The 57,097-nt window shown below is 53.2% G+C and carries 63 protein-coding genes and 1 riboswitch (2 of these 64 cut by a window edge); of the genes, 20 read left to right on the forward strand and 43 right to left on the reverse strand.

Annotated elements, in window-relative coordinates; all coding sequences use genetic code 11:
* Together PHN51_01245 and PHN51_01250 are read right to left on the reverse strand one after the other, a co-directional pair.
* Positions 1-324: the 5' end (the start) of a crotonase/enoyl-CoA hydratase family protein gene (locus PHN51_01245; protein ID MDD2817403.1), read on the reverse strand. It extends 438 nt beyond the left edge of the window; only the first 324 of its 762 coding nucleotides appear in the window; the start codon lies at positions 322-324; its stop codon lies beyond the left edge, outside the window.
* Between the two features lie 108 nt (positions 325-432).
* Positions 433-1,479, reverse strand: a complete 1,047-nt coding sequence (locus PHN51_01250; GenBank protein ID MDD2817404.1) for an FUSC family protein — start codon at positions 1,477-1,479, stop codon at positions 433-435.
* 77 nt (positions 1,480-1,556) lie between these two features.
* On the opposite strand from PHN51_01250, the gene PHN51_01255 reads away from it, so the two are divergent.
* Positions 1,557-2,402 (forward strand): hypothetical protein, encoded by an 846-nt coding sequence (locus PHN51_01255; protein MDD2817405.1) that lies wholly within the window; start codon positions 1,557-1,559, stop codon positions 2,400-2,402.
* Positions 2,403-2,437: 35 nt separating this feature from the next.
* Here the strand turns inward: PHN51_01255 and PHN51_01260 are convergent, their stop codons facing one another.
* Positions 2,438-3,475, reverse strand: coding sequence for a diguanylate cyclase (locus tag PHN51_01260; protein ID MDD2817406.1), 1,038 nt, complete (start codon positions 3,473-3,475; stop codon positions 2,438-2,440).
* A 192-nt stretch (positions 3,476-3,667) separates the two neighbouring features.
* Complete coding sequence (locus tag PHN51_01265; GenBank protein ID MDD2817407.1) at positions 3,668-4,588, reverse strand: alpha/beta hydrolase; 921 nt, start codon at positions 4,586-4,588, stop codon at positions 3,668-3,670.
* A gap of 208 nt (positions 4,589-4,796) precedes the next feature.
* Here PHN51_01265 and PHN51_01270 point away from each other — a divergent pair, with 208 nt between their 5' ends.
* The gene (locus PHN51_01270; protein ID MDD2817408.1) at positions 4,797-5,642 is read left to right on the forward strand and encodes a DUF3097 family protein; all 846 of its coding nucleotides are present in this window, start codon (positions 4,797-4,799) and stop codon (positions 5,640-5,642) included.
* A gap of 123 nt (positions 5,643-5,765) precedes the next feature.
* On the opposite strand, the gene PHN51_01275 is transcribed toward PHN51_01270, so the two are convergent.
* Positions 5,766-6,380 (reverse strand): hypothetical protein, encoded by a 615-nt coding sequence (locus tag PHN51_01275; protein MDD2817409.1) that lies wholly within the window; start codon positions 6,378-6,380, stop codon positions 5,766-5,768.
* Positions 6,381-6,495: 115 nt separating this feature from the next.
* On the opposite strand from PHN51_01275, the gene PHN51_01280 reads away from it, so the two are divergent.
* Positions 6,496-6,816: a hypothetical protein gene (locus PHN51_01280; GenBank protein ID MDD2817410.1), complete on the forward strand. Its 321-nt coding sequence runs from the start codon at positions 6,496-6,498 to the stop codon at positions 6,814-6,816.
* Between the two features lie 50 nt (positions 6,817-6,866).
* Here PHN51_01280 and PHN51_01285 read toward each other — a convergent pair whose 3' ends face one another.
* On the reverse strand, positions 6,867-8,810 hold the full coding sequence (locus PHN51_01285) for a sulfatase-like hydrolase/transferase (GenBank protein ID MDD2817411.1): 1,944 nt from the start codon (positions 8,808-8,810) through the stop codon (positions 6,867-6,869).
* Positions 8,811-8,966: 156 nt separating this feature from the next.
* Positions 8,967-9,662, reverse strand: a complete 696-nt coding sequence (locus PHN51_01290; protein ID MDD2817412.1) for a DUF2202 domain-containing protein — start codon at positions 9,660-9,662, stop codon at positions 8,967-8,969.
* A 211-nt stretch (positions 9,663-9,873) separates the two neighbouring features.
* Here PHN51_01290 and PHN51_01295 point away from each other — a divergent pair, with 211 nt between their 5' ends.
* Positions 9,874-10,653, forward strand: coding sequence for an SGNH/GDSL hydrolase family protein (locus PHN51_01295; protein ID MDD2817413.1), 780 nt, complete (start codon positions 9,874-9,876; stop codon positions 10,651-10,653).
* Here PHN51_01295 and PHN51_01300 read toward each other — a convergent pair.
* A complete protein-coding gene (locus PHN51_01300) occupies positions 10,650-11,222 on the reverse strand; it encodes a hypothetical protein (protein MDD2817414.1) in 573 nt (190 codons plus the stop codon). The genes PHN51_01295 and PHN51_01300 overlap by 4 nt on opposite strands.
* The gene (locus PHN51_01305) at positions 11,182-11,784 is read right to left on the reverse strand and encodes a helix-turn-helix transcriptional regulator (protein ID MDD2817415.1); all 603 of its coding nucleotides are present in this window, start codon (positions 11,782-11,784) and stop codon (positions 11,182-11,184) included. The genes PHN51_01300 and PHN51_01305 overlap by 41 nt, the downstream gene beginning before the upstream one ends.
* 158 nt (positions 11,785-11,942) lie before the next feature.
* Here PHN51_01305 and PHN51_01310 point away from each other — a divergent pair, with 158 nt between their 5' ends.
* A complete protein-coding gene (locus PHN51_01310; GenBank protein ID MDD2817416.1) occupies positions 11,943-12,803 on the forward strand; it encodes a hypothetical protein in 861 nt (286 codons plus the stop codon).
* Between the two features lie 11 nt (positions 12,804-12,814).
* Here the strand turns inward: PHN51_01310 and PHN51_01315 are convergent, their stop codons facing one another.
* The 9 genes from PHN51_01315 to PHN51_01355 all read right to left on the reverse strand — a co-directional run bounded on the left by PHN51_01315 (position 12,815) and on the right by PHN51_01355 (position 18,007).
* On the reverse strand, positions 12,815-13,021 hold the full coding sequence (locus tag PHN51_01315; GenBank protein ID MDD2817417.1) for a 2TM domain-containing protein: 207 nt from the start codon (positions 13,019-13,021) through the stop codon (positions 12,815-12,817).
* Positions 13,022-13,062: 41 nt separating this feature from the next.
* On the reverse strand, positions 13,063-13,707 hold the full coding sequence (locus tag PHN51_01320; GenBank protein ID MDD2817418.1) for a cation transporter: 645 nt from the start codon (positions 13,705-13,707) through the stop codon (positions 13,063-13,065).
* 89 nt (positions 13,708-13,796) lie between these two features.
* Entirely contained in the window at positions 13,797-14,132 is a 336-nt protein-coding gene (locus PHN51_01325; GenBank protein ID MDD2817419.1) for a metalloregulator ArsR/SmtB family transcription factor, read from the reverse strand.
* Positions 14,133-14,264: 132 nt separating this feature from the next.
* Entirely contained in the window at positions 14,265-14,528 is a 264-nt protein-coding gene (locus PHN51_01330) for a hypothetical protein (GenBank protein MDD2817420.1), read from the reverse strand.
* Positions 14,529-14,559: 31 nt separating this feature from the next.
* Positions 14,560-14,871 carry a hypothetical protein gene (locus tag PHN51_01335; protein ID MDD2817421.1) on the reverse strand — a complete coding sequence of 104 codons (312 nt, stop codon included), beginning with the start codon at positions 14,869-14,871 and terminating at the stop codon, positions 14,560-14,562.
* Positions 14,868-15,185: a hypothetical protein gene (locus PHN51_01340; GenBank protein ID MDD2817422.1), complete on the reverse strand. Its 318-nt coding sequence runs from the start codon at positions 15,183-15,185 to the stop codon at positions 14,868-14,870. The genes PHN51_01335 and PHN51_01340 overlap by 4 nt, the downstream gene beginning before the upstream one ends.
* Before the next feature lie 82 nt (positions 15,186-15,267).
* A complete protein-coding gene (locus tag PHN51_01345) occupies positions 15,268-15,711 on the reverse strand; it encodes a hypothetical protein (GenBank protein MDD2817423.1) in 444 nt (147 codons plus the stop codon).
* A gap of 79 nt (positions 15,712-15,790) precedes the next feature.
* Entirely contained in the window at positions 15,791-16,489 is a 699-nt protein-coding gene (locus PHN51_01350) for a hypothetical protein (protein ID MDD2817424.1), read from the reverse strand.
* Between the two features lie 102 nt (positions 16,490-16,591).
* Positions 16,592-18,007, reverse strand: a complete 1,416-nt coding sequence (locus PHN51_01355) for an esterase-like activity of phytase family protein (GenBank protein MDD2817425.1) — start codon at positions 18,005-18,007, stop codon at positions 16,592-16,594.
* Between the two features lie 36 nt (positions 18,008-18,043).
* Between PHN51_01355 and PHN51_01360 the strand changes: the two genes are divergently transcribed.
* On the forward strand, positions 18,044-18,253 hold the full coding sequence (locus PHN51_01360; GenBank protein MDD2817426.1) for a hypothetical protein: 210 nt from the start codon (positions 18,044-18,046) through the stop codon (positions 18,251-18,253).
* Between the two features lie 43 nt (positions 18,254-18,296).
* Here PHN51_01360 and PHN51_01365 read toward each other — a convergent pair whose 3' ends face one another.
* Positions 18,297-18,863 (reverse strand): heme-binding protein, encoded by a 567-nt coding sequence (locus PHN51_01365; protein ID MDD2817427.1) that lies wholly within the window; start codon positions 18,861-18,863, stop codon positions 18,297-18,299.
* Between the two features lie 113 nt (positions 18,864-18,976).
* On the opposite strand from PHN51_01365, the gene PHN51_01370 reads away from it, so the two are divergent.
* Positions 18,977-19,570 (forward strand): hypothetical protein, encoded by a 594-nt coding sequence (locus PHN51_01370; GenBank protein ID MDD2817428.1) that lies wholly within the window; start codon positions 18,977-18,979, stop codon positions 19,568-19,570.
* A complete protein-coding gene (locus PHN51_01375) occupies positions 19,567-20,046 on the forward strand; it encodes a hypothetical protein (protein ID MDD2817429.1) in 480 nt (159 codons plus the stop codon). The genes PHN51_01370 and PHN51_01375 overlap by 4 nt, the downstream gene beginning before the upstream one ends.
* Positions 20,047-20,048: 2 nt before the next feature.
* Here the strand turns inward: PHN51_01375 and PHN51_01380 are convergent, their stop codons facing one another.
* Positions 20,049-20,423 carry a DUF4236 domain-containing protein gene (locus PHN51_01380; GenBank protein ID MDD2817430.1) on the reverse strand — a complete coding sequence of 125 codons (375 nt, stop codon included), beginning with the start codon at positions 20,421-20,423 and terminating at the stop codon, positions 20,049-20,051.
* A gap of 231 nt (positions 20,424-20,654) precedes the next feature.
* On the opposite strand from PHN51_01380, the gene PHN51_01385 reads away from it, so the two are divergent.
* Positions 20,655-21,371: a hypothetical protein gene (locus PHN51_01385; GenBank protein ID MDD2817431.1), complete on the forward strand. Its 717-nt coding sequence runs from the start codon at positions 20,655-20,657 to the stop codon at positions 21,369-21,371.
* Here PHN51_01385 and PHN51_01390 read toward each other — a convergent pair.
* Entirely contained in the window at positions 21,368-22,198 is an 831-nt protein-coding gene (locus PHN51_01390) for a hypothetical protein (GenBank protein ID MDD2817432.1), read from the reverse strand. The two genes, PHN51_01385 and PHN51_01390, sit on opposite strands and share 4 nt — an antisense overlap.
* A 166-nt stretch (positions 22,199-22,364) precedes the next feature.
* Between PHN51_01390 and PHN51_01395 the strand changes: the two genes are divergently transcribed.
* Positions 22,365-23,360, forward strand: coding sequence for a hypothetical protein (locus PHN51_01395; protein ID MDD2817433.1), 996 nt, complete (start codon positions 22,365-22,367; stop codon positions 23,358-23,360).
* On the opposite strand, the gene PHN51_01400 is transcribed toward PHN51_01395, so the two are convergent.
* From PHN51_01400 to nrdR, 3 genes are all read right to left on the reverse strand, one after another.
* Positions 23,357-24,694 carry a DNA cytosine methyltransferase gene (locus PHN51_01400; protein MDD2817434.1) on the reverse strand — a complete coding sequence of 446 codons (1,338 nt, stop codon included), beginning with the start codon at positions 24,692-24,694 and terminating at the stop codon, positions 23,357-23,359. The genes PHN51_01395 and PHN51_01400 overlap by 4 nt on opposite strands.
* Before the next feature lie 112 nt (positions 24,695-24,806).
* Positions 24,807-27,683, reverse strand: coding sequence for a vitamin B12-dependent ribonucleotide reductase (locus PHN51_01405; protein ID MDD2817435.1), 2,877 nt, complete (start codon positions 27,681-27,683; stop codon positions 24,807-24,809).
* Positions 27,684-27,737: 54 nt separating this feature from the next.
* Entirely contained in the window at positions 27,738-28,226 is a 489-nt protein-coding gene (gene nrdR / locus PHN51_01410; protein MDD2817436.1) for a transcriptional regulator NrdR, read from the reverse strand.
* 480 nt (positions 28,227-28,706) lie between these two features.
* Here nrdR and PHN51_01415 point away from each other — a divergent pair, with 480 nt between their 5' ends.
* From PHN51_01415 to PHN51_01425, 3 genes are read left to right on the forward strand one after another with little or no spacing between them, the layout of a single operon-like run.
* On the forward strand, positions 28,707-28,916 hold the full coding sequence (locus tag PHN51_01415) for a hypothetical protein (GenBank protein MDD2817437.1): 210 nt from the start codon (positions 28,707-28,709) through the stop codon (positions 28,914-28,916).
* Positions 28,913-29,308 carry a hypothetical protein gene (locus PHN51_01420; protein ID MDD2817438.1) on the forward strand — a complete coding sequence of 132 codons (396 nt, stop codon included), beginning with the start codon at positions 28,913-28,915 and terminating at the stop codon, positions 29,306-29,308. Before PHN51_01415 ends, PHN51_01420 begins: the two co-directional genes overlap by 4 nt.
* 50 nt (positions 29,309-29,358) lie before the next feature.
* On the forward strand, positions 29,359-29,676 hold the full coding sequence (locus PHN51_01425; GenBank protein ID MDD2817439.1) for a hypothetical protein: 318 nt from the start codon (positions 29,359-29,361) through the stop codon (positions 29,674-29,676).
* 51 nt (positions 29,677-29,727) lie between these two features.
* Here PHN51_01425 and PHN51_01430 read toward each other — a convergent pair whose 3' ends face one another.
* Positions 29,728-30,027: a DUF4193 domain-containing protein gene (locus tag PHN51_01430; GenBank protein ID MDD2817440.1), complete on the reverse strand. Its 300-nt coding sequence runs from the start codon at positions 30,025-30,027 to the stop codon at positions 29,728-29,730.
* A gap of 328 nt (positions 30,028-30,355) precedes the next feature.
* Between PHN51_01430 and PHN51_01435 the strand changes: the two genes are divergently transcribed.
* Both PHN51_01435 and PHN51_01440 read left to right on the forward strand, forming a co-directional pair.
* Positions 30,356-30,610, forward strand: a complete 255-nt coding sequence (locus PHN51_01435) for a hypothetical protein (protein ID MDD2817441.1) — start codon at positions 30,356-30,358, stop codon at positions 30,608-30,610.
* Positions 30,607-30,885 carry a ribbon-helix-helix domain-containing protein gene (locus PHN51_01440; GenBank protein MDD2817442.1) on the forward strand — a complete coding sequence of 93 codons (279 nt, stop codon included), beginning with the start codon at positions 30,607-30,609 and terminating at the stop codon, positions 30,883-30,885. Before PHN51_01435 ends, PHN51_01440 begins: the two co-directional genes overlap by 4 nt.
* A gap of 65 nt (positions 30,886-30,950) precedes the next feature.
* Here PHN51_01440 and PHN51_01445 read toward each other — a convergent pair whose 3' ends face one another.
* The 4 genes from PHN51_01445 to PHN51_01460 form a co-directional block, all read right to left on the reverse strand.
* Positions 30,951-32,588 carry a hypothetical protein gene (locus tag PHN51_01445; GenBank protein ID MDD2817443.1) on the reverse strand — a complete coding sequence of 546 codons (1,638 nt, stop codon included), beginning with the start codon at positions 32,586-32,588 and terminating at the stop codon, positions 30,951-30,953.
* A complete protein-coding gene (locus PHN51_01450) occupies positions 32,588-33,256 on the reverse strand; it encodes a response regulator transcription factor (protein ID MDD2817444.1) in 669 nt (222 codons plus the stop codon). The genes PHN51_01445 and PHN51_01450 overlap by 1 nt, the downstream gene beginning before the upstream one ends.
* 13 nt (positions 33,257-33,269) lie before the next feature.
* Complete coding sequence (locus tag PHN51_01455) at positions 33,270-34,436, reverse strand: YncE family protein (protein ID MDD2817445.1); 1,167 nt, start codon at positions 34,434-34,436, stop codon at positions 33,270-33,272.
* 73 nt (positions 34,437-34,509) lie between these two features.
* Entirely contained in the window at positions 34,510-34,917 is a 408-nt protein-coding gene (locus tag PHN51_01460; GenBank protein ID MDD2817446.1) for a LysM peptidoglycan-binding domain-containing protein, read from the reverse strand.
* 279 nt (positions 34,918-35,196) lie between these two features.
* Between PHN51_01460 and lexA the strand changes: the two genes are divergently transcribed.
* Positions 35,197-35,946, forward strand: coding sequence for a transcriptional repressor LexA (gene lexA, locus PHN51_01465; GenBank protein MDD2817447.1), 750 nt, complete (start codon positions 35,197-35,199; stop codon positions 35,944-35,946).
* Positions 35,947-36,388: 442 nt separating this feature from the next.
* Here lexA and PHN51_01470 read toward each other — a convergent pair whose 3' ends face one another.
* The 4 genes from PHN51_01470 to PHN51_01485 all read right to left on the reverse strand — a co-directional run bounded on the left by PHN51_01470 (position 36,389) and on the right by PHN51_01485 (position 41,564).
* Positions 36,389-36,511, reverse strand: coding sequence for a hypothetical protein (locus PHN51_01470; GenBank protein MDD2817448.1), 123 nt, complete (start codon positions 36,509-36,511; stop codon positions 36,389-36,391).
* Positions 36,512-37,426: 915 nt separating this feature from the next.
* Positions 37,427-38,674, reverse strand: coding sequence for an acyl-CoA dehydrogenase family protein (locus PHN51_01475; GenBank protein ID MDD2817449.1), 1,248 nt, complete (start codon positions 38,672-38,674; stop codon positions 37,427-37,429).
* An 11-nt stretch (positions 38,675-38,685) separates the two neighbouring features.
* Positions 38,686-39,783: an acyl-CoA/acyl-ACP dehydrogenase gene (locus PHN51_01480; GenBank protein MDD2817450.1), complete on the reverse strand. Its 1,098-nt coding sequence runs from the start codon at positions 39,781-39,783 to the stop codon at positions 38,686-38,688.
* A gap of 71 nt (positions 39,784-39,854) precedes the next feature.
* Complete coding sequence (locus PHN51_01485) at positions 39,855-41,564, reverse strand: MFS transporter (protein ID MDD2817451.1); 1,710 nt, start codon at positions 41,562-41,564, stop codon at positions 39,855-39,857.
* Between the two features lie 164 nt (positions 41,565-41,728).
* On the opposite strand from PHN51_01485, the gene PHN51_01490 reads away from it, so the two are divergent.
* Both PHN51_01490 and PHN51_01495 read left to right on the forward strand, forming a co-directional pair.
* Positions 41,729-42,031, forward strand: coding sequence for a hypothetical protein (locus PHN51_01490; protein ID MDD2817452.1), 303 nt, complete (start codon positions 41,729-41,731; stop codon positions 42,029-42,031).
* Entirely contained in the window at positions 42,015-42,362 is a 348-nt protein-coding gene (locus PHN51_01495) for a hypothetical protein (protein MDD2817453.1), read from the forward strand. The genes PHN51_01490 and PHN51_01495 overlap by 17 nt, the downstream gene beginning before the upstream one ends.
* Here the strand turns inward: PHN51_01495 and PHN51_01500 are convergent.
* Genes PHN51_01500 through PHN51_01515 form a run of 4 tightly spaced genes read right to left on the reverse strand, consistent with a single transcriptional unit; the run spans position 42,359 to position 47,705 of the window.
* On the reverse strand, positions 42,359-44,317 hold the full coding sequence (locus tag PHN51_01500; GenBank protein MDD2817454.1) for an ATP-dependent DNA helicase: 1,959 nt from the start codon (positions 44,315-44,317) through the stop codon (positions 42,359-42,361). The genes PHN51_01495 and PHN51_01500 overlap by 4 nt on opposite strands.
* Positions 44,310-45,716: a GTPase HflX gene (gene hflX, locus PHN51_01505; GenBank protein ID MDD2817455.1), complete on the reverse strand. Its 1,407-nt coding sequence runs from the start codon at positions 45,714-45,716 to the stop codon at positions 44,310-44,312. The genes PHN51_01500 and hflX overlap by 8 nt, the downstream gene beginning before the upstream one ends.
* Positions 45,717-45,723: 7 nt before the next feature.
* Complete coding sequence (dapF, locus tag PHN51_01510) at positions 45,724-46,581, reverse strand: diaminopimelate epimerase (GenBank protein ID MDD2817456.1); 858 nt, start codon at positions 46,579-46,581, stop codon at positions 45,724-45,726.
* Between the two features lie 5 nt (positions 46,582-46,586).
* On the reverse strand, positions 46,587-47,705 hold the full coding sequence (locus PHN51_01515) for a glycosyltransferase family 4 protein (protein MDD2817457.1): 1,119 nt from the start codon (positions 47,703-47,705) through the stop codon (positions 46,587-46,589).
* Between the two features lie 30 nt (positions 47,706-47,735).
* Here PHN51_01515 and PHN51_01520 point away from each other — a divergent pair, with 30 nt between their 5' ends.
* On the forward strand, positions 47,736-48,545 hold the full coding sequence (locus PHN51_01520) for a PIG-L family deacetylase (protein ID MDD2817458.1): 810 nt from the start codon (positions 47,736-47,738) through the stop codon (positions 48,543-48,545).
* On the opposite strand, the gene miaA is transcribed toward PHN51_01520, so the two are convergent.
* Genes miaA through PHN51_01540 form a run of 4 tightly spaced genes read right to left on the reverse strand, consistent with a single transcriptional unit; the run spans position 48,482 to position 51,831 of the window.
* The gene (gene miaA, locus PHN51_01525) at positions 48,482-49,414 is read right to left on the reverse strand and encodes a tRNA (adenosine(37)-N6)-dimethylallyltransferase MiaA (GenBank protein MDD2817459.1); all 933 of its coding nucleotides are present in this window, start codon (positions 49,412-49,414) and stop codon (positions 48,482-48,484) included. The two genes, PHN51_01520 and miaA, sit on opposite strands and share 64 nt — an antisense overlap.
* Positions 49,411-50,094, reverse strand: coding sequence for a hypothetical protein (locus PHN51_01530; GenBank protein MDD2817460.1), 684 nt, complete (start codon positions 50,092-50,094; stop codon positions 49,411-49,413). Before PHN51_01530 ends, miaA begins: the two co-directional genes overlap by 4 nt.
* Positions 50,091-51,536: a tRNA (N6-isopentenyl adenosine(37)-C2)-methylthiotransferase MiaB gene (miaB, locus tag PHN51_01535; GenBank protein MDD2817461.1), complete on the reverse strand. Its 1,446-nt coding sequence runs from the start codon at positions 51,534-51,536 to the stop codon at positions 50,091-50,093. The genes PHN51_01530 and miaB overlap by 4 nt, the downstream gene beginning before the upstream one ends.
* 22 nt (positions 51,537-51,558) lie before the next feature.
* Positions 51,559-51,831 carry a hypothetical protein gene (locus PHN51_01540; protein MDD2817462.1) on the reverse strand — a complete coding sequence of 91 codons (273 nt, stop codon included), beginning with the start codon at positions 51,829-51,831 and terminating at the stop codon, positions 51,559-51,561.
* Between the two features lie 120 nt (positions 51,832-51,951).
* Here PHN51_01540 and PHN51_01545 point away from each other — a divergent pair, with 120 nt between their 5' ends.
* A complete protein-coding gene (locus PHN51_01545) occupies positions 51,952-53,010 on the forward strand; it encodes a DUF3048 domain-containing protein (protein MDD2817463.1) in 1,059 nt (352 codons plus the stop codon).
* A 7-nt stretch (positions 53,011-53,017) separates the two neighbouring features.
* On the opposite strand, the gene PHN51_01550 is transcribed toward PHN51_01545, so the two are convergent.
* Positions 53,018-54,589: an MFS transporter gene (locus tag PHN51_01550; protein MDD2817464.1), complete on the reverse strand. Its 1,572-nt coding sequence runs from the start codon at positions 54,587-54,589 to the stop codon at positions 53,018-53,020.
* Entirely contained in the window at positions 54,586-56,904 is a 2,319-nt protein-coding gene (locus PHN51_01555) for an MMPL family transporter (protein MDD2817465.1), read from the reverse strand. The genes PHN51_01550 and PHN51_01555 overlap by 4 nt, the downstream gene beginning before the upstream one ends.
* Positions 56,905-57,069: 165 nt before the next feature.
* Positions 57,070-57,097: riboswitch (SAM riboswitch) on the forward strand; it runs 58 nt beyond the window's last position.

Consider the following 57,097-nt stretch of genomic DNA (forward strand, 5'->3'; position numbering starts at 1 on the left):
TGTCTCACAGCCACCAGCGAGCGCGTAACCCTCGACTGCCGCAATGACAGGCTTGGCAGGTGGCTGCTGTGAAAGGTATGGGTGCTCACTCTTGGGAGCGGTTGATCCACCGGAAACAAATTCCTTGAGGTCCATGCCTGAGCAGAATGTGCCACCAGCGCCAGTGACGACTGCAACTACGAGGGAATCATCGGTCTCAAGGCGATGCATCGCCTCAGAAATGCCGTACATGACCGCACCATTGAGGGCGTTCTTCTGGGCCGGACGATTCAGGGTCACGATCAAGACCCCGCCACGGACTTCGGTTAACAATTCGTCGCTCACGCGAACCTCCACATTGAAAGATTAAGTACACGCAGGTTACCGCCCCGAGCCAAACCATAGGCACCTTTTGGGTCGCCTGTGACCGATCTCCCTCTATCTTGTCTATCGCTAGGCCTCAGCATCGCTCCGGCGACGAAGCCACATAAACATAAACGCCGCGGCAATGAGGCATCCCAGGGCTGTTGCCGTGGTTCGGTAATGAATGGTTTCGCGCAGTGGATCCCCATTGAGACTGAACACCCCAACCACCAGCATGGTGACACCAACCACTGAAATTGAATAGTTGGATCGCACGAACACCAAACAGGTGAACACCCCTAGGGCCATGAACAGCGCAAGGCCATACGAGTGCAGCTGCAAACCTTCGATAATCGCTAGGCACACGAGTAGCCCCGCAAGGGTTCCAATGAATCGGTGCACAACTCGGTAATCGGTTCCGTCGCGATCTGGTTTGCTCACCCATGCCACAGTCATCGGAATCCAATACAGGTGTGGCCAGGCCAAGTAATCTGACACAGCCGTAGCAACAATCATGGCCAGTGCAAGGCGCAGGGCATGTTGAAAGAACGCGTTTTTTATATCAAAGCCCTGACGCAACCGATCCAGAAACGGTGCTGAGGCATGGGCGGCAGATCGAAGCGAGGATCGAGAAAACAGCATCACTGGGATCACAAAAACCAGCACTTGCACCGTTCCGCCTAGCGCTACCAACCCGGTGTTCTCCCAATTGGTGAGAATCGTGATGGGTGAGCCCGCAAAAATGGCATACATCACCAGCGCGAGCATGCCGTTCAATGCTCCGCGCTGGCCTACCACTCCCGCTAAACCGCACAGGAACCCAACGACCATCACCACAATGAGTTCTTCATAGCCCAGCCGGGAACTAAACCCGCCAAGTAAAGTACCGATCGTTAGCCAAAGTGCGGTCCACGACATTGAACGCCAATGAATGCCGATGGGTTCTGCAACATCAGCCAGACCCGTGAAGAATGCCCCAACAACAAGGGGGATCGCCATTTGGGGTTGCCCGATAGCGATCGTGATGGAACACAACACCCCAGCAACAATTGCCGCGCGCAACGGACGTTTCCAATGCACCACTGATCGATCGATCGTCGTTGTACTCGCTACTAAACTTCCCACTCTCGATGACACAGGGCAATGCTGTCAGATAGCCCGCGAAAACTTGTAAAAACACCGCACACCTCGCACCGCAACTGCCAAGATGTCGTATGCGCTCTATCCAGGTGCTTCGCCATGGTCACGTCAATCAATTCGCCAGAAACTATGACCATGTCCTCAACTTCTATCGCACCGTCTTTGATGCAGATGTCTTTTTGGAATTCGAGGAACCAGATTTTGGTGGCAAGAATGCCGTGTATGTCGCCGGTGCGGCCTGTTTTGAACTGTTCGCTCCAACGAATCCCGATATGGCCATCGGTGCAAGCATTGCGCGCTTTGGTGAGCGCTGGCATTCATTGGAGTGGACCGTACCCAATCTTGACGAAGCAATTGACATCGTTACTGAACGAGGCATTCGCATCACTGATCGCTCGCCTGGCAATTACATTTTCGTGCACCCGCGCGATTGCCATGGCTTGTGCTTGGAACTCACCACGCATTTCTTTAACAACGATCCACGCGATGCAGTTGACTTCGATTCAGTAAAAGGCGTTAACAGCAATCCACTGGCATTGACCGGTGGCCCCATTATCACCATGGTGAGTTCCGATGCTCAAGAGTCAATAGCTTGGGTTGCCGATTTCACTGGACGCACTCCCGATAGCACGCATCAAGGAACCCGAGCCAATGCTCATGCAATTAATTTTGGTGACCACGTCATTGAATACGTCACGCCGAACCAGTCAGAGAGCGACAAGGAACTACACACACAAATCACGACTCATGGCGCTTCAATGTTTTCCGTGACCTTGCCCGTACGGGACTTAGAACATGCACAGCGCGAACTAGAACGCCACAATCTGGTAGTTGCGTTAGTGCCCAGCGCACCAGTGCCCTTACTCGCGCTCGATCTCAAGCAAACCGATGGTGCACGTCTGCAATTCATGCAGGCTTAGCAGGAAAATATTGCCGAAACCAGGATGCACATCATCTAGCCCGCGCGCACTAAATTTCGCCCTGCTAATTTCGCGCAGTACATTGCTTCATCCACCCGCACCAACCAATTATCCAGACTTCGTTCCGGATCAAATTCTGCAACTCCAACACTGATCGTGACAGTGCCTGCATCCTTGAACGATTCACTACCGATGACATGACGCAACTGTTCGGCTAATGCTTGTGCCCCATGGAGTCGACTGTGCGGTGTAAGAATCATGAATTCTTCTCCGCCCCACCGGCACAACACATCCTCCGCTCGAATTCGCTGTTTAAGGCGACTCACTAATTCAATAAGAACGAGATCCCCAACATGATGGCCAAAGTGATCATTGACGTTCTTAAACCCATCGACGTCAATCATGAGTAGTGACAGTGACTGCCCGTAACGCATTGATCGTGCTACTTCACCCTCGAGTACCTTTTCGAAATATCGTCGGTTCCATGCTTCAGTAAGCGGATCCATTGTGGATAAACGCTCAAGTTCCTGTGTGGCAGACACCAGTTCTGCGTTTACACGCAGCAGTTCATCTTTGGCCTCCTGCAGCGCAATGAGAGCTGCTTTGCTTTCGGAAATGTCTCGTGAGACGCCAAGAATTTCCACAACGTTGCCGTGTTCATCAAGGTGCGGGAGTACATGTACTTGCGTCCAGACCGTAGTTCCATCTTTACGGTAATACTCAAGCTCCCCTTTGAACTCAGGCAGTTCCCCACCATCGTGTATCGCTGCTCCCAGCGCAGTGAAATAGTCAATTGAATGGACGGCCGAGGAGAGTGGGTGAATTTGGTCAATAGTTTGCGTCAACGCCTCGTCAACAGAAATTCCCCGCAAGCGCTCGACCGAGGGTGACACATACGTGATGTTGCCATCTAACGACATCGTCCAAATCACATCATTCGCATGTTCTGAAATGAGTCGATGCCGCTCTTCGCTCACCTGCATTTGCTCTAAGACATTCGCCAAATCAACATGATCAAGATTGTGGGCCGGCAGCGAATGCTTTGGTTCCACTGGCGGTATCTGGACATCCATACGTCACCCCACCTCTTGAGATGCAACGTGACGGCACACCATTGGCATCCGGAAACAATTACGAGGCCAATGTAGGGCGATGGCATTGCTCAAAACTCATTGAAATCTGCACAACGGATAGTTTTGTCCGCTGGTGTCCGGACAAAACTTGCGCTCATCCAGTACCACGATTAAACGGGCTGCATCAAGGATCTATGCAACGTTCAAGAACGAATTCAGCACTTTCACGAGCCCAGCAGGGTTATCGCTTTGGATTGAATGACCGGCATCGGGAACGATCTCGAACCGCAGTGATGCAGCACGCGAGGTGAATTCTGCAACATGTTCATCAGTGACAAAAGCAGAAGCACCGCCACGGATCAACATCATCGGCAACTGGATCGCAGAAACGTCTTCCCACAGTGCATCGAAGGAAGCGGCTGGGTTTGCATCGTCTTTTTCATCCGACGACAACTTGTCGTAACGCCAACCCCACTGACCATCCTCATATTTGCGGGCATTGTGCACCACACCACGCTCAATGAGAATCGCTGGGCGATTTGGTGCAAGGGCTGCGGTCGCGTCGATCATTTCTGCCAACGACGCATAACGCGTGGGACCTTGGGTGAGCGCTGTAGTGCCGCGTTCTTCCTTCGTCATCTTCTTCATCTGTTCAAGCTGGCTAGGCGTGACGTCAATGACCGTGACAGATGTGAATAAATCTGGGCGCAACGCAGCTAATCGAATTGCAGTTAGCCCGCCCAAAGACATGCCAATTAATGCAACTGGAGCAGGGAGCTGCATTTGGTCCAATACATCAGCAATCGCAGTTGCGTTCGTGAACGGCCAATAGGCCTTGTCTTCACGCCAATCTGAATGTCCATGCCCAGGAAGGTCGATGGCAATGATGGATTGGTCGAGCAAGAGTGCAACGGCATCCCATGTGTGAGCATTTTGACCGCCACCATGAAGGAATACTGCTGTTGGTGACTCGACTCCCCAATGCAGGGAGGAGATAGCAGTGCCATCGGCCAGTTTCCAAAAACGCCGTTCTAAGGCAGGTTCAGCCCAAGTGACACCTAGATGATCCGCTGTCTGTTCCAGCAGATGCTTCTCTGAGATGGTCTCACTCACAGCTTCGCTCCTTTATTACATGCGGGCACTTCTGAACTTGATGGTACGGAACTTCATCATCAACGAGGTGCTGTTTCCTCACTTTGCTCAAAGAATGAGGACATGCATCGTGGAATTCTTGCCAAATTGCCGGAACTTCCAATTGGCGCAACGCTCAAATCACGCAACACAACCACAATTTTGATCAACTCCTGCCTAGGCTCACACAGTGAGCGATCGATATGGGTCAGATGTGCTGGGTGGCCCCTTAGCTGGGCGTTCCCCTGCTCGGCCAACACCACCACAAGTCGCAGCCGAGCTTGGCATGGTTCTTGAATGCCCGCATACGGGTTGGGTCGGTGCCATCACCGGGATTAATAAAGGTCCGCAAGGTTGGGCGGTTGCCTTGGAAGATCGCAAAGGTCGAACCAAGATGTTTCTCTTCACCGATCCCCTGTTCCTTGAAGGTGAACTCATTGCCTTAACCAGATCAACCTCACCTTCGTCTACAACTCGAAAGCGCACAGCTTCGGGCTCACTTGCAGTCACTGATGAACGCGCCAGAGTTGCTCGCGGCTCGCGCATTTGGGTTGAAGGCAAACAAGACGCCGAACTCGTGGAAAAAATCTGGGGCGCTGACCTTCGCGTTGAGGGTGTTATCGTTGAAGAACTTGGTGGCGCTGATGCATTACTCGCGGCAGTGCAAAATTTTCAACCTGATGCACAACACAAAATCGGGATCCTGCTCGATCACTTAGTTCCTCACAGTAAAGAGCAGCGAATTGCAGACGAGGTCAATCGCGCCTTCCCGCAGCACGTGCTCATTCTCGGGCATCCGTATGTCGACGTGTGGCAAGCAGTACGCCCACAGACACTCAATATTGATCAATGGCCAACGATTCCCAAATCCATCGGATGGAAGGAAGGGGTGTGTGCACACTTCCAATGGGATGCAGACACGTCAGCAACGTGGAGAACGATCCTGAGCAAGGTCAACACCTTCACTGACCTTGAAACAAGCCTACTTGGCCGGGTTGAAGAGCTGATTGACTTCGTTACTGACTCACACACATAACTCCTGACAAACCATGCACAAAGAAATTATTCGTGAAGGTTCCAAATCTAAAAAGGCAGCACTCGCGGCACTGTTGAAGGAAATGCGCGCGCAGTCTCAACAACATCTGAAGCTTTTCAGTAGCTAGCAAAAATACATGTCTTGATTGCTAAGCATGCCTTGCACTGTTGGGGACAAGCGCCCAATGACAGCAACAGATGGCGACGCCCAAGCAATGGCCAAGACTGCCTGCTTCTTACCTCGACCCGGCATGGTGCCACGGGCCACAGAAACGTTAATCGTGGTTGATGAAGCTGTTGTACCTGCCCAACAGGCACTGGCCTGCTTGCGCGATTGCGCCTGATGGGAAGTCAAAGTTCGACCAGGTGTTCCAACTCCCCCAAGAACAATGTTGGTCACTGCTTGGGTATTTGACTCCCAAGGTGCCGATACCGCGAATGATGAACCTGGAGTAAACGCGGTAGGAATAGAAAGGATTGCGACACCATTGCGCACCTTTGCCAATGGTCCATTCCAGTATTCGGGTTGAGCTGGCTCAACCATGGTCGCGGGTTCATTAAGCAGGCCGCGCTGAATCCCAATCGTGCAGCCTTCGCAGTTACGCACGACTAACCGAATGATTGTTGATTGACCCAAAGATGGCACAGGAGTTGCAGCGCTTGCTGAGTCAACGAGAACTACGCCGGCACTGGCAATCATGGCCACAATCGCCATACAAGCTGTGACAAGTCGCTTCATGTATCCCCCGTCAGGACGAGCCCAGCGGGCTGCACAATGGCGGCAACTTTAGACCTTAATCTCTCGTTCACATTGCAGGAACCTCGCCGACATCCGCACATGTCACAGTTCAATCATGAAGACACATCTGGCCAATCACACGGGGGATGAATCCATGAACAATCAAGAAGCAAACTTCGCCTGGATACAGCAGAATTACACCCTGCAGTTGCTCGCAGATTCGCGCACTGTGCGCTCACCGCAAGAAGCTGTGGTTGCCCATCTTCGCTGTTGGGAAAAAGTAATGAGCGAAAACAGCGATTGCCGCTCATCTATCCTCAAACTCAACATTGAAGACATCATCAACTTCCGCGACACCACATTGGCGACAATCACTGCCGAGCATTACGGCTACACCATTAATGATCTAGCCATCCACCTGCGTATTGCTGCGTAACTCAACAACGTCACCAGTACACAAGACAGCAGGAACCTGTCGCCAATAACTTATGCCCCGATATTGAGTAAATCAGGCGAAGTTGGCCGCGCAAGGGCGGGATCTGGTGCCGGAACTAAGCGCTTAGCTGCTCTTTGTTGATCCAGAAGTACTTTGAGCGCTGCAACCGTGCCCGCCGAAGCGCGGTCATCGGCGAGGTTGCGCAACTCGGTTGGATCAGCAGTGATGTTGTAACACTCAAACTGATCGGCAGGCGGTGCGATCTGTCCGGCAGTTGGATTCAATGATGTGACCGTCGTGGTGGCACTCTTAGTTCCGGGTGCTGAAAGGTTTCCAGCAATGATGGTTTCTACGTTCTGCTGATTTGGTGTAGTCCAAAACTGCGGGTTATCCCAGTAGCGGGTGTACTTCCATTGCTCCATTGTTCCGCCGACACCTGTAGGCATCATGGCAACGACAGTTTCCAAGCTGCTTGGCGCGGCGACGGATGGATACATCGCACCCTTCCATGACACCTGCTTTGCTCCCGTGAACGGTGCATCATCGGTCATGAAGAACACAGGGGCTGGCGTGATCATCTTGTCTTCGCCGAGCAGGAATCCCGAGAGATCGCGACCAGGTAACGCCGTGGCTTGGGTATGCGTTTGCTCCAACGTACGTAGCGCCTTCTTTTGATCAATGCCCGCAAGCCCCAACATTGTTGGCAATAGATCTGCATGCGAGGTCAGATCGGAGGACGCAACCGCCTTGGGGAACAACTTCGGATTGTGGAACATCAATGGCACCTTTAACACTTCGTCATAGGCGTTGTGCCACTTTTGGAACATGCCGCCGTGTGCACCCAGAAGTTCACCGTGGTCAGATAGATAGACCACCACAGTGTCGCGATACGCATTGCGATCCTGGGTCAAAGCGCGAATGACGCGACCGATCTGGTCATCGACTTCCTTTTGCAGCTGGTAGTAAAAACGCTGATGCCCCGAACCAGCCTGTGTGGGCTGCAACGCCAACTGGTACGTATCTCGGTAGCTGGCTTGAGTCGATGGCTTATTGGACAAGGTTTCAGCAGCTGATGCAGTGAATCCATCCGTGAACAAATTCATCGGAACATTCGAACCGACCAGTTGCTGTGCCAGATAAAAGTTTTGCTGCGCCAAAGTCAGGTCGCCCCACAGTGTGATGTCATGTGGGTTGACGAATGAAGTGACCAACAACCATGGGTTCTTTGCGTGACGCAGACGCCGCAGCTCATTCACACCCTGCGTTGCAAATTGCTCGTCGCGGCCACGGCCACCTGGTGCCGATGATCCTGAATTCAGCGGATTCTTGCCGTGTGGTTCAGGCCCGACCCAACCATCGAAACCAAATTCGTCTAGTTGATTAGCTTCCAAATAAATTTTCTCGGCCGCCGGCACCGGAACGCTGTTGTTATCGAATGTATTGAGTGTGTTGTAACTGCCTGGTTCATAGAGATCCGCATCGGAAATATGCCACTTGCCCTTGTAATACGTGTCATACCCGCCAGCGCGGAACCAGTCGCCCATTGTTGGAACAGTTGTGGGGTCCAACCAATACAGATCAGTCTCAATTGCACTCTTGGCTGCTCCCGATGTCTGTGAAACACCGTGGAGTGAGGGGTACTGACCCGTGAAGATTGATGCACGACTTGGTGCGCACGCTGCAGCCATCACGTGGTGGTTATTGAATTCCATCGCATGCTCGCGCAAAAAATTCTGGGCTGACAAATTGCGCCGACGCCATAGCGCGAGTTCTTGAGTTTCGTAGGTCGGAGCCATCCGCTGCTCATCAACCATGACCACTAAAAAGTTCGGGCGGCGAGTGAGCCGACCCCGAGGAGTAAACGGCCCAAGATTTGCAGCCGATGCCGTTTGCCCTCCCGCACCTACCAACGCAGCGGCTGCGCCGGTAACACCCATGGCCTGCAGGAGACGACGACGATTGAGGCCAGTGGTTGACTCTTCAGATTGCGACATAGTCGCATCCTGTCACTAAATCAACACATAATCAGACGTGTTCACATGTGTGAGGCCAAACCCCTGCATCTCATTGAGACATTGACATGGTTATCTGCGCCCAGATGTACACAAACATTAGGTGAAGTTTAGTGACCCAGTGTGGAACGAGGGCCGCTAACGGCGGCCCTGTCCACTTCCATTACCAACGCCGGCACCTTTACTGGCGCCTTTACCCGCACCCATGCCATTGCCTTTGCCTTTGCCTTGACTTTGACCCTTGCTATGACCAGCTTCCTGACCGCTGGTGGTCGCAGTTGGGTCAGCCTGGAGTGCAGTGAATGCCTTGAGATGGTTTTGCGAACCGCGTAGCAAGTTATTGAGCACCCGCGTGATGTCCGCTGCCGGATTTGTTGCGATGGCCTTCTGTAAATCACTGATATCCAGTTTCTCAATGGAAATACCAGCTTGCGCTGCAGCTTGGATTGATGTGGAACCCGATGCAATCAATTGGTTGTAAAGCGCCTGCAATTCAGGATCATCAAATTTGCCCACTGCATCACCAACCGTGGGATCAGTAACACCGTACGCAGCAAGTAACTTCTGAATACTTGCTTGGTGACGGGCTTCACTTGCAGCAATATTCTCGAAGGTATTCACGTCGAATGTCTCGCCAAGAACGGTGTACACATCGTGGGCTAATTTTTCTTCAGCCACCATGTGCGTCAGGATGGTTGCGGTGCTATCCGACACTGTTGCAGCGCTGGCACCTCCAGCGATTGCTAGCGACATTGGTGCCGCCAGAGCGGTTACTAGTGCTGTTGTAATAATGCGATGAGAGCCTTTGCGATTGATGATGAATCCAGTATTCATGATCGTGCTCCTTTCTTGATATCTCCAGATTTACGGGCCAGCATCAAGAAGTCATCACGCATAGGTCAACGTGATGTAAGAGCTTGGTTGCAATGGCAAGAATCCATCACTTGGCAGGTCTAAAGACTCTGCAACATCTGTCTGCGATAGGGCTTTGGTCCCGACGCAATTAGCACGACGGGTCCGAGTGAATAATGGTCCCGTGAAAAACATGCGTTTGGTGTGCGTGGGTGATTCCTTTACCGAAGGTATGTGCGATGAGTTGCGTGAAGATGACAACTACCTCGGTTGGGCAGATCGCCTGGCTCAGCAATTAGCAATGCAGGAAGAAACGCAAGTCCAATATGCCAACTTGGCGATCAGAGGAAAACTCTTAGATCAAGTGGTGGATGAACAGATCGACGCAGCGTTAGTGCTTAACCCGACGATCATCACCTTCCATGCTGGCCCTAACGATGTGTTGCGCAGAGGCACTGACCTTGAGGATTTGTTCACGAGGTACAGCAACGCCGTTCGACGGCTCTGTGAAAACCCGGCTACAACCGTTGTTCTCTTCACCGCGATTGGTCGCGCAGGTGGCACCGGCAAAGTCGCCCAACTCCTTGCTGATCGATTTGCCAGGTTCAATGCCAATGTCAGAGCTACGGCAAAAGAACATGACTGCATCGTGGTTGATCTCGAACCTATCGACGTGCTCACCGATCGACGGTTGTGGTTTGAAGATCGCCTCCATCTCAATGCCGATGGTCATGCCAGAGTTGCTGCTGCAGCATTCAGTGTCCTTACGAATAAACAGAAAGACCCAGAAATCGCACAGTGGTGGATTCAACCACTTCCCACACAACCGAAGATAAGCAAAACTCAGGCCCTCAAGGCTGATGCCTTATGGGTGAAGAACCACATGTTGCCTTGGGTGGGTAGACGACTCAAAGGTGTATCAAGCGGCGATGGGCGCCAGCCTAAAGATCAAGGATTGCGGGAAATTCGTTAGATCAGACCGCGATTCTTGAGGTATTCCTCTACATCAGAAACGACTTCATCGCGGATCATGTCTGGACCCCACACTTGATCACAGATGTCCCAAACCTGCACAAGTTGCGTAAAGTTCAGGATTTCGCAAAGAACTCCTACATCTTGAAGATCACGGATTCCACGACCCGCTCTCACTTTCATCGCAAGTAAGTGTTCGGGAGATGCGACTTGAACCAAAATTCCAGGTGCTGCAAACATTTCCCAACTGCGTGAGTCCGCAATTCTTGGAAGTAACGGCGCTACTTGATCGTTGAGCCAATTTGGAGCAAGGTCACCGCGCTCGTGTGCCATCTCGGCAGCAATTTGATCAATGACTCCCACCGGCGTAATCCGTGCATCGATATCGCGCGTCACAGTTGAACGGTCATATCCCAACAACATCGCCGCTCCGCCAACCAGGTAAATCTCTACTTCCAAACCACGCGCATCGAGTCGCTCACCAAGTTCGGTGAGTATTTCCATGATTTGATCTTTTGTCGTGAACACATCACACCGACGCAAGATTGGATCGATCCACAAGGATGCCACGGCTACGCAAGCTAGGAATCCCCTCGCAGAGCGCCCGGCAGCGAAGTCCGGGTAACGATTCTGAAATTCCCACCCACCACAGTTCCCGAAGGAAGTACTGGGGTTCACGCGTCCACGATGGTGCACGATCTAATCCAGCGGCTCGACTCCAATGCACCGCCATCCCAGCAAGTAACGCATCGATGCGTCTATCTCCTGTGGAGGCTGGTTGCGTCAGGAACAACATTTGGTCAGAAATTAATGAAGTTTTTGCGAACGCATCGTTCATACCAACCACGTAGCGAAGAATGTCGAGGTCCAAATCACCCAATTGCGCGTTCGAAGTTTTCTTCAAGGCTCGAAGATTCACCGCGTGCGAAGCCATGGTTCCCAACCACGTTCCGGTATGCATTGTTCCTGGCTTCAGTTCCAAAAAGAGATCAATACGGTCAGTAACCGTCTGGCCAGCGGACAAACTTCCGGCCTCATAAGCACTGATGTTGGCTTGACGGGTGCCTAATAAGAATGCGACATGGGATTGCGTCATCCCTAACTGCATTCGTTGTTGTTCAAGGCCTTTCATTTCGCCACTATATAACAATTTTTTATTTATATATATTGCCTTGGCGCACACTTACAAGCCTTCAACAAATACGGGTGGGTACAGCTTCAATGAGAATGTGTATTTCCAAACAATGGTGACTAATAAATAGACCTAATGCGGCTCACTAGGGTTACGCAATGAAGTTTTCGCACCTTGTAGCGTCGGCCAGTTTTTCGCTGTTGATTCCAGTCACACTCATTGCAACCCCAGCCATGGCGCACCCATCGAGTGCTGCTGTCGCAAAGGTCAAGAGCGCCATGCCTCAAGGCCCTGCTCTTGTCCACCTTGAGGCATCAACGGCAAGTGTGAGTGCCAAGCCTGCTGGCTTCCAAAAGTTGACGTTGACGCTGAATTCTCCAAAGACGGTTCACTGGCTGGGTGAAGTGAAAAACGCGCAAGGCCAAGACATAGTCACGCACGGAGTACAACCAGCTTCGCAACTTCCCGTTGACTGGAAGCCTCTTGGCCATGCACAAAATCTTGGTGCAATGGCAACGCTTACCTGGAACACACACACGACTAACCCTCGTTACGCGCTTGTGCAGATGGAAAAACCTAGTTACAACTCACGCAAGCAGTCGATTCAGGCACGCTTCACAACCCAAGACGCCATTCCCGCACAGATCGCCGATGTGTCATTGAATGTGCATCGAGCACCTGCCAAATCAAACCGTGGATTTCCAGCAACAACACTGTTCAATTTCACGGCAACCACTCTTGGTCAAACCGTGCAAACGAACACAACCATGGTGCAAGAAAGCATCATCAATGGCGACATGATGTGTTATCAATTTGGTCTCATCCAGCAGGCGCCTGTTGCCACACTGCCTAATAATTTGAATTGTGGAGGAGACGTGATATTCATCAATGGGCAATTTTCTATGAACATCCCCACACCGACCCAAACCGGCCAAGTTATTTTTAATGGCGAGTTAGTCAGCAACGGCGGACAACCAATGCCGTTTTACGGAGTTATCGCCCAATTGCAATATTCGTAACCCAAGAAGACTTACTCCTTGGGCATACTGAAAATGCGAATGCCTGCGTAAATCGTGCCGATAACGAAGCCAAGCGCTGGCCACATTGGCCAGAAGTAGCCCTGACCGGTGAGACCCCACACCACAACACAAATCACCCAGACGGCGACGAAGCCGGCAACTGTTCGCCAGAAACCGTCAATTGACGCTGCTCGCTTTGCTGCTACATCACTCATCATCAAGCCCATCTCTCATCTACCGGTGTTGCGGTGCCCCAGCGTCAGTGTTGAGGTTTCGTGAAGGTGGCGGCTTCTTCGGGTCCGGCCTCGCAGGCGTCGCTGCAGCCGCAGCCGTCGGCCGGTTCCTCGCCCACCGGTCCGGGGACGCAGGCGCATGCCTTGCCCTGCCATGCCTCGCGGCCCTCCCGCAGCGCCAGGCCCGCGACCACCAGGCCCACGACCGGGTCGGCCCACCACCAGCCCAGCAGCGAGTTCAGTAGCAGCCCGACGAGCAGGACGGCGGAGAGGTATGTGCACAGCAGCGTCTGCTTGGAGTCCGCCACCACGGTCACCGACCCCAGTGCCCGTCCGGTGCGGCGCTGCGCCCACGACAGCGTCGGCATGATCGCCAGCGACAGCGCCGCGATCACGATGCCGACCGTGGAATGCTCCGGCGCCTCCCGCGTGAGCAGCGTCTTGACCGACTCGAAGGCCACGTAGCCGGCCAGCGCGAAGAACGAGATCGCGATGGCCCGCAGCGCCGCCCGTTCCCGGGTCTCGGGCAGCCGATGCCGGAACTGCCACAGAATGATCAGCCCGGACGACATCTCCACTACCGAGTCCAGCCCGAACCCGACCAGCGCGACCGACGATGCCGCGGCCCCGGCCGCGATCGCCACCACCGCCTCGACCGCGTTGTAGGCCACCGACGCCCCCGCCAGCCACTGCGCCCGACGTCCCAGCCTGCGCCGGTCCGACGCGGTCAACGCCAGCCGAGCCGGGGCCGCTGTCCCGGTCATGACCGCGCCCGCGTGCCGTAGGTGGGACACAGCGTGACCGCCTCGCCGGTGTCCGCCAGCAGGACCTCCGCCGCCTCCAGCAGCCCGACCAGCGCGGGCTCGGCGGCCAGGGAGTACACCGACGCCCGGCCCTGCGCCCGGACCTGAACCATCCCGCAGTCCAGCAGGCACCGCAGATGCGCCGACACCGTCGACTGCGCAAGCCCAAGGTGCTCGGTCAACTCCACGACCCTGTGCTCACCCAGCATCAGATGCGTCAGGATCGACAACCGCGACGGGTCACCCAGACTCCGGAACAGACTCGCCGCCGCCGCGATCGCGGCCGCGTCCACCCCAGTCCCCGAACCGTCGCGACCCCCCGCTGGACTACTCGCCACCATCGCTGTCATCGCCATGCGACGATGATAGGCCGTTGGGCTGGAGCGGCGCGAGGCACGGGTGTAGCGAACCGCTCGCGGTCGTCCTCAACCGGAGCCCAGGCGGCGGCGCAACTCTAGGTTCTCCGCCTGCGCGGTGGCCAAGGCATGGCGCAGTTGCTGGACCTCGGACTGATGCTGGGACCGCATCTGCTTCAGTTGCGTGGACAGCGCCCGCACGGCCGACGATGAGGACTGGGCCGCCGGTTCGGCGTCGTCTTGGTCGTGGCGGTGCTGCGGCCGGGCGCGTAGGTCGGTGATCAGTGACCGCAGTTCGGGGTGCCGGCCAACAATGCGGGTGCATCGTGCCATCTGTATGTTGCGAGGATCATATGAGGCAAACTCACGGATTCTGGTAAATCGCATGGTTGCCTATCCTGCGCCACCGCACGAGTAATTCACCGTCACGTTCATTGAACTCAAAGGTTGCTCGACTGTCAGGTGACGCAAACGACCACGTCATTTCCCACACCCTCGGCGCACTGACCATGCGACGTACGTGCAATGCGGAAGGCCAAACACTTGATTGCCTTGATGCTTCAAACGCTACACATCCATCATGGAACTGCTGAACGACAGACATGAATGCACGGCGGTGCTCACTGGGTAATCCCAAGAAGTCACGATCAAATCGCGGTGTGGCCTCGAACTTCATTCAGCGATTGAATCTAAGTTCTCAAGTGCTTGCACAAAGTTATCCACATCGGAGTACGCGCGTACTTCACCACGAGCAACGAGCTCATCAACTTCGCGCTCGCCTGCCTGCCAGCCTTCTTGCCAGAACCATGCTTCATCTGCAGGAACCGCAACAGTTGGTCGAAATTCCAAGATGCCATCGGCACGCTCAGTGATCTCTACCTGTGCACCTGGTTCATCGAGACGATATTTCTTACGCAGTGCCGCAGGCAGGGCAACTAAGCCTCGTGCCTGAACGGCTACAAATCCGTGGAAGGGAACAGCTGAACTCATGTGCCACGATTAGCCGTATTGCAGTAATTCAGCAATACAGCAATACAGCAATCTTTCGACCCTAAACACAGAAGGTGGGTACTTACCCCGCCCGCAACACCAACATGTACTGACCGCCACCAGGTTCAATCGACGTCGACAAGGCCATGCCTGGCACAAAGCGGGAGAGCCGATCGAGTAACCAGTCAGAGGCCTCTTGAGCGTCCGATTCACTTGGGCAACGAGCAATAACCTCTCGCCCACCCTTACGGGAAAGACGATCAACAGTGGCAACGATCGGCGAAGGATCGACCACCAGAAGATCTGGTGACCACGCAACGACTGGGGCGACCTTGCCCTTCTTGGTGTTGCAGTCGCGGTGAGCCAGGCGCTCAACCATGACCGCGCCTTTCTTTCCCTTGGCAGCCGCAAACCCATCAACGGACGGGCCGCGATCGGAATTCACGGAGGCTTCTGGATCTACCGGGGCATCACAGAGCCAGCAACGCCAACCATCGCGTTCGCCGATCTCATTTAGGTCACTCATGTGGGCAGGCTATGCCATTGAGACACAGACCCATCGCCCCGTGCTGTTCTTAACTGAGTAGATCCAGCACACGTCTGCGTTATGGATAAGTGTTGTGGATACCTGCGGTGCGCTCAACCCAACCGCCTGCACTCGTACAAGCATTATCAAATGACGTGCTCTCCGAACTTGCGAGAACAGAACCTGGCGGTGTGATCTCAGATCCGCTCTTGGACATACAGATAGCCATCGGCGGAAAGTTCGTGGTGGTGGTTGTCACATCGTCGATAAACAAGCTCACAGCATCAAAAGTTGCAGGCGGTGTGGCGTAGGCCTTATTCACGAGATTTTTTGCACCAACAGAGATCACATTGGGCGCAAGCACTACTGCATGGAACTTCAATGTCGACGCATCGATCAACTGTGGCTTGGTGAGTTCAACAACAAATGAATCACTGGCGCCATCGGAATTATGTTCAACCAACACGGCATTTGGTGCAGCATCTGCAAACACCTGTGGCCATACCTGCACGGCGCGTGAAAGTGAACTCACACTTGAGTCGCGATATGGGCGATCAGTGAAGGCGATGATGCTTTCGTCAGTGCCATTGAGGGTGAGCTCGTATGAGCCATCCGCATTGGGTTGCAGCGTTCCTGAATCCGAAGTCAGACTAAAAAGCCAATTGCGTTCTGATGAATCTGCCCCGGTTTGCGGTGAGTACACAGAAGTTGCCCAGGCCATGACCACAACAGTTGCAATTCCAGCGAGAGCGAAAATGGCCCAGAGCTTTTTGTTCATGCGACAACGGTATCTGCTTTTCAAATAACACACACCATCGCAATAACAAGTGCAGGCGCCACTACCTCACATCTGTAGTGACGCCTGCACTTTAAATTTGAGCTACTTCTTGATTGCGGCCTTTGCAGGTGCTTTTGCTGACACCTTTGACTTCGCCTTTGCAGCGGCTGTCACCTTCGCCGAGTTAGCGCTCTTTGCAAGTGCCTTGACTTCAGCATCCGGTGTGGTTGGCAGATTTTGTGCCAAGGTCACGTAGAGGAACTGCGTTGGTGCACCTGTCGGCACGATGGCCTTGAGCTTGGTGTCATAGATGAAGGCGAAGTCGTTGTCGTTGACGAACGCCAAGGTGTTTGCATTCTCAACGGCCATGCCTTCGACCTTCTTTGGCATTTCAGGTACCGACGTGCTGCGGAAGATCACGTTCTTGAATGGCAACATCGAAGTCACCGCTGAATCTGTTGGCTTGAGGGATTCCAAGGTTGGGGCATTTGACGTGTCAAAAGTACTGCCGAGGATTGATTGAGCTGGGTTCAAGGCAACCTGAGAAACAATGAAGGAGTTGTCCGTGCGCTCTTGCACCAACATGATGTTGTTGGTCAATGCCACCATTGCTGAAAGTTTCAAATCAGCAGGCTTGGTTGTGGTTGGGTCAACAGCCTCTGGAGCCTCAAACTTATAGACCCATTCAGCATCAATGACCTTGGTCGCGAGGTCCATCCGCAAGATTCGGGTCTGCAAGGAAGCATCGCCTGTCTTCTTATCTGGGTTCAGCAGTGGGCTTTGAAGCCCGATGAACAAGTACTTCTCATCTGGTGACATTGCCAGTGCTTCGAATCCACGATTGCCCTTGCGGGTCAACAACACTGCAGGCAAGGAATCGGTAACTGGGTAGCCAGCGCCTGTCCCCTTCCAGCCCTTTGGAACGAAACGGTTTTTAACGACGCCGTCAGCATCAGTCTGAATCAGCGATGGGCCGTACTCATCCACCAACCAGAAGTCACCATTCTTGGTACGCACTACGCCTTCAGTGTCCAAACCATTGACGTTGTAGTTGATTGGAGCGCCTGCTGGCGTCGTTGGTACCTGGTCGTAGCCAGGAACGTTTGGCAGGCCAGTGACGCCAACACCCTTGATCGTCTGAATTGCAATCTTTTCAGCGATGGTCGCTGAACCACCCGCAACCTTGATCTTCATGATCAGTGGTGAGAAGTCAGGAACAGGAAAACCAAGGCCTGCATTGCCGTCAGCCATCACCGTGTCGTTGTTTGGCCCGCGGTCGGTGACCACCCAGTACTCGCCTTTGCTGCCTGGACTGCGAAACAGATCTGAGCCGAATCCACCTAACTGAATTCCTGAGTCATTTTTCACCGAACCTGGCAGAGCCGCATTTGATGCTGCAGCAAGTCCTTCTGATGGGAAGGTATAAATACTCACGCCAGTGGTAGCGGCGAAAGCCGGGACCGCCGCGACGGTGAGGGCTGCAGCGCTCAAGCCCAAGATTGCAATGCGTGCACGCACGTTGTTCATCCTTACGTTGAAGTATTGAAATAACGCGTGAGCAAACCAGCCTTTGATGAACACCAATCAGTGGAAAACACTCGCCCACATGACGTGAAGATGAACTTCTCTGTGCAACCTGCAGCCACGTGTGCGCAGAAAGGCAGTAACTACATTCTCTGGGTACTACAAAAAGACGTTATCGATGCGCCAAGCCCCCCAGGTATTCACCAACGTGCGCAGCAGCGAACGACCGGAACATGGTGAAACCCTTTGAATCATGCCCCCAGCACGGCGGAAACCTTTTGAGTTACGAGCGCAGCTGAACTTCGAGCAAGACTTCATTGCGACGAAGAAACCACGGCTTCCAAGGCGGGTCATACCGCGCCCACACTGCAGGGCCGACGGCTTCGTATCCAGAAAAGTTGCCGACCTGCGAATCAGCGCCAGCACCAGCACCAGCACCAGCACCAGCACCAGCACCAGCAAGAAGCCTACGCAACTCAGCTTCATGTTCCATCACACTCGAATATGTCCATCGACCAGACCAGCGAGCTGCAAGCGCAAGATGCGAAGGAATTTCGCGCAAGGTTATTTGTGCATCATCAGGCAGCGGATAGTCACCGATCCCTTTTCTGCCAGGCAACACGAAACTCACTACCCACGCATCAGTTTCAGAAGACGCGGCTTGCAGCACAGGTGCAGTCATCGAGATTTGCTTGGCCGAGATATATCGAACAAGTGACCCAAAGGCTTTGTTTCCTACCCGATCGGCGGAACCTGTCATCACAACATCGGCGACTGTGCAACGCTCATATCTGCGCAATTCAACATTGCCGGAAACCTCAACTACTTCGTACTTTTGCTGCTCAGTCATTCGGACCTCCTCGCGATGCCTCAACCACACGTGCTCCGTTACCCCAGTATGAGCGTGAGGATCCCAAAAGGACGATCATTGACTTACGTAACTAGTAATGTATATTACCTGTTATGAAAACGAAGGAATCTCCACTGCTTCCTATGTTGCGCTCTCGCGTACAAGGAGACATGTTGGCCATGCTTTTCCTTGACCCTGATCGCTCCTACAGCCTCACTGACCTTGCTCACCGTTCAGGAGCAAGCGTTCGAGCCATTCACGCTGAAGCTAATCGACTTGTTGAAGCTGATTGGGTGCACGAAAGGCGGGTCGGTAACAACCGGATGCTTCAAGCAAACTCATCATCGATCATTGCCAGTGCACTCTCCCAACTTCTTCTTGTCACATATGGACCATTACCTCTCCTGACTGACGCCCTCATCGGACTTCCAGATATCTCGCGTGCCTACATATATGGATCTTGGGCGGCCCGTCATGAAGGTCTACCAGGGCCTGCCCCACAAGACATTGACGTGCTCGTAGTTGGCACGATCGATCTTGATCTTGTTCATGATGCAGTTGAGCCTGTTGCACAACGATTGAAACGCGAAGTGAATATTCGTCGGGTGAGTGAAAAGCAATGGCGCAATTATGAAGACGACCCGTTCCTCAAGACGCTGCACTCAAGCCCGTTAGTCGAGTTATCACGTGAGGCGATGACACGATGACGAATCAATGGAATCAAGGGCGCGAACTCATCCTTGCAATGCTTGCAGATAACCGACTGAGTCAGATCACGCCTAATCGCGATCAGGCGGAGGTCCTCCTAACGCAAGCACGTCAGCATCTGTCTAGCGCAACAACCTTGGCTTTGTCCGATCCTGAAGGTAGCTACGTGCTCGCATACGACGCAGCGCGCAAAGCACTCACTGCAGTTCTTGAAGTTCAGGGCTTGCGCACATCAAGTGCACGAGGGCACCACCTCAACCTCTTTGACGCTGTGGTGGCCCAACTTGATCCGCCAATGGGTAAAGACCTTCGTCCATTTTCTCGAATGAGGAGAAGACGGAACGAAGTTGAATATCCCTCGATCGAAATGCCAGCGATGACGGCAACGGACGTGCTCGAAGATGTCGGAAAAGCAAGTGTGATTGTTGAAGTATGCAGCAAAGTCATTGATCATCTGCCTGCATTTGCGTTCTAAAACTATTTTGATCCCAGTGCAACCAACAGCACCACGATCACGATTGCCATCACGACGATCGCCACGGTTTTCCCCGTTGACTTGTGCTGATCGCTAGTGGTGTTGCGAGCTCCGGGGGCAATAACTAAGCCGGGTGAGCTAGTTGGCTCAGCTAGATTTGTATGCTCGCGCGTGTCCTCTGGGGCAGCACCCACATGACCAACCACTTCAGTGTCATACACACCCGTGCCGGGAAGGCCCACCGTGCGCCGCACCTGACCCTTGGAGTTCACGCCAACGCGTGCGCCCTTGACGCCCAGTGACGCAGACATCCCGCGCTTGGTTGCCGTGACTCGTAATGGACCAAACCCCACTGAGCGCCGAAACTGTAATCCCATACTTCGATCATCCCCCATCCGACTGACAAAGCGTCACAATTCCTGCAGACCGAGATGGAAAGTCGGGGAACTACTGAAGGCACGCCATGACATGGCATGTCTCACCATCACAACAGGCTTTGCCCGCATTGGCGTTGAGGCGAGTCGATTGGGCGCAGTGTCAGTGTCCAAATTCTCAGCGCTGCCTGGGGTCTCAACGACGGCAACCGGTGCCCAACTGGCCAGACGGGTTTGGACAACATTCCCGTCACCTTTAACTGGTTCATCAAGAACGACAGCATTGCTGTCACAGACTTCCTCATCACCAGAAGTGATGGCACCACAGTCAACCCCACCTGTGCGCTGCAGTATCCGCCTGATGAATTAAATGATGCCCAAACCGTGAACCTCATTGGCAACTTCGGTGATCCCAAAGCTGCACGCCCCATCACGGTGACTCTGACCGGTGAACTCCAAGGTCATATTCCAGGAGCACAAACAACCACAACTCCCAACGCACTGCAATGGAAAACCATCGCTCCAGGTTTGAGTGCTCCAATCGTTCAGATTGAAGCGGGCCCAGATATTTCTGATGCATGGCGAATCACCCCAGCACTCATGGCTGGCGATAAGAACGCCTGCACCGTAGGTGAAACCTTTGTGCGTGTGGTGTGGTCAAACGGAATGACGGCCTACCCCACCGGTGCTGAGATCGGCCAAGCAGCAACGAACTCCTACCGTGCGCTGTTCACACTGCCCAACAAAACAGTGATCAATATGCGACCACTCGCAGTTGCCGACCTTGCTGACCACAGCACCCCAGCCATGGACGACAACATGCATGATCTCTGCCTACCCAAGGTGCCTAAAGGTGCAGTGTTGAGCCAGATCAGGATCGGTGCGAAGTTCCTGCAGGATCCCAATGGTGATCCCAATGCCGTTCAGCGCTTCAAGGTTCGCAACGCTTAACCTGAAACAGCCATCTGCTGCTTGAGGTTCGCGACGTACTGACCACCGCTCATCAATTGCATCGTGACTGTGCACGTCATATACCCGTTTAGCACCATCTGTGCATTGAATGGAGTCATGCAGCTCACCGTGTAAGCCTGCGAGGCGGTGGCGCCCATGAGATTGCCGGTGCCGTTCATCCAGGCCTGATTCATGATCGCGGAAAGTGACGAGGTTGCTGCTGCCCAGGTGGTTGCGTTGTTCGGGGCAAACACATATTGCTGCAGCGACTGCTGCAACGAGGCAACGAGTGCGTCGGTTGAACCACTCCCCGCATCGTCAATGAACAGGCTTGCGGATACAAAGGTGCGTGGGGTCACCGGGCGCACCCAGTTCGAGCCCTTTTGCAATGGATCAACAGCACGATAGGTACGAGTTGCAGTGAATGACAGCGAACGACCAGATGCCGAGTAGCGCGGGTGCGAAAGTGTGACCACGATCGAAGACGGAGCAATGCCAGCACCGCGTGAATAGGTCAGCACGGCATTGGGTGCTGACGAAGCAAACCAAGAATTCCAATTCGAGACCAGCGCCGATGGAGACATCACCGAGGCTGATCGAAAGGGACGATCGGCGAACTTCGTGACCGGATCGACACCGCGCAAGGAAAGCGTGAAGCGCTCGTCGACACCAGGACCGGCGGGCAAGACGGATGTGGAGCCCGACACTGACTGCACTGTGAATAGGTATGACGGCGTTGCAGCATTAACTTCGGAAATAGATACAAAGGAAAGCGCAAACGAAATCAATATTGAAGTTAACTTTGTGACAAAACTAATTGCTCTCACAACTTTCCTCTCTCATACGTCGATTGTCTAAGAGAAATCCAAGCAACCACGCGCGCAAGTGAATCATATTCATAGATGGCTAAAGAGAGTGAGTTGCGTTCATATCTCCTGTTTAGAAGAGTGAATACATACGCATGCACCCAAGCCCTGCAATAAGATTCAGAACATGAGCAATAAGGGGGATAAATTGCAACCTGAATCTGTCCGGCTGTTTGTTGATACAACTCGCCAAATGCTCAATAGAGAAGAATTCCTATTTCCATATATTTGGGCACAGAGGCAATACCGCGATGACAATTATCAGATGGCTTCAGCGAGTTTGCTAGAAGATTTGTTCTTTGACACTTTGGGAACATATACAAAGCAGCAATTTCCCGGGGCCTCATTTTCCCGCAGACAAGGCCGCGAACCCTGGGATTATGAATTTAGTGGTGTTGAATTTAGTCATAAAGAAGGTCAAACACCTATGTTCACGGCCGTATGGCAGGCCGGCAGTGGAGAAAGAAATAAGACTCCCATCTATGAATTCTGGGACTACTCACACCCAATCACATTCGTTTACACTCCTCCATCGATGACAATTGACTGGGAACTGCTATCACCTAATCAGCTTGGAAATGCGGAAGTTTTTGGCAAAGCAAAATTTCTTACACCCCGCTCGCTTGCACAAAGACTGCCAGAGAATTCTGTTATCGCTTATGGAAAATTGTCCGGCGATTTTTTTACTGTCGAACTTATATTCGAACTAAGGGAATTCGTTGACTTCTCAATACAAGATGTTCGGGAACGCATCGGGTCATCTGATTTGCTGAGTTCTGATTTCTTACTGATCACTCATATCTCTCCGAATGGACGGATTTCTGACTCACTTGATAGTCAGAATGACCCAACTACGATTCACTTAAAGAATAATCCCTTCCTGCCAGGCATTTACGTCCTTGCGGGGGATGAAATAATGAACGTCCCCATGGAATCCAATAACAAAGCCCACTTTGTTCCAAGAGCCGAAGTGCTCAGTCGAATGGACAGCGCAAGAAAGGATGGCAGATTTATACATTTGCCATTGTGGCCGTCACTTTATGCCGATATGACACCACCAAATCTTTACATGATTCAGCGTAAGCAGTTTGATGAAATTTTTCAGGCGCGTAAGCGGATTTAATGCTGCAGTTTCGCTAAGGCCACATCCGGGGACTTTCCTGATTCCTGTATCGCTTGGAGCAGTTTCGGAGCGTGCTTTTTAAGATGATCCTCGTCTCGCCCTGCCAGAGAATTCATGACGTACCAAATGGCTCCAACTGAAACTCCATTACCCAACTGCTTATATGTTGTCGAAGACTTTTGCCCCGAGAAGTCGAACCATTCAGGGAGACCTTGTAACCGGGCTGCTTCACGAGGTGAAAGTCGCCGCTCCCTAGGACCAACAATGCTGGTCTGAGTTATTGCAACAAGTGCAGGCACATAAGTTGGGGCCTTTGCGCGAATACCTGACGGACGCAAGTGCATAACTGCGTCCCAAAGGGAAGGCGTGTCTTGAGCCTGCCATTCGAGTTTTCTCCGTGATGCGGGGAACGCATCTGTATACACTCCCCATTTTTTCGCCCAAGCATCAATTGCTTTCTTATGCGCGGTGTAGAACTCCGCGTTCTTCCTTAGGTAATCAGACTTCCATTTAGGAGTGTCTTTTGGAATCACTAAATTTTTTGTCAGGACCCATTCATCAGCCCACAATGGAAACCCAGGTAAACGTCGCCCTTCGCGTGCTTCCCACATTTTGACAACAAAGTCATTCCAAGCATCAATCCAAAGCCGCTCTGACTGACTCAGATCACAATCTTCAGCATGATGATCTGCATCGAGAGGAAGGTCGGACTCGAGATGCCAAGTAGACGGATCCCATCCGGCTACAGGCCTGTTTTCAAATGCAGGATCCACATCAAGTTCATGACGACTCACGCCTTTACCAACATACGTGGCTGTTATGAAAACTCGTTCACGTACTTGAGGACGGCCACCCATATCCGGCGGCAATAAATGTGGAGAGAAGATGGATGGCTGCTTGGAAACTCGGTAGCCCTCATCTTGAAGGGTCTCAATAATGACCTGCCACTCATGAAGGTGACGGGGTCCTGCAAGATTTCGAACGTTTTCAAGAAGCACGATTGACGGATGATGGGCCTGAATAATCTTGAGAATGTTCCAATAAAGCGTTCCGCGAGTCTCATCCATGCCGCGCTGGGCGCCACTCTTGCTAAATGGCTGACAAGGAAATCCTGCCGCAAGAACGTCATGTGGAGGGACGTTCATAACGTCGTCATTCGCGTCTTGAGTTAAATCTGAAAGTGGGTTCAATCCCCAGTTTTGTTTGTAAATTTTTGCAGCGGCAGGATCAATTTCAGAAGCGTAGACACATTGCCCGCCCATTCCGGAAAGTGCAGCATGGAACCCACCGATCCCTGCAAAGAGGTCGATGAACGTGAAGGCAGGCTTCGTCATGCTGCGACCTTACGGTTCATGTCTGACATTGCCCTATCTCCGAATTGATTCCACAAACTGGCGAATGGGGCCCTAACCAAAGTTGGTCGGGCCCCATTCGTTGAGTTATCGATTAGCTGCAACCACTGGTGCTGCCGCAACCCTCACACACGTAGCAGCTGCCTGCTGGCCGCATCTTGATACCGCAGGTCATGCACAGCGGTGCATCACTTGCAGTGCCCGTGATCTGCTCCATGAGTTCAGCACTCGAGTGAGCGATCTTGACTTCTTGCTTGGTTGATGCTGCTGGTGCTGCAGTTTGAGTTGCAGTAGCAGTTGCTTCAGCTGCAACTTCAGTGGCTGCATCTTCAACATCGTTGTCGAAGTCAGCTGCTGGAGCTGGGTTGTAGCTTGCCGCAACCGTTGCGGTGCGCTCATCGGCACTGAAGATGCCTAGGGCTTCGCGCTGCTCGTATGGCAAGTAATCCAATGCCAAGCGACGGAAGATGTAGTCCATGATCGACTGGCTGATCCGGATATCTGGATCGTCGGTCATGCCTGCAGGCTCAAAGCGCATGTTCACGAACTTGCTCACGAAGGCTTCCAGCGGCACGCCGTACTGAATGGCGATGCTGATCGCGATCGAGAACGCATCCATCACACCAGCAAGCGTGGAACCCTGCTTGCCGAGCTTGAGGAATACCTCACCAAGCGCACCATCTTCGTAGCTGCCTGCGGTCATATAGCCCTCGGCGCCAGCGACACTAAATGATGTCGTGCGGCTTGGACGTGACTTAGGAAGACGACGACGAGTTGGCTTGCCAGCAAGTTCAGCAATAGCTTCGGCGGTCAGCTCGATAATGTCATCGACCTTCTTTGCCTTGGCATCGCTGAGCGGCTGGCCAACCTTGCAGTTGTCGCGGTAGATCGCAAGCGCCTTGACGCCCATCTTCCATGCTTCGAAGTAGATCTCCTCAACTTCGTCGATGGTGGCATCTTCTGGCATGTTCACGGTCTTTGAAATTGCACCGGAGATGAATGGCTGCACTGCTGCCATCATGCGCACGTGACCCATTGGGGTGATGGAGCGAGCACCCATAGCGGTGTCGAAGATCGCGTAATGCTCGAGCTTCAAACCTGGGGCGTCGATCACGTGACCGTTTTCGCCAATGAATTCAACAATGGCTTCAATGGTTTCTTCGGTGTAGTTCAAGCGACGAAGCGCCAACGGAATGGTCTGGTTGACGATCTGCATTGAGCCGCCGCCAACAAGCTTCTTGAACTTGACCAATGAGAAGTCAGGCTCGATACCGGTGGTGTCGCAATCCATCATGAAGCCGATGGTGCCGGTTGGTGCAAGCACGGAGGCTTGCGCGTTACGCCAGCCGTTCTTCTCACCTGTCTTGAGTGCTTCAGCCCAGGTCTTGGTTGCGACCTTGAGCACATCGCCATCAAGGGAAGAGAAGGCGCGCACGTTGTCGTTAGCCGAAGCATGCTTGCGCATGACGCGCTTGTGACCTTCTTCGTTGCGCTTGTAACCGTCGTAAGCACCAACGATGCCTGCGAGCTCTGCTGAGCGCTTGTAAGCAGAAGCGTTCATCAAGCTGGTGATGCTTGCTGCAAATGCGCGGCCAGCTTCTGAGTCATAAGGAAGGCCGGTTGCCATCAACAATGCACCGAGGTTTGCGTAACCGATGCCAAGCTGACGGTAACGACGAGTGGTGTCACCAATTGGTGCGGTTGGGAAGTCAGCAAAGCAGATGGAGATGTCCATTGCGGTGATGATGAATTCCGCAGCCTTAGCAAAACGCTTGGCGTCGAATGTTCCGTCTTCCTTCAAGAACTTGAGCAAGTTCAAGCTTGCAAGGTTGCAAGAAGAGTTGTCCAGGCTCATGTATTCAGAGCAAGGGTTTGATGCGTTGATGCGACCGGTTTCTGGGTTGGTGTGCCAGTCATTGATGGTGTCGTCGTACTGGATACCAGGATCGGCGCAAGCCCATGCTGCTTCGCTCATCTTGCGGAAGAGCTGCTTTGCATTGATGGTTTCAACAACTGCACCGTCGGTGCGTGCGGTCAAACCAAATGGCTCGTCGTTCTCAACAGCGCGCATGAACAGATCGCTAACGCGAACTGAGTTGTTTGCGTTCTGATACTGAACAGAAACGATGTCTTTGCCACCAAGATCCATGTCGTAGCCAGCGTCGCGAAGTACGCGGATCTTGTCTTCTTCGCGAACCTTGGTCTCGATGAATTCTTCGATGTCTGGGTGATCAACATCGAGCACGACCATCTTTGCTGCACGGCGAGTTGCGCCGCCGCTCTTGATGGTGCCTGCTGATGCGTCAGCGCCGCGCATGAAGCTCACTGGGCCTGATGCGGTGCCACCTGAACTCTTGAGAAGTTCTTTCGCACTGCGGATTCTTGAGAGGTTGAGGCCTGCGCCTGATCCGCCCTTGAAGATCATGCCTTCTTCGCGGTACCAGTTCAGGATCGAATCCATGGTGTCGTCAACGCTGAGGATGAAGCATGCGCTGACCTGCTGTGGTGAGTTGGTGCCAACGTTGAACCACACTGGTGAGTTGAAGCTGAACACCTGGTTCAACAACATGTCGGTGAGTTCGAGTTCAAAGATGTCGCCGTCAGCTTCGGTGCGGAAGTATCCGTTTTCGCGGCCAGCCTTGGTGTAGGTAAGCACGACTCTGTCGATGAGCTGCTTAAGGCTCCACTCGCGGTTCTCTGCGCCCACTGCACCACGGAAGTACTTGGTGGTGACGATGGTTGAAGCGTTCACGCTCCAAAAATCAGGGAATTCAACGCCGCGCTGCTCGAAGACGATCTCGCCGGTCTTCCAGTTCGTCTGAACAACGTCGCGACGTTCCCACGTCACGGTGTCGTATGGGTGCTTACCTTCAGCGGTGTAAAGGCGCTCCATTACGAGGCCTGGCTTGTTCAGGGTGTTATGGATAAAACCCTCTTTGGTACTGGCCGGAGTACTTGTGGTGACCGACATGGGTGGTGCCTTTCTTTCATTTTCGGATAAGGACCGGGAAGCCTTTGTGGGGAACTACTTGGTGGTGCTGGTGGTGCTCGGCTCTTGTCCGAGTGGTTCGCCCTCTGCGCGCAGCAGTGCGATCTCGGCTTCGAAATCCTCAAGGGTGTCGAAGGAGCGGTAGACGGAAGCAAAGCGGAGGTAGGCAACTTCATCGAGTTCACGAAGCGGCCCCAGGATGGCTAGGCCAACCTCTTGGGTAGGGACTTCAGACGCACCAGCGGCACGCAAGGTGTCTTCTACCTGTTGAGCTAATCGAGCAAGATCGTCATCACTGACGGGACGGCCTTGGCAGGCTTTGCGCACACCGTTGACCACCTTTTGGCGATTGAAGGTTTCCAGAGCGCCAGATCGCTTCGCGATCAGGAGGATTGAGGTCTCAGCCGTAGTGAACCGGCGACCACATTGGGCGCATTCGCGACGACGACGGATAGCTAGGCCATCCTCAGCCGCCCGGGAGTCGACCACGCGGGAATCGTCTTCTTTGCAGAATGGGCATCTCATCGGTGTCTCTCCCTTCTCATCTGTTTACTTCCGTAACATCTGTTTCACTTCTTCGGCCGTCTTGGGGATTTCTTGGGGGAAATCTTGTGGACAACCTGTGGTTAGCGAACCACTACCTGTGGAGTAATCACGACGTTGTAACTACTACATCTAGGGGTCGAAACATTACTGTGCGCTAGGCCACTTTGCAAGATTTCGACACCGACACGCCGCCACGATTCTTTTTTGCCCCTGATTTGGTCGTGCTGTGTGGGTTTTGCTCGAGTATTCGGGTCATTCCTGGGGTCCACTGCCCCACTTCTTTTACTTTCGCGTTATCCACAAGCCCTATCTATAGGGGCTAGCTCTGACATTGGGGTTTGCCTGCTTTTCTCCTTGAGCGCTCGTTGGTTATCCACTGCAGGTGGAATGTCTGGATTGCGTCCACAGATTGCGAGTCTGGCCTTTTCTTCTTGGTGTCTAGTAGATTAGACAGCAAGGGTGAAACGTCGAGAATTTATCGCGATCCTGAGCACCTTGGCTCACGAGGCAGGCGTTGAGTTTGTCTTTGTGCGCAATGGAAGCCGCCATGACATCTATCGCGTCCATCACCTCCCGATCAGCATTCCTCGGCATCGGGAACTTTCAGAAAGATTGACAGTTCGAGAAATTGGCAATTGCAAGAAATACCTCAAGGAGTTGAAGCCATGAGAAAAAAGTACAAGGTCTTTGCGGTTCAAGACGGCCCTTGGTGGTCATTACATATTCCAGGCATTGAAGGCGCCCTTGGCGGTGAAATCAATACGCAAGCTCGCAGAATTAATCGCATTGAGAGTATGGCTCGAGATGCAATTTCACTCATGCTCGAAGCTCCTGCAGATTCTTTTGATATCGATATCCACTTCGAGATGACAGATGAGATGCGCGCAGTGCTCAATGAAATCAACGAAGCAAAAGCTTCCGCTCTCCAAGCTCAGTCACTACTTGCTCAACGCACACGTTCAGCCGTGCGGTATTTACAAGCCCATGGTTTGAGTACTCGCGATAGCGGCACACTCATTGGCCTTTCAGCACAAAGGGTTTCGCAGTTACTTTCTGAGTGAGCGATCCTCAACCATTGATCTAGAACAAAAAGTGCTGCACGATATTGATCATGGCATCTCAAACCCACAGTCATAGCGATCGTCGGATCACACTCGCCCTCACCGAGAGCGAACTTGCTGACCTCAATCAAATAATCGCAGACCGGTCACTTCGTGAAGCCCTTGAAGAACTTTCTCATAGCGAAGTCACGGCAACCCACGACACTGACTCAGGGCTCATTCGCGCTATTTTGGTTTGCGGGATGAGCGCAGTTCATGGTCACGCCGAAACCCAGGGCTACAGAGAACTTGCTAATTCACTAACAGCAGAAGATGTTGAAGAAAGACTCCATTACGCCACTCGACACCGTGCTAACTGGACCGACTAACGACACGCCATTCGAATGAATTCTCATTCGATCCGTGATTGACGCTAACGACTAGTCGCAGTCCAGGCAGACAGGCTTCTTCAGATCGCCATTGGCAAGCTGGGTGTTGTTCTTCACCAGGAAGCAACGAGTGCAGGTGAACTCGTTTGACTGAATAGGCACCACGCGAACCTCAAGGGAAAGGCCCGACAGGTCAGCACCAGGAAGCTCGATGTCTTCGGCACTGATGTCGTTCTCATCGATCTCAATGGGGGTCTGCGATTGGGCAGCAGCAGCCTCTTTGAGGTGCTCAAGACTTTCGGCAGCCTCTTCAGAGTCGGTCTTACGCGGGGCGTCGTAGTCAGTTGCCATGGTGTTGGTGCTCTCCTTGATGTTCTTCGCCACGTAGATGGTCGAAGGAGGCGGACTTTACCTTGACTCCCCCACAGATTAGGGACGTGGGGCAGGCGCGTGTTCGGTCCGTTGTCCTGTTCAACAATCCTTAACGCTTTTTATTCCACTCGGGGCAAAACGGACAGGCGATATCGCCTCGTTTTCCACAAGGTCTTATCGCCTGGATCTCGTCCACAGATCGAGGTATGCGGCTTCCACTGGGCTTTGCCCCATCCCATGCTCGCCGCATGAATCAGCTTCAACCCTTGCCATCTGGATATTTTCGTACTACGTTAATGAGCGTCTGGTGTTAATCATCAACTCCAGCGCCAGAAAACATGGAATAGCTGAGGCTGACATAGAGCACGCAATTGCTTGGGGGTTTTATCAACGAATCCTCGAAGAAGAGATACCCAGGCGAGTGCTTCATGTCGGCCCCGATGGTTCAGGCAATCCCCTGGAAATCATCACCTTGCATTTTGATGATTCCAAAACCGTTGTGATTCATGCCATGAAAGTCACTCAGCAGTACCAGTGGATTCTCAAGGAGCGAGCAAAATGAAAAAGAATGATCAAGGCGAAGAAATACTTGGATATTCAGGCGGCATGGCGATAACTCAATCGATCATCGAAGAGCTTGCCGCCGAAGCCGAACGCGGTTACACCCGCGAACAGTTGCGACGAGGGCGCCCATATTTGGGTTCTGCGATTGCTAAAACCGTGCAAGTGAAATTGAGCCCAGAGCTTCACGTGTTACTGGAAAAACGTGTTGCGGCTGAAGGAAAATCACGCAGCGAGGTGGTGCGCGAAGCTTTGACGAAATACCTTGCAAGTTAGCGAATTACTGGCACCACAATCGATTGTCCACCAGGACATGAAACGGCTTGTCGATTAAGCGTTATCTAAAACACCAACTGCAAGCGAGTACTGAATTCATCCGAGTCAACCTTGATCTGCTCACTCAACACCGCCCCCAACCATACGTTCCCCATTCCAAGCGGTGCGCTTTCATTCAAGAGAGCGTTCGTGCGAGCATCAAGATGCAGGTCTTCCCCATGGTTGGTCAGTGAGAACGTAATTTGGGTTGCGCCAGCGCGACGCACAGCATTCGTCACCACTTCTTCAATCGCTGCCACAACAAGACTTAGCCGTGAATCACTGACATCAACAGAGGCCGCGATATCAAGATCTATTGCCGCAATCCCCTGCCACGCCTGTTGAATCCTCTCAATGCGCTGCAATGGCGTGAGTTGACTCTTATGAAAATCCTGCGCAATCGAGCGATTCACTAACGCGGCTAGACGCTCCCATGATTCCTCTGCCGCTTTCGTGCCCGGCGTTGCTTGATCAAGCTGTAGCGCTAAACCGGTGAGCTCTGATTGCAACGTGTTGTGCAGATAACTCGACATCGCCTGATGCTCTAACGGGGTCAACGTGTCAACGCGCTCTTCGATCACTTTCAAAATTTGGGTGCGATCTTGCTGGTCCAGTTTCAATGAGGCTGAGCCAATAACTAAGAACAACATTGCGAAGGGAACGAAGGCATACGTAACGATCGGAGCTGCCGGATTTACCCATGAGCCTTGAAGGTTCATAACGAGATCCGCGGCGATTACTGGGAGATACACACTTGCCAACACCAATAGTGGCGCCAAGAACTTGTTGGGCCAGCTACGGATCACTCGCGCACTCAAGGTCAACGCCAAAAAGAAAAAGGCAGAATTCACTGCCGCACTCAGCACACCTCGCTGGGTTCCGAACAACACCGGAGCGCCAATCGTTGCAACAATCCACCACAGCAGCACTACTGGCACGATGGGAACAGTGAAGCCGACAATCGCATCGCGAATCACCATTGAATAGCGAGCATGGGGTTCACGTGACTGCCCACTAAACCAAATGCGATGACTCAGCGGACGAATTCGGTGTTCGATCTCCCATCGAATCGCTGCAGCAGCGTCATCCAAATCCTGCTGCGTGGGTTCTACTGTCGTAGCTGCATCGGCAAGAGCTGACTTCAATTGAGACACTTCAGCAAGCCCCTCAAGGTGCCGAGCAACATTTCGCACCGCAACTTGATGAACAAGATCTTGATATCGCGTGCGGTACTGGCGCTCCTTGGCAACGATGATGCTTGAAGCTGGCAGCCAAACCAACGCTGCCAGAACTGCGTTGATGAAACGCAATGGGCCAAGCCAGTGTTCACCATGCTGTGACACTGCGACGACCAATGCGAACGTGACCGCCCGCACCACGCCAACCACAGCTGACACCAGTACCAGCGACCACACACCACGGATGAGGGTTGCCAACAGGAACGAAGACGCAACAGTCATCACGCCGACAACAAACGCAGCCAGCACACGCCAAGCCACGCTTACTTCCCACGTCAATGCAACGGTGAGGGCTGATACTGCACCAAAAATCCACATGGTGATGGGAGTGAAGCGAGCCTGCTGCACCCACTGGAGCCACATATGCGCTCCATGATCATGTGCACCGCGGGTTTTGCCAAGAACTTCCTTCACTTGGTTACGCACTAACTTGGCATCGCTTTGCCGGAAAGTTGCACATACGCGCGCGTTAATAACACCCGAGGGTTTCCTTGAGCCGAATCCAGGGATAACGCTTCCATTACGCGGGAAATTGTGCGCTCAACTGCTTTATTGCTCACCTGCATCGCAAGCGCAATCTCTGCATTAGTGCGACCTTCGGCAACAAGCTTGAGTACCTGCATTTGATTGTCTGTCAGTTCGCGCACCATGGAAGCCGAAGACGTTAACTTCAGTGGCTCACGCACTGCCTGCAAGAGTGTCGTGCGAAGCAAATCCACGTCATCGAGTGCAGTTTTGATGAGATAGCGGGCCCCTCTGGGAAGCGCGCGTTCACTTGGATCCTTGATTCGTGGATCAGAGAAACTTGTGAGAAGAATAAGGCCGATATTTGGCAAACGCTCTCGAAGTGCATAAGCCAAATCAATACCTGACGGCCCAGCTCCTAAATCCAAATCCAAGAGCGCAATTTCCACTGGCTCACCCCTTGCCCCTGCATCCTCAAAGGCTGCAAGTGCTTGCGCAGAGTTCGCACTTTGCCCAACGACAACAAAACCCAATGAGGTCAGTGACGTGACAAGCAACGCACGCGTAAAGGCTTCGTCTTCAACTAGGAGCACCCGAGCGTGAATCACTTGACCATTATTGGCCGTCAAGTGTCGACCTGCGCTATCGCACAGACCAAGTGCTCGCTGAGTTGTAATAGGGCTGACGCACGCACACAAACCCACCGGTGCCGCCATTGGGCCATTGCGCCCAGCTACGACCCCAAGCCTGATCCTTAAGACTGGCCAAGGCTGGGAAATCTGCGAGGTCCTTTGGTTGAATTTCGCAGGTTCCATCGCTTGTTCGGGCGTACTGCTGCATTGCTGCGGTGGGAATGTTGTCACCAAAGAGCTGAGCGACCAGTGAAATGAAAGTGACCGTGTTGTCGGTGGCGTTGAGGACATACGCACGCGTTGCGTCAGCGTTCACAGCAACATCTGTTGCCCCGGCACCTACTGGATATGTAGCCGACACTGCGCCTGTTACTAGTGAGAAGACTTTCAGTAACCGCCCTGTGCCGTCAGTTACATATCCAACGCCGCGGGCGCTTTGCACAGCAATGCTCGAAAGGTTTCCACCGATAACTAGTTGACTATTCGGCCCACCAGTTCGGCGAAACACATCAACGATTCCGCTTGTTTCAGGCACATAAGAAGTTACGCCATCATCGGAAATCGCAAGGCCAGTAATAACGCCTGTCGCCATGAAGTTGATACCACTGTTGATGTAACGAACTACGGACGTTCCGGAAACAGCAAGCTCAGATGCATTTTGCGAAACCGCGACAAAATAGCGATCGATCGATCCGGTATACACAATTGAAGTGGCGTAGGTGTTGGTATCAATCGCAGCAACTCTGAAATTTCCACTGCCGCAGGCGATATAGACGGCACCACCCAATGGGTTATAGGCCATAGCTCGAGGATCAGTACACCCCGAGATCGATGACACTGCCTGTACAAGTGTTCCATTTGCAGCGTTGATAATTTTATAGGCCGCGCCCGCAATCACAACGATTACGCGGGTGCCATCTGGGCTGATCGCGATCGCTGTAGGTGAACCAGTCACATTCCACGTATCAATCACCTGATTGGTGCTCGTGCTCACTACTGAGACAGCGTTGTTGGTGTTACTAGTGACGAATGCTTTTGATCCATCAGGACTCAACACCATGTGTTGCGAACCAGTGGGCAGAGCAACAGTGGCAACCACTGCGCCTGCTTGTGCCTGCGAGATACCCGCGAAGCTAAGGGTCAAGACGGATAAACCTAGGAGAACAATGCGTCGCATTACTGCAGGCTAGAAAAGCTGCATTGCCTTGCCTAATCACATGTGGGGATGTCCCCACCATGACGCCGACTGACTATCGAACTACTGGCACCACAATCGACTGACCAACTGCAACCACAGCGGTGTTCATGCCGTTGAGATCCTTGATGTCATTGATCGTTGCGCGAGGGTCCTGATCAGGCGCAATGGTTTGCGCAATTGACCACAGTGACTCACCTGGCTGCACGACAACGGTTGCTGTTGCTGGCCCAGCATTCGTTGATGTTGCAATTGCCTTGGAACCAAACAGCATCATCGCGGCGAACAGCGCAACAACAACGGCGAAGAACACGACCAGGCGACCGCGACGCGTAAGGCGCAGTGACTGCTTCTTCGTGGTGGCAGGGGCTTTCGCCATTGCCGACCGGTGGGATTGACCGGCCGCACGAGGTGCCCGTGGCAGTGGGCGGCTAACTGGAGCTACTGAGAGTGCGATCGCCATGGTCGTGCCTTTCATTCGGGGAAGAATGTTCAGTTGGTCTTGCTGGTATTGCTGGTATTGCCTAGCCGGTCTTTCTTATTCTTTCGAACACCTGTTCGATCGAACGTATGTGCGATTTCTAGCAGATTCCCTAGCGACACGTCCAGCACATTCGAACATGTGTTTGATTTGGCGTGTCGCATCGGTTAACGTGAACCCTGTCTTGAGGGTCTGACATTGCAGATGTTCGAGTCGTTCTTCCCTAAGAAATGCCCGATGTTCGAATGGTTGGAGTGGAAAATGAGCAAGATCGTGGAACTGCCTGACGGCCCGGCAGATAGCGACGGCCTCACCACACGTCAGCGCCAGATCCTGGTAATGATTCGCGAATCCATCGATGATCGCGGCTATCCCCCAAGCGTTCGAGAGATCGGCGAAGCCGTGGGCCTGACCTCTTCGTCCTCGGTCTCCCACCAACTCAAGAGCTTGGAAAAGCTCGGCTACCTACGCCGCGATCCCAATCGCCCACGCGCGATGGTCGTTGCTGATCCGTCGACTCCCCTGCCTGCAGCGCTCGGTGATGGCGGTTCATTTGTTTCTGGCCCATCGGGCACACCTGCATTGCAGGTCGTTGGTGATGACACTGAAGCACTTGCCGATTCACGCGTGCGTAGCGGCGCAGCACTGGTGCCCATGGTTGGTCGCATTGCAGCCGGTGGGCCAATCCTTGCTGAGCAAGAAGTTGAAGCAGTGTTCCCATTGCCTCGCGATCTTGTTGGCGATGGCGAACTCTTCATGTTGCGTGTCAGCGGCGACTCAATGATTGATGCAGCAATCTGTGATGGCGACTGGGTTGTCGTGCGTAGCCAAGCAACTGCAGAAAACGGCGAAATCGTTGCTGCACTGTTAGACAACGAAGCCACCGTGAAAACGTTGAAGCGTCGCGATGGTCATGTGTGGTTAATGCCACACAACCCTGCGTACGCACCAATCCTTGGTGATGACGCAACCATCATGGGCAAGATTGTCAGCGTGCTGCGCAAGATCTAATAACCACTGCGGTTATTGATTTTTCTCGACCTTCTGTTGTATTTTGGTGGGGCACCAGCAGTTCATGCTGCTGATGCCCCGAAGGTGCTATCCGTAGCCCCGAAGGGTACGAATGAGGTCCGCAATGGCCCTGACAGTTTGTGCGGTTCCATTAAGAATTCCGCACACTGTCAGGGCCATTCGCATTCCCCGACCAGTTTCCTGATCCACTCCTCCACCTCCCTTCTTCACCGCGGCTGCATCTCATTGACACAACCGCGGCGAAAAAGGTGCGGTGAATTGAACATAAATACGAGGCAATGTTTGCGCTACGTCCGAATGAAAACTGTGGATGAGATCCACAGTCCGCTAGTTGCTGTGGATGGAAACCTTGAAAACATGTTGGCGTTGTTGTAGTTTATGAGGGCACCAGCAGTTCGTGCTGCTGATGCCCTCGAAGGTGCTATCCGTAGCCCCGAAGGGTTTGGATGAGTTCAGCGATCGCTCTGACGAGTTGTGCGGTTCCGTTAAGAATGCCGCACACCGTCAGGGCTACTCGCTTCACCCGATCAGATTGCTGACCCACACCTCCACCTCCCTTCTTCACCGCGGCTGCATCTCATTGACACAACCGCGGCGAAAAAGGCGAGGTGAAGTGAACATAAATACGACGCAATGTTTGCGCCATGTCCGATTGAAATCTGTGGATGAGATCCACTAACGCTGTACAGCTGTGGATATAAACCTTGAAAACATGTTGGCGTTGTTGTACTTTATGAGGGCACCAGCAGTTCGTGCTGCTGATGCCCTCGAAGGTGCTATCCGTAGCCCCGAAGGGTACGAATAAGTAGAGCGATTGCCCTGACGAGTGTTGCGGTTCCGTTAAGAATTACGCACACCATCAGGGCTACTCGCCGCAACCAATCGAATTTTCGATCCACACCTCCACCTCCCTTCTTCACCGCGGCTGTATCTCATTGACACAACCGCTGCGAAAAAGGTGCGGTGAAGTGAACATAAATACGCGTGAAGGCCTGCGCCACAGCCGATTGAAATCTGTGGACGAGATCCACAGTCCGCTAGTTGCTGTGGATATAAACCTTGAAAACATGTTGGCGTTGTTGTACTTTATGAGGGCACCAGCAGTTTGTCCTGCTGATGCCCCTAACCGGAGTTATCCGTAACCCCGAAGGGTCCGGAGTAGTTCTGCAAGGGCTCTGACCGTCTGTGTAATTCCGTTAAGAATTGTGCACAGGGTCAGGGCCCTTCGCATCACTGAATCGAATCGATTCACTCCGATACCTCCCTTCTTCACCACGACCACACCCGCTGTGTGTGATCGCGGCAAAGAAGGCCGGCTTGGTGAACCTAAAGGCGTTGGAATTCGCTTTGCAATGACCAAAGTGAAACTGTGGACGCCGTACCAATACAACATCTACTTGTGGAAAAGTCAGAGGGCCTGCAGCTTTCGCTACAGACCCTCTGACGTTAGGTGATGGAGTTAGTTCGTTCGTATTTCCTTGAACGGCATATCGCGATCTAGCTGCGGTTCCTTTGGCAGACCAAGAGTGCGCTCACCAAGAATGTTGCGCATGATTTCTGGTGTTCCACCAGCAATTGCGCCGCCTGGTGAAGCAAGCAGGTTCGTGGCCCAACGCAATGACTCTTCATCATCGTTGGTCCAGGCCTGACCTGATTCAGCAAGAAGATCCATTGCCATATCGGCCACCTGCTTACCCAATTCAGAACCAGCGAGCTTGGCGATCGAACCTTCAGGCCCTGGAGCCTTTCCTGACTTCAGGCTGGCGCGCATGCGATCACCAAGGATTGCCAGCGTGCGCTCTTTAACCCAAATCGTCGCCAATTCATTACGAGTCACTGGATCAGTGATGGCACCGGTGCTTGTTGCCAGTTCAGCCAAACGATCGAACTGCACGGTGCCTGTGCCACGACCGAGTCCGCCGCCGCCGGCACCGATACTCACGCGCTCGTTCATCAAGGTGCCAATTGCTGCGGTCCAGCCTTGATCCACCACACCAACGAGCGACGTTGCTGGAACTCGCACGTTGTCGAAGAACACTTCATTGAAACCACTTGCACCACTCATCTGACGAAGTGGGCGAACGGTAACGCCGGGAGCCTTCATATCAACAATGAACATAGTGATGCCCTTGTGCTTTGGCACATCAGGATTTGTACGCGTAACGATCAAACCAAAGCTCGCGTAGTGCGCACCTGAGGTCCAGACCTTCTGCCCATTGATGACCCACTCATCGCCATCCTTGACAGCCTTGGTGGTCAAGCCAGCAACGTCTGAACCTGCGCCTGGTTCAGAGAACAACTGGCACCAGATTTCATCGCCACGAAGCATCGGCCCGATGTGACGCTTGCGCTGCTCTTCGGTTCCGTACTGCAAGATTGTTGGCGCACACATGCCAAGAGTCACCATGAACGGTGTGCTTGGCATGACGTAGCCACTTGCCTCTTCGTTGAACACCCGCTGGTGGTTCATGGTCAGGCTCTGGCCGCCGTATTCCTTTGGCCAAGAAAGCCCAGAAAGACCAGCGTCATACAACGTGTTCTGGAATTTGCGCGCAACAACCAGGAAGTCTTCGGTTTCGCCTTCTTCGACTTCATCCTTCTTGTCGGTTGCTACAGCGTCTTCGCGCGTGGCATTGGTGGCGAACCAGTCGCGAACCTTGATGCGGAACTCTTCGAGTTCTGCTGGAGTTTCAATTGAAGTAGTCATTGTCATATCTCCTAGTAACCCAAGCCAACAAGCAGTGCTTCACGATGTTGCGCAGGTGTGCCAAACAAGGCACTTGTACTACGTGCGCGACGGAAGTAGAGGTGAGCGGGATGCTCCCAGGTGTAGCCAATGCCGCCATGCACGCGAATATTGGTGAGTGTTGCATCGGTGAACACTTCTGAACATGCGATCTTTGCCAAACTTGCAGGAAGTGTGATGTCTTCACCTTCCGCAGCACGATCAGCAGCATCTTCAGCAGCACCACGTGCCTGCTCAACTTCAACAAGCGTGTTAGCACACATGTGCTTAATGGCTTGGAAGGAACCAATGATGCGACCAAACTGCACGCGCATCTTTGCGTACTCCACCATCATCTTCAGGATTGCATCAGCGCCACCGATTTGCTCGCTTGCCACCAGGGTCGCTGCGAGGTTTTGAATCTGCGTGAGCTGCTCTTGAGCATTCAATGCCAGCGGCGTTGCCTTGGCATTGTTCAAAGTAATTGCACTCTGCTTGCGAGTGAGGTCCATTGCATTGAGGTCGGTGCGCTGCACATCAGCCGCGTCCACCACAAAAATGCCTGGACCTTGTGGGGTGCTGGCACTGACGATGTAAAGATCAGCACCGCCGTTATCGAGTACGAAGCTCTTATCGCCGGTAATAGTCCATGCGTCACCACTTTGAGTCGCAACGGTGTTGTTGATCGTTGCTGGCCATTGGTTGGCCGCTTCACTGAGTGCCAACGCTGCTGTGGCACTGCCGGCAGCAAGTGCCTCCAGATACGGCTTGCTTGCGCTGGCGTTGTCACAGACCAAGAACGCAACGGTGCCAAGCGCTGCACTAGAAAGCATCGGCAGTGGAGCAAGGGTGCGCCCGAATTCCTGAAGCACTGCGCCAAGTTCGCCAAGGCTGGCTCCTTGTCCACCAAATTCCTCCGGGATAACCAAGCCAGCAAGGCCAAGGCCTTGGGCTGCTTTGGTCCATTCACCCGCAGGCACGTCTTCCTTGCCATTGGCAATGCGATGAACCTTGTCGATTGGGAACGTGGAATCGAGGTAATCCGCGACCGCTGCTTTGAGCGCCTCGCGTTCTTCGGTCATGACAGACATGCAAACAACCTTCCTTGGCAGGTACGCGAATCGTGCCAGAGAAGGGGCAAAAATGTGGGCGAATCGTCTAACTAAATGGTGAGTTCCTGGAGGGAATTTTCCGGAGCCGCCTGCACCTTGGCCTCACACGTTGGCTGGCCATCAATCTCAACGACCACGCGGTAGGACCCTGGCTGCGGCAGCACGATCGAATAGCTGCCGTCATCGTCAGTGCGCTCAAAGTCAATTTGTTGACCTTGCTCGGTCAGATACGTCACCTTGGCTTGCTTGACTGGATTTCCTTGTTCATCGCGAAGAGTTCCACGCATGACGAACTCGTGCGGATTTACCGTGAGCTGAGATGGGTCTTCCTTAGCGAGTGCGCCAGCACCAACACTGAGCGCTTCATTTCGCTTAGCCAAGTGAGCAGGTAAGAACACGGCGACAACCGCGCCAGCGAAACCACAAATACCCGCTGCGACATACACCGCGGTGAAGGCCGATTCACTTGGGTAGATCTTTCCGCCAACCACGATGGTCATGCCCGTAAGGAACGCGGCCACGGTTGCACTGGAGATCGACATGCCAACGTTGCGAATCACGTTGTTCAAACCATTGGCCGAAGCAGTTTCAGTGATCGGCACTGATCGCATGATGATGTTGGGCGCAGCCGACATGGATGTCATCGTGCCAAGTGACACCACAATTGCGCCGATCATGATCTGCCATGGGGCGTCCATGTAAAACATACGAATGACGTAACCGATACCAAGGAAAAGCCCGCCCAAAATAAAGGTGATCTTTGGTCCGTACACGTTGGTAATACGCGCTGCAAGTGGCGCCATGATCACCATCGATAACGAGGCCGGAAGAATCAACAGACCTGCGTGGGAAACCGAGAAACCAAATCCATATCCGCTTTCCTCTGGCATTTCCAAGAACTGAGTGCTACTCAACATGTTTGCGTACATCGCAAAGCCAACAAGCATCGACGCGATGTTCGTTAACAACACGGCCTTCTGCGCACTTGTTCGCAGATCAATAATTGGATGCCCGCTTTTGAGTTCATACGGGAACCAATAAAGCATGACGCCAAGGGTGACTGCCCAGCACGCAAGAATTCCAGGGCTTAGCCATCCCCAATGCGAGCCTTTGGTGACGCCGAGCAAGAACGCAGTCAATGCAACAGAGATAAGAACAGCGCCGCGCACATCGAAGCGACCACCAGCGCGAACTTTGGATTCAGGAACAACAGCGAAGATCGCAAGCCCACACAGGCTGCCCGTGATCACCGAGACCCAGAAAATCCAGTGCCATCCCAAGCTTTCAAAGATGATGCCCCCGAATGGCAAACCAATAGCTGAACCCACGCCCATTGAGCCACTCATGAAGGCAACACCCGATGCAAGACGCTCAGGCGGGATCAGATCGCGCATGATGCTCATGCCAAGGGGAATCAATGCGATAGCGAATCCCTGTAATGCGCGGGCCACGATCAGCACGCCGAGGTTTTCACTCAACGCACCAATAAGTGACCCGATCACCATCACACCAATACTGATGAGCATCATCTTGCGCTTGCCATACATGTCAGCAAGGCGCGACATCGTGGGAATAGCCACGACGCTGGAAATCAAGGTTGCGGTGATCAGCCACGAAGCGTTATCTGCGGTGCAATTTAAGATGCCCGGAATTTGGGCAAGCAACGGAATGAACATCGTCTGCATGATCGCCATGACCATGCCTGATGTCGCCAACACCGCGATGGTGACGGTGGGCGAGAAATTCCGCTTGAACTGCATGGATCGCTTTCGACTAGTGAACGATTGTTCACCATGAATTCTACGCGGTGCTACGAATAAAAGGGGGCATTTCGGATATCCACCGGCATCGCTCACCTGGGTTGGCATGCACAGATTGCCATCGCACCAAGAACAAGCCACTCATCTTCCCGTTAAGTGCCCATATGGCCATCATTGACATTGGGGATTTTGCACTGCAAAATAGAGGCAAGCCACTGAGGTTTGCCCGCTCCTCGCGCTCACACCACATTGGTCGGGGTCGGATGATCCAAGTACTCCTTGCACCACAAGCGATTTGGCGCTTCCCCCACGAACGTGCAGACGAGTACAAGGTCATGGTGGTCGGTGAAGATCACACAGGTCGAAGATTTGAACTGATCGTCGTCGTGACAGGACATGAATTACTTGTTATTCATGCAATGGATTTACGAAAGAAGTGGAGGTGGCTTCATGAAACGCACGAGTGATACCCATGGCTCTCATGACAATGATGTCCTGTACGTGTCCGCCGATGGCACACCATTTACCGAAGCCGATGCACAGAAAATCTCCAATGACTTTTCGCGCGATGATTTCGATCTCTCGTCACTTGAATTGGTGTGGACCAAGAAATCAGGACGACCACCGCTCTTTGGCCAGATCGGAACTTCTCCACAAATTACTTTTCGACTTCCTCATGAGCTTCGCCAAAAAGCAGTCGCGCTAGCAGAGCAGCGCCAATTATCACTTTCCCAGTTGGCTCGCCTTGCCGTCGAAGAATTGGTCAATAGTGCAATTCCTCCGGAAGACACGAACTAGTCCTTTAAGAAATCTTCATTCAGACGCTTCAACGAGCCCACCACGATCTCTTTATCGGTGGTGAACCAAAACGGCGGCAAGCTCGCCCGCAATGATTTTGCATAACCCGCGTTAGCTAAGCGTGAATCAAGCACTGCCACTACGCCTTTGTCGTTCGCTCCGCGGATGAGGCGCCCAACACCTTGGGCGAGCAACAACCCGGCTTTCGGAACTGAGATCGCACGGAAGCCTGAACCACCAGCATCGTCAATTGCTTGTTGGCGTGCAGCTATCAGCGGGTCGTCAGGACGCGGGAATGGAATGCGGTCAATCACGACACAAATGCAACTTTCCCCTGGCACGTCAACGCCCTGCCAAAGGGAAACCGTTCCTAGCAACGTGGTGGCTGGGGTTTCAGCGAAGGCTTTTACCAACGTGCCCACTGCATCACCTCGCTTTTGCACGAGCATCGGGTACTTCTTGTTGTCTAAGCGCACTCGCAAATATTCCGCTGCGCGTTCAACACCTCGCCAACTTGAAAACAGCGCCAACGTGCGCCCACCTGCTGCTTCAATCAATTCAGCCAAGGTGTCCAGGGCTTCCATCGGAACACCATCGCGATCGGGCGCAGGTAATTCGCGCGCCACATACAAAATGCCTTGCTTGGCGTGATCAAAGGGTGAGCCAACATCCATAGTGTTCACATCGGCATCGGTGAGACCAAGACTTGCGATCAGTGAATCAAAGCCGCCACCAACAGTCAGCGTTGCGCTCGTGAGCACCACTGGGCTCTTGGCAAAGAGTGAATCCCGCAGGAGGCCACCAATAGATAACGGGGCTCGGCGGAGGACTGGCGCACGATTCTCACCGGGATCAAGCCACACAACGTCGTAATCACCTGAATTGATGATCAAGCCTGCGGTGTCATGCATCTCCTCAACTACCGCTTTGGCCTGCTGCAATTTGGCAAGCGCGTCAGGATCCTTTTCTTCCTTATTTGCATTGAGCACCGTCATTACTTGATGCCCGCTATCGCGCAACAAAGTCAACGCCAAGGTCAGCGACTGCGGCATCGGATCGAGCCTTGTCGGACCTTTGAGATCAAGACATAACTCGCGAAGTTCATCATCGAATGCATCCATGGCATCCTGTAACTGCGCCAAGGTAGGTTCATCAACCAAACGCTTCGATCGGCCTAGTGATCTCTCAACCATCGCAACACTGAGCTCATTGGTCAGTGATCCGGTAGCACGATCAACGAGTTCGTGACCTTCATCGATAATGACCGCGCCGTGCTCAGGAAGCACTGGAATGTTTTCTAACGCGTCAATGGCCAACATTGCATGGTTGGTAATGATGATGTCAGCTTCATTTGCCTGCGCTCGACGCTTAGCCGTGAAGCAATCCTCGCCGTACACGCACTTACTTTCACCCACACATTCGCGCCGACCAACAGTCAGACTGCGCCATACCCGCGGATCGATTTCATCGTCATATTCGTCGCGATCACCGGTTTGCGTTTTCTCAGCCCATGCGCGCACGGCAACTACTTGCTCACCAAGCGCGCTGCGCTGGGTGTTGAACAACGCATCCGACTCATCATCGGGCACTGCACCGTGCAGCTTTTGTAAGCAGATGTAGTTGTTGCGGCCTTTGAGTACGGCATAGGTGATTGGCCGCTCGAATTCATCTTGAAGCGCTTCAACCATGAGCGGCAGGTCTTTATCCATCAGCTGACGTTGCAAGGCCAGGGTTGCTGTTGCCACCACGATGGGTTCTTTATTCGCGATGGCAGCAATTGCTGCTGGAACCAGATAACCCAGCGATTTACCGGTACCAGTGCCAGCCTGAATGATTGCGTGTCGATCACCTTGAATGGTGCTGGCAACCGCCTTAGCCATTGCGTGCTGGCCCTCGCGACGTTCGCCGCCGATCTTTTCTACGACCTTGTCGAGCGCATCATCAATCTCAGACACGTGCCTGCTGCAATTCAAAAGCTAAATGCTTGGGCACTCGTGCATGGATCTTTGTTCCACCTTCAAGGTGTTCAAGATCTAACACATCACCAAGCTCATGCGCACGCGAAATCAGATCGCCGCGTGAGTAAGGCACCACAAGGTCAACCTCTTCAAGGAATTGTGGAAGATCAGCTTCGATTGCAAGCAGCAGCTCTTCGATACCAGCACCAGTTGCAGCTGAAACCACCACTGCACCAGGTTCGCGTCGAAGAATCTGATTGATCATTTCTTGATCAGCAATGTCAGCTTTATTGATGACGATGAGTTCGGGAACTCCCCCGGCATCAATATCGTTCAGCACTTCTCTCACTGCAGCGATTTGTTCAAACGGTGCCTCATCGCTGCCATCAACCACATGCAAAATGAGATCTGCATCTTTAACTTCATCAAGAGTTGATCGGAAGGCTTCAACAAGCTGATGAGGAAGGTGGCGCACAAAGCCCACCGTGTCAGCAATCGTGAATTCACGTCCACTCGGCGTTTTGGTTTTACGTATCGTGGGGTCAAGGGTTGCGAACAGCGCGTTCTGCACCAATACACCGGCACCCGTGATTCGATTCAGCAAACTTGACTTACCCGCATTGGTGTAACCAGCAATCGCCACCGCAGGCACTTGCGCACGCTTGCGTGCTGCGCGCTGAGTGACTCGAGACTTTTCCATCTCTTTAAGTTCGCGGCGAAGCTTGGTCATCGAATCGCGAATGCGACGACGATCGGTTTCGATCTTGGTTTCGCCAGGGCCACGAGTGCCCACACCACCACCAGCACCACCGCCAGCACCACCAGCCTGACGAGAAAGGGCTTCACCCCAACCACGAAGCCGCGGAATCAAATACTGGAACTGTGCGAGGGCAACCTGAGCTTTACCTTCACGGCTACGTGCATGCTGCGCGAAGATGTCAAGAATCAACCAGGTTCGGTCAACGACTTTGACCTTCAAAATATCTTCAAGTTTGCGCAACTGACCAGGACTGAGCTCACCATCACAAATCACAGTGTCAGCTCTTGTTGCCTTCACAATTTGGTGCAGTTCTTCCACTTTTCCAGAACCCAAGTAGGTCGAAGGGTCTGGATGTTCGCGACGTTGGATCACTGCCTCGAGTACTTCTGCACCCGCGGTTTCAGCAAGAGCGGCCAGTTCGCGCATGCTGCGCTCGGCTTGTTCCAAGGTGCCTTGGGTCCACACTCCTGCCAACACAACCTTTTCCAGTTGCATCTGGCGATATTCGGCCTCACTGATGTCTTCAAGCTCAGTAGAAAAGCCACCTACCCGGCGAAGACTTTGACGATCCTCGAGTTCAAGCTCACCCGTGGAGATTCCGCGGGGATCATGTTCTTCGTAAAAGGTTTCAGTCATGGCTTACTTACGCTGGCAACAAAACCGTGCCACGGGCAACAAGCGTTGCTGGGCCAGTGAGTGAGAGATGTCCATTGGCAAGGAGACGAACAAAGACTGTTCCGCCTGGAACATCGACCTGAACCCCACCTTCGGCAGTTAGATCCATATTTGGGTAGCGCTCACTGGCTGCCCACGCAACAGCGCACGCACCCGTTCCACAACTCATAGTTTCGCCAGCGCCACGTTCGTGAACGCGCATTGCGACGTGATTTGATCCGCGCTGCACCACGAACTCAACGTTGACACCGTCAGGGAAAATAGTGGGAGGCAATACCGGAGGGGCTGTTTCCAAACTGCCGATATCTTCAAGATTTTCAACGAACGTCACGGCATGCGGATTTGGCATCAGCACAGCAACTGCCGGCCACAGTTCGTCTTGAATACCGACCAATGGAATGGCATCAGTTTCTGGCTGGCCTACTGGACCCATGTCAACGGTGATCGACAAATCTGAGTTCATCTTGCATTCACGTAAACCTGCACGTGTAGCTATCACGACATCCGATTCTGTGATCAGACCAACGGCATCGAGGTAGCGAATAAAGACGCGCACTCCATTGCCACACATTTCTGCGATGGAACCATCGGCATTGCGGTAATCCATAAAGAATTCAGCTGACGCAGCGAACTTCGCGAATTCAGGAACATGCTCGGTGCGCACCACGCGCAGCACCCCGTCAGCACCGATACCGGTGTGACGATCACACAGGAAGCGCACTTCGTCAGCAGTCAGATCACGCTTGCCGAGGAGGTCAGCGACGATAACGAAGTCATTGGCTGTGCCATGACCCTTAATAAAGGGAATTTCATTGAGGGCAGCCATGGGTTTTAGTCTAAGTGACGGGCACGCACATAAGCCTCGTCGACTCGGGCCAGCACGAGCGGCCATGACTGCTCAGGCGCAGTTGAGCGGTTGTGCTCCCCTAATTGCGCTAACAGCGCACGATCCTTGGCCAAACTCACGATAGCTGAGGCCATAGCGGAGTCGGTATCTGCGAGCAACCCTTCTTGGCTGTCGCGAATGAATTGCGTGGTGCCCGTTTGCGAACGAGCAACGACGGGTAGACCAGCCGCCCGCGCTTCCAGGGCTGCGATGCCAAAAGACTCTTTCACTGATGGCTGCACATACACATCGCTCATCGCGAAGATTTCGCGAATTCCTGCGTGATCCAAACGACCAGTGAAACTTACGAGATCCTTGAGACCATGTTGCTGGACGAAACTTTCCGCTCGCGAACGCTCTGGTCCATCGCCCACTAAACGCAAATGAATACGAGTATTGACGCCAGCACGTTCTTGCGCGGCTTTCACAATTTTGAGTAACGGCAGTGTGCGCTTACGCGGCGCTAAGCGCATGACCGTAACCAAATTCAAGGTCGCTTGTTCATGCTGCCGTGCAGGTAACTGCCAGTCAGCTACATCAATGCCATTGGGCAGTACCAGAACTTCACCAAGTGATGGCACCGCATGTTCTATTGCCTTTGCCGCCACCGCGCTCACTGCAGAGACCGTGACGCCCCACTTCGACCACTTGGCAATACGTTCACTGAGGCGATAGCCAGGGCTAGCCAGCGGCCCCCAAATTCCATGCACGGTGACCACTGTTGGAATCTTCAATTGATGTGCAGCGCGAATGGCCCCCCAAGCAAAGGGTGAGATCACGCCAACATGCACATGCACGACATCCACTGGCGATTCTTGTAGCGCTTGCACCACATGGTGACGGGTACGCGGATGAACGGGCAGATCACCAGGAATTTTCGCAGTGATGCGAGTGACAGGGAGACCATCGATGAGCTCGGTACCGCTGCGCACCGCACCCGGGGTTGCCGTCAGGATCTGCACCTCATCGCCTGCGGCTGCCTGATGCATAGCTAAAGCCCGCACCTGCGTCTCTATCCCACCCGTACGAGGCAGATAGCAATCGGTGACGTGGGCGATTCTCACCATGTGACCGTACGACAAGATAGGACGATCATGACAATCCACACGCCTGCACGCACGCTGGTCTTTGTGCATGCCCATCCCGACGATGAGGCATTACTCACGGCCGGAACGATGGCGCGCGCCGTGGCTGAAGGTCAACGAGTCATATTGATTGTCGCCACCAATGGTGCGGCGGGGCTTACTTCCTCAGGAAATGAAGGGGAACTGGCAGCGATGCGTTCCCGTGAGCTTGAAGTCTCCGCTACGGCTTTGGGTGTTCATCGCGTGGTTTGCCTTGGTTACGCGGATTCTGGATTACATGGCGAAGTCGCCGAAGGCCTCGCGCATGTTGAACGTTTCACTGTGGCTCAGCGCATCGCGGAAATTCTTGATGAGGAATCTGCCGACGTACTAGTGGGCTACGACCCATCAGGAGGCTACGGACACCCAGATCACCTTGCTGTGCACCGCGCCGTTCGGGCTGCCAGCGTGCTGGCAAAGAAAGCGCCAACCGTATTTGAAGTGACCTTGCCTCGCGAGCCCATTGCCCGCGCAGTGCGAACAGCAGGTCGGCTACACATCACCCCCAATGATTTTGATGCACACTCATTTGACTCAGCGTGGACACCCAAAGCAGACATCACTCATCGCATTGATGTGCGCGATTTCTGGGTGGAGAAGAAGGCTTCCTTGCGCGCTCACGCATCGCAGCATGAAGCTGATGGCCAGATTCGTACGTTGGCAGTACTGACTCGGTTACCGAAGCCAATTGCAACAATGCTGCTCGGCACTGAGTACTACTGCTTAGTGTCTGCCCCGAAAAGCGCACACACTTTCAACACCAACGCAGCATCGTTGTAGTCCAACCACGTAATCCGAGAATCTCCGGCAAACCATCGCTGCTGGCGCCGGGCAAATTTCTTTGTGATGGCAATAGTGGTGTTGATTGCTTCATCTAACGTGCAATCGCCCTCGAGATATTCCAGAATCTGGGTATAACCAAGTGCGCGAGATGCGGTGACTGAATTCTTTAGATCTGGTAGCGCCTTGACTTCTTCAACAAATCCATCGGCAATCATTTGATGGACACGAACGGCAATGCGTTCATCCATTTCTTGTCGCGGAATATGAAGCCCCACCCGCACGGTGGAATACAACTCCACGGGTTCGGGTAATTTGGCGTTATGGGGTTTCCCAGTGAGCTCAATGATTTCTAAAGCGCGTACTAATCTGCGCCCATTCGTTGGCAGCATCACAGCTGCTGATTTTGGATCGAGCTTGGCTAGCTGACGATGCAAGGCCAACGGACCTTCTTGTTCTAGCTGCACTTCATATTTTGCGCGCACGTGCGGATCTGTGGGCGGAAATTGCAAATCATCAAGAATCGCTGACACATATAAACCCGAGCCACCCACAACTATGGGCACTACTCCACGAGCAAGGACATCGTTGATTGCCGCACGTGCAGTGTCTTGATAATCCGAAACTGTCAGCACGTGATTACTTGGCCACACATCAAGCAAGTGATGAGCAATTCCTCCTCGCTCTTCTTCTGTGGGCGATGCTGTTCCAATGTCCATACCGATATAAGCCTGCATCGAGTCAGCGCTAATGATTTCCGCAGGCTGGCCTTGATCAATAAGTGCTTGGGCGACTTTGACGCTCAACGAGCTTTTACCTACGGCGGTCGGGCCAACAATGACTAACACCTGGCTAGTGCTCTGGCTCATGCGCGCCACGAGGCAACGAGGTAATTCACCCCAAACGGGGCTGATTCAAGAATGAGTGCACTTTGGGTTGGCTTATATGCGTTGGCTACTACCTGCCACACCGGCAAACCGCGACACCACAAGCGATCCGCGGTTGCCTGTTCAATAGCAAGGATTGATTCGCGATCAGCATTCCCAATCGCAGCATTGATTGCCTCATCAAAGGCAACAGCATCTGCCTGGATATAGCCCGGGGCCTTCTCTGTGCGGGTTGCCGACCCATCTCCTACAGCGATAACCAGCGTGCGTTGCGCTTCGCTCTTTGCGAGGAGTTCCTGCGCGATGACCTCTCGCTGTGCCGCAGTGGTCTGATGATCTATCACTAACGCCTGAACTTCGCCGCTCCAACCAGCAGTCACAACAACTGAAGCTCCAACTGTTACCGACTGGGGCAACTCTTCAACACCTGATCCAACTGCGTAATGACTTACTCCGCCAAAACCGCGAGTGCTACCAATGCCACCGTGCTCAAACCAAGTAGTGGTGTTCCCCACACCAATAATGACGACAAGATCGGCGTCTTGTTGAAGTTCAGCGACGAGTTCAATGGATGCCGCACGCTCATCGGCCAGCAAAGATTCAATGTCAACATCTGGGCAGAGCAACGGAGCTGCCGGAATGAACGCAACTCCGGTGATCATGGTTGGCCTACGCGAATCGTTGGCATTCCTAGCGATACTCCTGGAATTTCTGGTGGCAACTCACTCAGATCGCCCGCTTTGGTCCGGCGAACTGAAATCAACTTGTCGGAAACCATGTGAAATGGCGCCGCATGCGTAATTTCCGCCGTGACCACATCGCCTGGACGTGGACGTGGTTGATTTGGATCAACAGTGACGTGCACTAAGCGGTAATCAGGCGTGCGGCCTGAAACGCGGTCGGTATCGCCATCCTTGCGGCCTTCGCCTTGCGCAACGAGCACTTCTACAACCTTGCCCATTTGCTTGAGGTTTTCTTCCCAAGCAATTTGATTGCCAGCTGCAACTAAACGCTCATAGCGATCTTGCTTCACGGCATGAGGAACCTGATCAGGCATTTCAGCGGCCTCGGTGCCAGGGCGAGGTGAATATAGAAAGGTGTAAGCCATTGCAAAGCGTGCTTCTTTGACCACGTGCAGTGTCTGTTGGAAATCTTCTTCGGTTTCACCTGGGAAGCCGACAATGATGTCCGTGGTAATTGCCGCATCAGGCATCGCTGCGCGAACCTTGTCGATAATTCCGAGGTATTTATCTTGACGATAACTGCGACGCATCGCACGCAAGATCTCATTGGAACCTGACTGCAAAGGCATATGTAGTTGGTTCATTACATTTGGTGTGGCAGCCATGGCTTCAATGACATCGTCAGTGAACTCACCTGGATGTGGTGAAGTGAAGCGCACACGCTCTAGGCCTTCAATTTCACCGCAGGCACGCAGTAACTTGCTGAACGCTTCGCGGTCACCAAACTCCACGCCGTAGGCATTGACGTTTTGACCAAGGAGGGTGATTTCAGAAACGCCCTGCTCAACAAGTGCCTCAATCTCGGCCAGGATCTCCCCCGGCCGACGATCACGTTCTTTACCGCGAAGCGATGGCACGATGCAGTACGTGCATGTGTTGTTACAGCCCACGCTGATCGAAACCCATGCCGCATATGCAGATTCACGCTTAGCTGGCAGAACAGAAGGAAACTCAACTAAGGATTCCTTGATCTCAACTTGAGCTTCTTGCTCGATTCGAGCACGCTCCAGCAACACTGGCAATGATCCGATGTTGTGGGTACCGAACACGACGTCAACCACTGGGGATTTCTTGGTGATCACATGCTGGTCTTTTTGGGCTAAGCAGCCACCCACGGCAATTTGCATTCCTGGATTCTTGGCTTTAACCGGAACCAATTGGCTCAAATTTCCATAGAGCTTGTTATCTGCGTTCTCACGCACAGCGCAGGTATTGAACACGATGAGATCAGGCGTGGTGCCCTCATCAAACTTGATATAGCCGGCTTCCTCGAGCATGCCAGCAAGGCGCTCAGAGTCATGCACGTTCATCTGGCAGCCATGGGTGCGCACTTCATAGGTGCGAGGGGCAGGCTGATTCACCCCGACAGTCTAGAGAGTGGGGTTAGCCCTTACTCGCCTTGGTTGTGGCATGCACGACGGCACTCTTCTTGGCGGTCGAAGTGTTGGACTTCTTGGTGTACGTCACCGCCTTGACTGATCCAGCACTTGCCGACGCACCTCCACCAGCGGCAACGGTGGAGGCACTATCTGCCGTCCGAGTAGCAATGAGCCCACCAATACCGAAGAAGACTCCTGCTGCCAATACCGACGACATCACCTTTTGCTTGGTGGAGGTTGGTCGATTGATCTGGGCTTGGTTCCGGTTCGTGTTCATGCAGATAACACTGCTCGGGAGGTATTCGTGCTCGATTCGGCTGAGGTAAGGCTGGGGTTAAGTCTTCTCACACCCTGTCGGTCCCTTCATTGCAGGACTTCGTGACGTACCGTGGAATACATGCGCTTCCTCAAAACCCTGCTCATTGCCGGTACGGCAACCACGCTTGCTGCCTGCAGCGCGGCGTCAAGTGCTCCTGTGAACGGATCCACTGATCAATCAGTTCAGGCTCAGGCCATTGAGGTGTTTTCACCCTTGACTGGACTTCCAGAAAGCGCACCCACGCCTGTACTCATCGTGAAAATGGATAACACCCGCAATGCGCAACCACACACGGGGCTCAAGGATGCAGATGTGGTGTACCTCGAAGAGGTCGAATACGGCATCACGCGCATTGCAGCAGTGTTTTCCAGTGTGATTCCCGACCGCATTGGGCCTACTCGCTCAGCTCGGATCACCGATATTGATCTCACTGCTCAATACGGCACGCCAGCCTTTTCTTTCTCAGGTGTCCAACGCAAAATGTGGCCAGCCATTGATGCGTCAACAGTGATCGACGTTTCGCCAAATAAATACGCCTCTGCGTATTTCCGCGATCACTCACGCCGCGTGCCATACAACCTTTTCCTCAATGGCCCCAAGGTTTTAGCTTGGGCTGCAGATAAGGGTGTCGCAACTGACAGGAACATTGGTTTCGTTTTTTCCAGCGACATTCCTGGCAATGGAACAACCAATACGGGTGCAAAAATGAAATGGGGTGGCGCATCCGCTGAATTTACGTACGACCCAGCTTCAGGGCTCTATAACGTTTCATTGAATGGTATCCCTGCAACAGCCAGCGAAACCGGTGCAAATCAACAAGCTGCAACCGTGGTGATTCAAAACGTTGTCCAGACGCAATCAAAGTATTGGGATAAAGGCGGCGGCAATACTCCACATGCAGCAACAATCGGTAATGGAACAGCAACCGTGCTGCGCGACGGAAAGTCATACAACGTCACTTGGAATCGACCATCGGCCGACGCGGGAACAACTTTCACGATGGCTGATGGCTCACCAATGCCATTTAAGCCTGGTCAGCAATGGGTTGTGCTGTTGAACACCAAGACGCCAGCAACCTTGTATCCACAACCTTCACCGGCACCGTCTTTGGCGTCCAAAGCTCCGGCTGCAATTTAGCCAGCGTTTAGGTAGTTGCCGCAATTTTCTCGTAGTACTCGTTTTCTGCTGACTTCTTAGGGAAGAGCGCGACAACTAGTGCAAGGCCAACAATGCTCAGTATGAGAGCAACACCCATCGCTGCAGTTTTTCCATCGGTGAAAGCTTCTGAGGCTGCCGTTAAAATTTGCTGGCCAATGTTAGGTGGGTATTGCGCTGCCACATGGGCGGCATCACCAAAAGATGCGGTCAATGAATTGGCAATATCTGAATTGACTTGATCTGCTTGATTTGCCGGTAGCCCTTGAATGCTTTCACTCATTTTGTTCACGTACACGCCAGCTAAAATTCCGCCAAGCAATGCTTGAAGTACTGCCCCACCGAAATCTCGCGTGAGATCAAGAAATGCAGAGCCCATACCTGAATGGCTTTGTGGAACTGATGACATCAACGCACGCGAAGCCGGTGTTGCTGCCATGCCCACGCCTGCACCGACAAAGCCATACGCCAAGAGAATCCACGTGAGGTTTGCGCCTTGTTTCCAGGTCAGCATCATGATCGCAAACGCAATTGCAACCAGCCCAAGGCCGATACTCAGGGTGTCACGTGATCCGCGCGAGATCACAAATTTGCCAGCGATTTGGCCACCTACTGCGGCGAACACTGCTGAAGGAACCGCAACTGCGGCTGCGGAGAGAGTGTCGTACCCCAAAACATCCTGTGTGAACTGCTGACCAATAAACATTGCACCGATCAATGCACCAAACGTGATCGCGCCAGCAACGAAGGCAACCCAGAAGGTGCGAGCTTTCGCAAGTGGTAGGTCAACGAGTGGACGCGGTGCTCGCTTTTGGCGCCAAAAGAATCCCACCATTGCCAAGAGAGTTACTGCTGCACTGATGAGCCAGGTCGTGTCGAAGCCATCATGAAATGACTGAATGATGATGACTAAGCCACCCACACCCACAATCGAAAGAATGCCACCGAGATGGTCAACTGGTGCCTTCTCAGTCGCCACATGACTTGGGATCACGATGATGCCAATGATCAATGCAACAACAACTAATGGAATTGAAATCAGGAACACTGATCCCCACCAGTACGACTCCAACAGGAATCCACCCAGCAAAGGCCCAAGCGCCGCAAATCCAGCCCCCAAGCCAGACCACATTGCAATGGCCTTCACCTTGGCATTGCCGCGATACAAGGTGGAGATCAGCGAAAGCGTCGTCGGAAACAACAATGCTGCGGCGAAGCCCGAAGTTAGTCGAGCAAAGGCCAAGAACTCAGCATTCGGAGCCCACGCTGACATGCATGCCGTCGGAATCGTCAGCACCGCACCAATAATGAACAGCATCTTTCGGCCGTATCGATCACCGATCGCGCCCAGATACAACACAGTTGAGGCAAGGCCCAAGGCGAACGCTTCCGCGATCATGTTGAGCTGATCTTGACTTGCGCCTAACTCTGAACCGATCGTTGGTAACGCAACGTTGGCAATCGACAGATTGATATTGGCAACGATGGCACCAACGATCAGCGCGAGAAGAACAAATGCACTGCGTGGTGGAGTGTCAGATTTACTGACCGGTGAACTCATGCCTTGGAGGCTACTACCGACTCATCGTCAGTGATCTCATCTTCGCCTGGCTCAATTTGCACCGTAGGAAGAATGCGATCCAGCCAACCTGGCAACCACCAGTTTGCCTTGCCAAGAATTGACATGATCGACGGAATGAAGATCAATCGAATGATGAAGGCATCGATGATGACAGCTGATGCAAGTGAGACACCGAACAACTTGATCATCGAGTTCTTATCCGGAACGAAGGCCAAGAAAACGCTCGCCATGATCGCTGCTGCAATCACTACAACGCGACCCGAACCTGCAAGGCCACGTCGTACCGAAGCAGCGTTATCGCCGGTACGAGCCCACTCTTCTTGCATACGTGAAACCAAGAAGACCTGGTAGTCCATGGAAAGACCGAACAGGATTGCGAACACCATGATTGGCAAGAACGGGAAGATTGGCCCGGTGCCTGAAAGCCCGATGAGATCAGCAAACCAACCCCATTGGAACACCGCAACGGTAATACCCGTTGCCGCAGCAAAGCTGAGCAGACTTGTGATTGCCGCAGTGAGTGGAACCACAATGGAATGGAACAGCAATACCAGTGCCAAGAATCCAAGACCGACCACTACGAGCAAGAACAGCGGTAATGCCTTTGTCATAACCGAAGTGAAGTCACTGATGATTGCTTGCTGACCACCGACATACAACTTTGCGCCAGTTTGCGCAGTGATCGCAGGGTTGACATTTTCACGCAAGTTCGTGAGCAGCTCATCGGTTGCTTCATCTTGTGGTGCAGATGCAGGCGTCACCATGATCGTGCCGATAGTGCCGTCAGATCCAAACGCACTTGGGTTTGCCAGCACGATTGGTAGGGCTGCACTACTTGGCAGGGTTGAAGCAACTCCTGGGCTTGCTTCAATCGCCTTGACTGCAGCAGCGTAAGCAGCCACGTCGTTTGGCTTTGGAAGTTCAACAGCGACGAAGAACGGACCATTGACACCCGGGCCAAAGCCTTCAGCCATGAGGTCATAGGCCGTGCGCAGCGGCGTTCCCTCTGCCTTACCTGAATCGTCTGCAAAGCCAAGGCGAAGTGACAGCAATGGAATTGCCAACACGATTACCACTGCGATGGACAGAAGTGCCGGAATGATCGGCTTGCGCTGAAGGATTCGGCCATAGTGCGCCCATGCTTTGCCCTCAGGGTGAACTTCGCCAGCCTTCTTACCCCAAGGCAGACGAAGTGCCAGTGCTTTTGTGCCCATCAAGCTGAGCAGTGCCGGCAAGAACCACAGTGCTGAAAGCATCACAAACACAACAGTCACGATTGAGGCAACCGCAAGACCATCAAAGAAGTTGATACGCATGATGAACAAGCCCAGCAACGCGATGATCACGGTGCTGCCAGCGAACAACACTGCACGGCCTGCGGTTTCCACCGCCTCCATCGCAGCGGCCTTTGGATCATGACCGGCAAGAATGGCCTGGCGGTAACGATTGATGACGAAGAGCGAGTAGTCGATACCTACGCCAAGGCCAATCATTGCTGCGAGAGTTGGAGCGAAGGTTGCCACGTCAAGGAAGTTCGCGGCGATGAGCACACCCATTTGGCCCATGGCCAAACCAAGGATTGCTGCAACGATTGGCAAACCAGCGGCAACCAGAGAACCAAAGGCGATCAACAAGATCACGATGGCAACAAGCAGACCTACAAGTTCGCTACTTGGTGGCTCTTGGCCAGCGAATTCCAAGATTGAGCCGTTGTATGCAACGGTGACATTTGGTGAGTTTGCCTTATTGATGGCAGCAACGATTGCCTTGGCGTCAAGCGAATCAACTGATGATCCGTCGCCCGCAAACGTGATGTTGGCGTAGGCGACCTTGCCATCTTTGCTGATTGGCGCAGATGCGGCCATGAATGACTGCAACGCTGCCTTTTGTTCAGCACTCATCTGCGCGAGCTGCGCCTGGGTTGGTGCGGCCTGTTGCGCTGGGCAATCGCTTCCGCTGCTACCAAGAATTGAGGTGATGCAAGCAATGGACTTGTTCTTGGAAAGTTCGGTCAGCAGCGGCTGAACAACAGCCAACGATGCTGGGTCACTGGCTACACCGCTCTTGGGCGACCACACCACCTTGGCTCCGGCGTTGAATGAACCGCTGCCAGCGCCAGCTCCCTTGACTAGCAGATCCTGCGCTGTGGTGGATTCAGTATCAGGCAGTGAGAAGGAGTCATTGAGATTGCCACCCACACCCATACCTAGGCCAATGACCGCGATCAGTGCGACGAACCAAGCAATGAGGGCAACAACTGGGCGACGAACGGCCCACTTGGACAAACCAGGCACAGGGATCCCCTTATAAAAGTGATGTAAGCCCACCCTAAACCCTCAGTTCAGGCACCTCTGGCACCTGAACAGGTGTGACTGGTCTCAATCACAGGTCTTTTTGCAAATATTTCGCAGATACCCAAACCGCGTTTGTCGACCTGCTCGATAGGCAATAAGTTTTCACCTACATCCAGAGCGACTGAGAGATCTG

Source organism: Candidatus Nanopelagicales bacterium, from assembly GCA_028687755.1.
In the GTDB taxonomy this organism is placed as follows: Bacteria; Actinomycetota; Actinomycetes; order S36-B12; family S36-B12; genus UBA11398.

Excerpts from the sequence above, each read along its gene's own strand:
- PHN51_01255 (MDD2817405.1), top strand. The coding sequence starts at position 1,557 with ATGCGCTCTATCCAGGTGCTTCGCCATGGTCACGTCAATCAATTCGCC.
- PHN51_01260 (MDD2817406.1), bottom strand. The coding sequence starts at position 3,475 with ATGGATGTCCAGATACCGCCAGTGGAACCAAAGCATTCGCTGCCGGCC.
- PHN51_01275 (MDD2817409.1), bottom strand. The coding sequence starts at position 6,380 with ATGAAGCGACTTGTCACAGCTTGTATGGCGATTGTGGCCATGATTGCC.
- PHN51_01280 (MDD2817410.1), top strand. The coding sequence starts at position 6,496 with ATGAAGACACATCTGGCCAATCACACGGGGGATGAATCCATGAACAAT.
- PHN51_01285 (MDD2817411.1), bottom strand. The coding sequence starts at position 8,810 with ATGTCGCAATCTGAAGAGTCAACCACTGGCCTCAATCGTCGTCGTCTC.
- PHN51_01290 (MDD2817412.1), bottom strand. The coding sequence starts at position 9,662 with ATGAATACTGGATTCATCATCAATCGCAAAGGCTCTCATCGCATTATT.
- PHN51_01295 (MDD2817413.1), top strand. The coding sequence starts at position 9,874 with ATGCGTTTGGTGTGCGTGGGTGATTCCTTTACCGAAGGTATGTGCGAT.
- PHN51_01305 (MDD2817415.1), bottom strand. The coding sequence starts at position 11,784 with ATGAAAGGCCTTGAACAACAACGAATGCAGTTAGGGATGACGCAATCC.
- PHN51_01310 (MDD2817416.1), top strand. The coding sequence starts at position 11,943 with ATGAAGTTTTCGCACCTTGTAGCGTCGGCCAGTTTTTCGCTGTTGATT.
- PHN51_01315 (MDD2817417.1), bottom strand. The coding sequence starts at position 13,021 with ATGATGAGTGATGTAGCAGCAAAGCGAGCAGCGTCAATTGACGGTTTC.
- PHN51_01330 (MDD2817420.1), bottom strand. The coding sequence starts at position 14,528 with ATGGCACGATGCACCCGCATTGTTGGCCGGCACCCCGAACTGCGGTCA.
- PHN51_01335 (MDD2817421.1), bottom strand. The coding sequence starts at position 14,871 with ATGAAGTTCGAGGCCACACCGCGATTTGATCGTGACTTCTTGGGATTA.
- PHN51_01340 (MDD2817422.1), bottom strand. The coding sequence starts at position 15,185 with ATGAGTTCAGCTGTTCCCTTCCACGGATTTGTAGCCGTTCAGGCACGA.
- PHN51_01345 (MDD2817423.1), bottom strand. The coding sequence starts at position 15,711 with ATGAGTGACCTAAATGAGATCGGCGAACGCGATGGTTGGCGTTGCTGG.
- PHN51_01350 (MDD2817424.1), bottom strand. The coding sequence starts at position 16,489 with ATGAACAAAAAGCTCTGGGCCATTTTCGCTCTCGCTGGAATTGCAACT.
- PHN51_01365 (MDD2817427.1), bottom strand. The coding sequence starts at position 18,863 with ATGACTGAGCAGCAAAAGTACGAAGTAGTTGAGGTTTCCGGCAATGTT.
- PHN51_01370 (MDD2817428.1), top strand. The coding sequence starts at position 18,977 with ATGAAAACGAAGGAATCTCCACTGCTTCCTATGTTGCGCTCTCGCGTA.
- PHN51_01375 (MDD2817429.1), top strand. The coding sequence starts at position 19,567 with ATGACGAATCAATGGAATCAAGGGCGCGAACTCATCCTTGCAATGCTT.
- PHN51_01380 (MDD2817430.1), bottom strand. The coding sequence starts at position 20,423 with ATGGGATTACAGTTTCGGCGCTCAGTGGGGTTTGGTCCATTACGAGTC.
- PHN51_01395 (MDD2817433.1), top strand. The coding sequence starts at position 22,365 with ATGAGCAATAAGGGGGATAAATTGCAACCTGAATCTGTCCGGCTGTTT.
- PHN51_01400 (MDD2817434.1), bottom strand. The coding sequence starts at position 24,694 with ATGACGAAGCCTGCCTTCACGTTCATCGACCTCTTTGCAGGGATCGGT.
- PHN51_01405 (MDD2817435.1), bottom strand. The coding sequence starts at position 27,683 with ATGTCGGTCACCACAAGTACTCCGGCCAGTACCAAAGAGGGTTTTATC.
- nrdR (MDD2817436.1), bottom strand. The coding sequence starts at position 28,226 with ATGAGATGCCCATTCTGCAAAGAAGACGATTCCCGCGTGGTCGACTCC.
- PHN51_01420 (MDD2817438.1), top strand. The coding sequence starts at position 28,913 with ATGAGAAAAAAGTACAAGGTCTTTGCGGTTCAAGACGGCCCTTGGTGG.
- PHN51_01425 (MDD2817439.1), top strand. The coding sequence starts at position 29,359 with ATGGCATCTCAAACCCACAGTCATAGCGATCGTCGGATCACACTCGCC.
- PHN51_01430 (MDD2817440.1), bottom strand. The coding sequence starts at position 30,027 with ATGGCAACTGACTACGACGCCCCGCGTAAGACCGACTCTGAAGAGGCT.
- PHN51_01440 (MDD2817442.1), top strand. The coding sequence starts at position 30,607 with ATGAAAAAGAATGATCAAGGCGAAGAAATACTTGGATATTCAGGCGGC.
- PHN51_01455 (MDD2817445.1), bottom strand. The coding sequence starts at position 34,436 with ATGCGACGCATTGTTCTCCTAGGTTTATCCGTCTTGACCCTTAGCTTC.
- PHN51_01460 (MDD2817446.1), bottom strand. The coding sequence starts at position 34,917 with ATGGCGATCGCACTCTCAGTAGCTCCAGTTAGCCGCCCACTGCCACGG.
- lexA (MDD2817447.1), top strand. The coding sequence starts at position 35,197 with ATGAGCAAGATCGTGGAACTGCCTGACGGCCCGGCAGATAGCGACGGC.
- PHN51_01475 (MDD2817449.1), bottom strand. The coding sequence starts at position 38,674 with ATGACTACTTCAATTGAAACTCCAGCAGAACTCGAAGAGTTCCGCATC.
- PHN51_01480 (MDD2817450.1), bottom strand. The coding sequence starts at position 39,783 with ATGTCTGTCATGACCGAAGAACGCGAGGCGCTCAAAGCAGCGGTCGCG.
- PHN51_01485 (MDD2817451.1), bottom strand. The coding sequence starts at position 41,564 with ATGCAGTTCAAGCGGAATTTCTCGCCCACCGTCACCATCGCGGTGTTG.
- PHN51_01490 (MDD2817452.1), top strand. The coding sequence starts at position 41,729 with ATGGCCATCATTGACATTGGGGATTTTGCACTGCAAAATAGAGGCAAG.
- PHN51_01495 (MDD2817453.1), top strand. The coding sequence starts at position 42,015 with ATGAAACGCACGAGTGATACCCATGGCTCTCATGACAATGATGTCCTG.
- hflX (MDD2817455.1), bottom strand. The coding sequence starts at position 45,716 with ATGACTGAAACCTTTTACGAAGAACATGATCCCCGCGGAATCTCCACG.
- dapF (MDD2817456.1), bottom strand. The coding sequence starts at position 46,581 with ATGGCTGCCCTCAATGAAATTCCCTTTATTAAGGGTCATGGCACAGCC.
- PHN51_01520 (MDD2817458.1), top strand. The coding sequence starts at position 47,736 with ATGACAATCCACACGCCTGCACGCACGCTGGTCTTTGTGCATGCCCAT.
- miaA (MDD2817459.1), bottom strand. The coding sequence starts at position 49,414 with ATGAGCCAGAGCACTAGCCAGGTGTTAGTCATTGTTGGCCCGACCGCC.
- PHN51_01530 (MDD2817460.1), bottom strand. The coding sequence starts at position 50,094 with ATGATCACCGGAGTTGCGTTCATTCCGGCAGCTCCGTTGCTCTGCCCA.
- PHN51_01540 (MDD2817462.1), bottom strand. The coding sequence starts at position 51,831 with ATGAACACGAACCGGAACCAAGCCCAGATCAATCGACCAACCTCCACC.
- PHN51_01545 (MDD2817463.1), top strand. The coding sequence starts at position 51,952 with ATGCGCTTCCTCAAAACCCTGCTCATTGCCGGTACGGCAACCACGCTT.
- PHN51_01550 (MDD2817464.1), bottom strand. The coding sequence starts at position 54,589 with ATGAGTTCACCGGTCAGTAAATCTGACACTCCACCACGCAGTGCATTT.